Origin of the sequence: Terrabacter sp. RAF57 (assembly GCF_052113925.1) — a bacterium.
In the GTDB taxonomy this organism is placed as follows: Bacteria; Actinomycetota; Actinomycetes; order Actinomycetales; family Dermatophilaceae; genus Terrabacter.
In genome coordinates this window covers 396,891-453,712 of record NZ_JBFRDT010000002.1, presented here as the reverse complement: position 1 = coordinate 453,712, position 56,822 = coordinate 396,891, and the positions used below count along the sequence as shown (strand labels likewise).

General features: G+C 71.3%; 53 protein-coding genes (2 of these 53 cut by a window edge). 29 read left to right on the top strand and 24 right to left on the bottom strand.

The window, feature by feature from the left end; all coding sequences use genetic code 11:
• The 5 genes from secY to AB4Y83_RS03905 form a co-directional block, all read left to right on the top strand.
• Positions 1-325, top strand: the end of a protein-coding gene (secY, locus tag AB4Y83_RS03925; RefSeq protein ID WP_442275203.1) for a preprotein translocase subunit SecY. Its footprint begins 998 nt before the window's first position; the window shows 325 of its 1,323 coding nt (coding positions 999-1,323); the start codon falls outside the window, past its left edge; it ends in the stop codon at positions 323-325.
• Complete coding sequence (locus tag AB4Y83_RS03920) at positions 325-894, top strand: adenylate kinase (RefSeq protein ID WP_442275202.1); 570 nt, start codon at positions 325-327, stop codon at positions 892-894. Before secY ends, AB4Y83_RS03920 begins: the two co-directional genes overlap by 1 nt.
• 61 nt (positions 895-955) lie before the next feature.
• Positions 956-1,810 carry a type I methionyl aminopeptidase gene (map, locus tag AB4Y83_RS03915; protein WP_442296085.1) on the top strand — a complete coding sequence of 285 codons (855 nt, stop codon included), beginning with the start codon at positions 956-958 and terminating at the stop codon, positions 1,808-1,810.
• A 63-nt stretch (positions 1,811-1,873) separates the two neighbouring features.
• Complete coding sequence (locus AB4Y83_RS03910) at positions 1,874-3,307, top strand: serine hydrolase domain-containing protein (RefSeq protein ID WP_442296084.1); 1,434 nt, start codon at positions 1,874-1,876, stop codon at positions 3,305-3,307.
• A 295-nt stretch (positions 3,308-3,602) separates the two neighbouring features.
• Positions 3,603-5,018, top strand: a complete 1,416-nt coding sequence (locus AB4Y83_RS03905) for a DHA2 family efflux MFS transporter permease subunit (RefSeq protein ID WP_442275385.1) — start codon at positions 3,603-3,605, stop codon at positions 5,016-5,018.
• A 76-nt stretch (positions 5,019-5,094) separates the two neighbouring features.
• Here AB4Y83_RS03905 and AB4Y83_RS03900 read toward each other — a convergent pair whose 3' ends face one another.
• Together AB4Y83_RS03900 and AB4Y83_RS03895 are read right to left on the bottom strand one after the other, a co-directional pair.
• Positions 5,095-5,832, bottom strand: coding sequence for a hypothetical protein (locus AB4Y83_RS03900; RefSeq protein WP_442296083.1), 738 nt, complete (start codon positions 5,830-5,832; stop codon positions 5,095-5,097).
• 38 nt (positions 5,833-5,870) lie between these two features.
• A complete protein-coding gene (locus tag AB4Y83_RS03895; RefSeq protein WP_442275198.1) occupies positions 5,871-6,092 on the bottom strand; it encodes a hypothetical protein in 222 nt (73 codons plus the stop codon).
• 120 nt (positions 6,093-6,212) lie between these two features.
• On the opposite strand from AB4Y83_RS03895, the gene AB4Y83_RS03890 reads away from it, so the two are divergent.
• Positions 6,213-6,554 carry an iron chaperone gene (locus AB4Y83_RS03890; RefSeq protein ID WP_442296082.1) on the top strand — a complete coding sequence of 114 codons (342 nt, stop codon included), beginning with the start codon at positions 6,213-6,215 and terminating at the stop codon, positions 6,552-6,554.
• On the opposite strand, the gene AB4Y83_RS03885 is transcribed toward AB4Y83_RS03890, so the two are convergent.
• The 5 genes from AB4Y83_RS03885 to AB4Y83_RS03865 all read right to left on the bottom strand — a co-directional run bounded on the left by AB4Y83_RS03885 (position 6,523) and on the right by AB4Y83_RS03865 (position 11,709).
• Positions 6,523-7,320 (bottom strand): M15 family metallopeptidase, encoded by a 798-nt coding sequence (locus tag AB4Y83_RS03885; RefSeq protein WP_442296081.1) that lies wholly within the window; start codon positions 7,318-7,320, stop codon positions 6,523-6,525. The two genes, AB4Y83_RS03890 and AB4Y83_RS03885, sit on opposite strands and share 32 nt — an antisense overlap.
• Positions 7,317-8,429, bottom strand: a complete 1,113-nt coding sequence (locus tag AB4Y83_RS03880) for a D-alanine--D-alanine ligase family protein (RefSeq protein ID WP_442296080.1) — start codon at positions 8,427-8,429, stop codon at positions 7,317-7,319. The genes AB4Y83_RS03885 and AB4Y83_RS03880 overlap by 4 nt, the downstream gene beginning before the upstream one ends.
• A complete protein-coding gene (gene alr, locus AB4Y83_RS03875) occupies positions 8,426-9,610 on the bottom strand; it encodes an alanine racemase (protein WP_442296079.1) in 1,185 nt (394 codons plus the stop codon). The genes AB4Y83_RS03880 and alr overlap by 4 nt, the downstream gene beginning before the upstream one ends.
• Positions 9,611-9,736: 126 nt before the next feature.
• Positions 9,737-10,378 (bottom strand): response regulator, encoded by a 642-nt coding sequence (locus tag AB4Y83_RS03870; RefSeq protein ID WP_442296192.1) that lies wholly within the window; start codon positions 10,376-10,378, stop codon positions 9,737-9,739.
• An 8-nt stretch (positions 10,379-10,386) separates the two neighbouring features.
• Positions 10,387-11,709: a sensor histidine kinase gene (locus AB4Y83_RS03865; protein WP_442296078.1), complete on the bottom strand. Its 1,323-nt coding sequence runs from the start codon at positions 11,707-11,709 to the stop codon at positions 10,387-10,389.
• 257 nt (positions 11,710-11,966) lie between these two features.
• Between AB4Y83_RS03865 and infA the strand changes: the two genes are divergently transcribed.
• The 7 genes from infA to rplQ all read left to right on the top strand — a co-directional run bounded on the left by infA (position 11,967) and on the right by rplQ (position 16,110).
• Complete coding sequence (gene infA / locus AB4Y83_RS03860) at positions 11,967-12,188, top strand: translation initiation factor IF-1 (protein ID WP_013493543.1); 222 nt, start codon at positions 11,967-11,969, stop codon at positions 12,186-12,188.
• Positions 12,189-12,343: 155 nt separating this feature from the next.
• A complete protein-coding gene (gene rpmJ, locus AB4Y83_RS03855) occupies positions 12,344-12,457 on the top strand; it encodes a 50S ribosomal protein L36 (RefSeq protein ID WP_006592630.1) in 114 nt (37 codons plus the stop codon).
• A 225-nt stretch (positions 12,458-12,682) separates the two neighbouring features.
• Positions 12,683-13,057, top strand: a complete 375-nt coding sequence (gene rpsM / locus AB4Y83_RS03850) for a 30S ribosomal protein S13 (RefSeq protein WP_442296077.1) — start codon at positions 12,683-12,685, stop codon at positions 13,055-13,057.
• Between the two features lie 56 nt (positions 13,058-13,113).
• The gene (gene rpsK / locus AB4Y83_RS03845; protein ID WP_020143208.1) at positions 13,114-13,509 is read left to right on the top strand and encodes a 30S ribosomal protein S11; all 396 of its coding nucleotides are present in this window, start codon (positions 13,114-13,116) and stop codon (positions 13,507-13,509) included.
• A gap of 31 nt (positions 13,510-13,540) precedes the next feature.
• Complete coding sequence (gene rpsD / locus AB4Y83_RS03840; RefSeq protein WP_045191881.1) at positions 13,541-14,149, top strand: 30S ribosomal protein S4; 609 nt, start codon at positions 13,541-13,543, stop codon at positions 14,147-14,149.
• Between the two features lie 158 nt (positions 14,150-14,307).
• Complete coding sequence (locus AB4Y83_RS03835; RefSeq protein WP_020143206.1) at positions 14,308-15,339, top strand: DNA-directed RNA polymerase subunit alpha; 1,032 nt, start codon at positions 14,308-14,310, stop codon at positions 15,337-15,339.
• 72 nt (positions 15,340-15,411) lie between these two features.
• On the top strand, positions 15,412-16,110 hold the full coding sequence (gene rplQ, locus AB4Y83_RS03830; protein WP_056771050.1) for a 50S ribosomal protein L17, sunset domain variant: 699 nt from the start codon (positions 15,412-15,414) through the stop codon (positions 16,108-16,110).
• Between the two features lie 81 nt (positions 16,111-16,191).
• Here rplQ and AB4Y83_RS03825 read toward each other — a convergent pair whose 3' ends face one another.
• On the bottom strand, positions 16,192-16,737 hold the full coding sequence (locus AB4Y83_RS03825) for an AMIN-like domain-containing (lipo)protein (protein ID WP_442275192.1): 546 nt from the start codon (positions 16,735-16,737) through the stop codon (positions 16,192-16,194).
• 127 nt (positions 16,738-16,864) lie between these two features.
• Here AB4Y83_RS03825 and truA point away from each other — a divergent pair, with 127 nt between their 5' ends.
• The 6 genes from truA (at position 16,865) to AB4Y83_RS03795 (ending at position 22,608) form a co-directional block, all read left to right on the top strand.
• On the top strand, positions 16,865-17,722 hold the full coding sequence (gene truA / locus AB4Y83_RS03820) for a tRNA pseudouridine(38-40) synthase TruA (RefSeq protein WP_442296076.1): 858 nt from the start codon (positions 16,865-16,867) through the stop codon (positions 17,720-17,722).
• A 62-nt stretch (positions 17,723-17,784) separates the two neighbouring features.
• Positions 17,785-18,393 carry a hypothetical protein gene (locus AB4Y83_RS03815; RefSeq protein ID WP_442296075.1) on the top strand — a complete coding sequence of 203 codons (609 nt, stop codon included), beginning with the start codon at positions 17,785-17,787 and terminating at the stop codon, positions 18,391-18,393.
• Between the two features lie 4 nt (positions 18,394-18,397).
• Entirely contained in the window at positions 18,398-19,036 is a 639-nt protein-coding gene (locus tag AB4Y83_RS03810) for a hypothetical protein (RefSeq protein WP_442275189.1), read from the top strand.
• A 65-nt stretch (positions 19,037-19,101) separates the two neighbouring features.
• Positions 19,102-20,784 carry an ABC-F family ATP-binding cassette domain-containing protein gene (locus AB4Y83_RS03805; RefSeq protein ID WP_020143200.1) on the top strand — a complete coding sequence of 561 codons (1,683 nt, stop codon included), beginning with the start codon at positions 19,102-19,104 and terminating at the stop codon, positions 20,782-20,784.
• 71 nt (positions 20,785-20,855) lie between these two features.
• Complete coding sequence (locus AB4Y83_RS03800) at positions 20,856-21,905, top strand: nitronate monooxygenase (RefSeq protein ID WP_442296074.1); 1,050 nt, start codon at positions 20,856-20,858, stop codon at positions 21,903-21,905.
• Positions 21,906-22,077: 172 nt separating this feature from the next.
• Positions 22,078-22,608 (top strand): YbaK/EbsC family protein, encoded by a 531-nt coding sequence (locus AB4Y83_RS03795; RefSeq protein WP_442296073.1) that lies wholly within the window; start codon positions 22,078-22,080, stop codon positions 22,606-22,608.
• Between the two features lie 8 nt (positions 22,609-22,616).
• Here AB4Y83_RS03795 and AB4Y83_RS03790 read toward each other — a convergent pair whose 3' ends face one another.
• Positions 22,617-22,898 carry a WhiB family transcriptional regulator gene (locus AB4Y83_RS03790; RefSeq protein ID WP_020143197.1) on the bottom strand — a complete coding sequence of 94 codons (282 nt, stop codon included), beginning with the start codon at positions 22,896-22,898 and terminating at the stop codon, positions 22,617-22,619.
• 175 nt (positions 22,899-23,073) lie between these two features.
• Between AB4Y83_RS03790 and AB4Y83_RS03785 the strand changes: the two genes are divergently transcribed.
• From AB4Y83_RS03785 to AB4Y83_RS03775, 3 genes are all read left to right on the top strand, one after another.
• Entirely contained in the window at positions 23,074-24,186 is a 1,113-nt protein-coding gene (locus AB4Y83_RS03785; RefSeq protein WP_442296191.1) for a MerR family transcriptional regulator, read from the top strand.
• Between the two features lie 160 nt (positions 24,187-24,346).
• Positions 24,347-30,142 carry a pullulanase-type alpha-1,6-glucosidase gene (pulA, locus tag AB4Y83_RS03780; protein ID WP_442296072.1) on the top strand — a complete coding sequence of 1,932 codons (5,796 nt, stop codon included), beginning with the start codon at positions 24,347-24,349 and terminating at the stop codon, positions 30,140-30,142.
• Positions 30,143-30,262: 120 nt separating this feature from the next.
• Entirely contained in the window at positions 30,263-31,204 is a 942-nt protein-coding gene (locus AB4Y83_RS03775) for an aldo/keto reductase (RefSeq protein WP_442296190.1), read from the top strand.
• Positions 31,205-31,383: 179 nt separating this feature from the next.
• Here AB4Y83_RS03775 and AB4Y83_RS03770 read toward each other — a convergent pair whose 3' ends face one another.
• Positions 31,384-32,697 (bottom strand): MFS transporter, encoded by a 1,314-nt coding sequence (locus tag AB4Y83_RS03770; protein WP_442296071.1) that lies wholly within the window; start codon positions 32,695-32,697, stop codon positions 31,384-31,386.
• Positions 32,698-32,702: 5 nt separating this feature from the next.
• Positions 32,703-33,341, bottom strand: a complete 639-nt coding sequence (locus tag AB4Y83_RS03765; protein ID WP_442296070.1) for a winged helix-turn-helix domain-containing protein — start codon at positions 33,339-33,341, stop codon at positions 32,703-32,705.
• A 265-nt stretch (positions 33,342-33,606) separates the two neighbouring features.
• On the opposite strand from AB4Y83_RS03765, the gene rplM reads away from it, so the two are divergent.
• Both rplM and rpsI read left to right on the top strand, forming a co-directional pair.
• Positions 33,607-34,050: a 50S ribosomal protein L13 gene (gene rplM, locus AB4Y83_RS03760; protein ID WP_020143191.1), complete on the top strand. Its 444-nt coding sequence runs from the start codon at positions 33,607-33,609 to the stop codon at positions 34,048-34,050.
• Between the two features lie 35 nt (positions 34,051-34,085).
• Entirely contained in the window at positions 34,086-34,589 is a 504-nt protein-coding gene (gene rpsI / locus AB4Y83_RS03755; RefSeq protein WP_020143190.1) for a 30S ribosomal protein S9, read from the top strand.
• Positions 34,590-34,827: 238 nt separating this feature from the next.
• On the opposite strand, the gene AB4Y83_RS03750 is transcribed toward rpsI, so the two are convergent.
• Entirely contained in the window at positions 34,828-35,994 is a 1,167-nt protein-coding gene (locus AB4Y83_RS03750; RefSeq protein WP_442296069.1) for a hypothetical protein, read from the bottom strand.
• 258 nt (positions 35,995-36,252) lie between these two features.
• On the opposite strand from AB4Y83_RS03750, the gene glmM reads away from it, so the two are divergent.
• The 3 genes from glmM (at position 36,253) to AB4Y83_RS03735 (ending at position 40,941) form a co-directional block, all read left to right on the top strand.
• On the top strand, positions 36,253-37,599 hold the full coding sequence (gene glmM, locus AB4Y83_RS03745) for a phosphoglucosamine mutase (RefSeq protein ID WP_442296068.1): 1,347 nt from the start codon (positions 36,253-36,255) through the stop codon (positions 37,597-37,599).
• Positions 37,600-37,680: 81 nt separating this feature from the next.
• Entirely contained in the window at positions 37,681-39,732 is a 2,052-nt protein-coding gene (locus AB4Y83_RS03740; protein ID WP_442296067.1) for a M3 family metallopeptidase, read from the top strand.
• 39 nt (positions 39,733-39,771) lie between these two features.
• Positions 39,772-40,941 (top strand): low temperature requirement protein A, encoded by a 1,170-nt coding sequence (locus AB4Y83_RS03735; RefSeq protein WP_442296066.1) that lies wholly within the window; start codon positions 39,772-39,774, stop codon positions 40,939-40,941.
• Between the two features lie 18 nt (positions 40,942-40,959).
• Here AB4Y83_RS03735 and AB4Y83_RS03730 read toward each other — a convergent pair whose 3' ends face one another.
• From AB4Y83_RS03730 to glpX, 8 genes are all read right to left on the bottom strand, one after another.
• Entirely contained in the window at positions 40,960-41,475 is a 516-nt protein-coding gene (locus tag AB4Y83_RS03730) for a beta-class carbonic anhydrase (RefSeq protein WP_442275180.1), read from the bottom strand.
• A gap of 14 nt (positions 41,476-41,489) precedes the next feature.
• The gene (locus AB4Y83_RS03725; protein ID WP_442275179.1) at positions 41,490-43,202 is read right to left on the bottom strand and encodes a fumarate hydratase; all 1,713 of its coding nucleotides are present in this window, start codon (positions 43,200-43,202) and stop codon (positions 41,490-41,492) included.
• 142 nt (positions 43,203-43,344) lie between these two features.
• Entirely contained in the window at positions 43,345-44,208 is an 864-nt protein-coding gene (locus AB4Y83_RS03720) for a carbohydrate ABC transporter permease (RefSeq protein ID WP_256794758.1), read from the bottom strand.
• Positions 44,205-45,362, bottom strand: coding sequence for a carbohydrate ABC transporter permease (locus AB4Y83_RS03715; RefSeq protein WP_442275178.1), 1,158 nt, complete (start codon positions 45,360-45,362; stop codon positions 44,205-44,207). Before AB4Y83_RS03715 ends, AB4Y83_RS03720 begins: the two co-directional genes overlap by 4 nt.
• Positions 45,359-46,720, bottom strand: a complete 1,362-nt coding sequence (locus AB4Y83_RS03710) for an ABC transporter substrate-binding protein (RefSeq protein WP_442275177.1) — start codon at positions 46,718-46,720, stop codon at positions 45,359-45,361. Before AB4Y83_RS03710 ends, AB4Y83_RS03715 begins: the two co-directional genes overlap by 4 nt.
• A 241-nt stretch (positions 46,721-46,961) precedes the next feature.
• Complete coding sequence (locus tag AB4Y83_RS03705; RefSeq protein WP_442296065.1) at positions 46,962-48,689, bottom strand: substrate-binding and VWA domain-containing protein; 1,728 nt, start codon at positions 48,687-48,689, stop codon at positions 46,962-46,964.
• 127 nt (positions 48,690-48,816) lie between these two features.
• Complete coding sequence (locus AB4Y83_RS03700; protein ID WP_442296064.1) at positions 48,817-49,779, bottom strand: carbohydrate kinase family protein; 963 nt, start codon at positions 49,777-49,779, stop codon at positions 48,817-48,819.
• Complete coding sequence (glpX, locus tag AB4Y83_RS03695; protein WP_442296063.1) at positions 49,776-50,768, bottom strand: class II fructose-bisphosphatase; 993 nt, start codon at positions 50,766-50,768, stop codon at positions 49,776-49,778. The genes AB4Y83_RS03700 and glpX overlap by 4 nt, the downstream gene beginning before the upstream one ends.
• A gap of 96 nt (positions 50,769-50,864) precedes the next feature.
• Between glpX and AB4Y83_RS03690 the strand changes: the two genes are divergently transcribed.
• On the top strand, positions 50,865-51,542 hold the full coding sequence (locus AB4Y83_RS03690; protein WP_442296062.1) for a DUF4245 domain-containing protein: 678 nt from the start codon (positions 50,865-50,867) through the stop codon (positions 51,540-51,542).
• 38 nt (positions 51,543-51,580) lie between these two features.
• Here AB4Y83_RS03690 and AB4Y83_RS03685 read toward each other — a convergent pair whose 3' ends face one another.
• Together AB4Y83_RS03685 and xseA are read right to left on the bottom strand one after the other, a co-directional pair.
• Positions 51,581-51,871 (bottom strand): exodeoxyribonuclease VII small subunit, encoded by a 291-nt coding sequence (locus tag AB4Y83_RS03685; protein WP_256794765.1) that lies wholly within the window; start codon positions 51,869-51,871, stop codon positions 51,581-51,583.
• A gap of 10 nt (positions 51,872-51,881) precedes the next feature.
• Positions 51,882-53,279: an exodeoxyribonuclease VII large subunit gene (xseA, locus tag AB4Y83_RS03680; protein WP_442296189.1), complete on the bottom strand. Its 1,398-nt coding sequence runs from the start codon at positions 53,277-53,279 to the stop codon at positions 51,882-51,884.
• Between the two features lie 217 nt (positions 53,280-53,496).
• Here xseA and AB4Y83_RS03675 point away from each other — a divergent pair, with 217 nt between their 5' ends.
• On the top strand, positions 53,497-54,531 hold the full coding sequence (locus tag AB4Y83_RS03675) for a 4-hydroxy-3-methylbut-2-enyl diphosphate reductase (RefSeq protein WP_442275173.1): 1,035 nt from the start codon (positions 53,497-53,499) through the stop codon (positions 54,529-54,531).
• 32 nt (positions 54,532-54,563) lie between these two features.
• Here the strand turns inward: AB4Y83_RS03675 and AB4Y83_RS03670 are convergent, their stop codons facing one another.
• Together AB4Y83_RS03670 and AB4Y83_RS03665 are read right to left on the bottom strand one after the other, a co-directional pair.
• A complete protein-coding gene (locus AB4Y83_RS03670) occupies positions 54,564-56,270 on the bottom strand; it encodes a substrate-binding domain-containing protein (protein ID WP_442296061.1) in 1,707 nt (568 codons plus the stop codon).
• 181 nt (positions 56,271-56,451) lie between these two features.
• Positions 56,452-56,822, bottom strand: the 3' end of a protein-coding gene (locus AB4Y83_RS03665) for a DNA recombination protein RmuC (protein ID WP_442296060.1). The gene runs 889 nt beyond the window's last position; only the last 371 of its 1,260 coding nucleotides appear in the window; its start codon lies off the right edge, out of view; its stop codon occupies positions 56,452-56,454.

Genomic DNA, 56,822 nt, shown 5'->3' with positions numbered 1-56,822 from the left:
GTTCTTCTACGTGTCCATCACGTTCAACCCGACCGAGGTCGCGGACAACATGAAGAAGTACGGCGGCTTCATCCCGGGTATCCGGGCCGGGCGACCCACGGCCGAGTACCTCAACTACGTCCTGACCCGAATCACCGTGCCGGGTGCCATCTACCTCGCGATCGTCTCGCTCATCCCGCTCGTGGCCCTCGTGCTCGTGGGCGCCAACCAGAACTTCCCGTTCGGTGGCACCTCGATCCTCATCGTCGTCGGTGTGGGCCTGGAGACGGTGAAGCAGATCGAGGCGCAGCTGCAGCAGCGTCACTACGAAGGGTTCCTCCGTTAATGCGACTGATCATCCTCGGCCCGCCCGGCGCCGGTAAGGGCACGCAGGCCGCCCGGATCGCCGAGCGCCTCGGCGTCCCGGCCATCTCGACCGGCGACATCTTCCGCGCCAACATCAAGGACCAGACCCCGCTCGGCGTCAAGGTCCACGAGATCATCACGTCCGGCGGCTACGTCTCCGACGACATCACCAACGAGATCGTCGAGGACCGGCTCACCTGGGACGACGCCGCCCACGGCTTCCTCCTCGACGGCTACCCACGCACTGCGGGGCAGGTCGACGCGCTCGACGAGATGCTGTCGCGGCGCGGGCACGCGCTCGACGCGGTCCTCGAGCTCGAGGTCGACGAGGACGCCATCGTCGAGCGACTGCTCAAGCGCGCCGAGACCGAGGGTCGCGCCGACGACACCGAGGACGTCATCCGCGAGCGCCAGGCGATCTACCGCAAGGAGACCGCACCCCTCGCGGAGCACTACGAGGTCGCCGGCCTGCTCGTCAAGGTCGACGGCATGGGTGCCGTCGACGACGTCACCGACCGTGTCATCGCGGCTCTGCCGCAGCACGCCTGAGCACACCGCCGCGACGTCGCCGTCAGGCGTCGTCAGGTGTCGTCACCGAGAAGGACCACCGATGTTCGGACGCCGGAACCGGCTCCAGGGCCGCACCGACGAGCAGCTCCGCCTCATGCGTGAGGCGGGGCTGCTCGTCGGGCGCACGCTGGAGCTGCTCGCGAGCGAGCTGCGTCCGGGCCTGACGACGCTCGAGCTGGACCGCCTCGCGGAGGACTTCATCCGCAGCAACGGCGGCATCCCCAACTTCCAGCTCGTCCCCGGCTACAGCCACACGCTGTGCACGAGCGTCAACGACGAGGTCGTCCACGGCATCCCGGGTCCGCGCGTCCTCGAGGCCGGCGACATCGTCTCGGTCGACTGCGGCGCCGAGGTCAAGGGCTGGAACGGCGACGCGGCCTTCACCGCCGTCGTCGGCGGTCGCGAGGCGGGTCGTCCCGAGGACCTCGCCCTCATCGACGCCACCGAGGCCAGCCTCTACGCCGGGATCGCCGCGATGCTGGTCGGCGGTCGTCTCTACGCCGTCGGTGACGCCGTCGAGGCGAGCATCGAGGCTGCCGCCGCGCGCGACGGTCGCACCTACGGCGTCATCGACGAGTACGTCGGCCACGGCATCGGCACCCAGATGCACATGGACCCCCAGATCCCGAACTACGCGGTGCGCGAGACGGGGCCCAAGCTCGTCGACGGCTTCACCGGTGCCATCGAGCCGATGGTCACCCTCGGCGGCATCGACACCAAGGTGCTCGCCGACGACTGGACCGTGGTGACGCTCGACGGCACGCGGGCCGCGCACTGGGAGCACTCGGTCGCGGTCCGCGAGGACGGCCTGTGGATCCTCACGGCCGTCGACGGTGGCCAGGCTGCCCTCGCTGCTGCCGGGGCGGCATACGCCCCCCTCGACGTCACCGCCTGACCGCGCGCGACTCGGGGCCGTCACCGACCCACCGACGGGCTCCGGACGCGTAGCCTCACGCTCGTGAGCCTTCCCCGCAGCACCCCGTCGGCGCAGGGCGTCGACGCCGCCGGCATCCACGCGTTCGTCGACGCCGCCGAGCGTGACAACCTCGGGCTGCACAGCCTCATGGTCGTGCGTCATGGACACGTCGTCGCGGAGGGCTGGTGGAGGCCGTACGCCGCCAACCGCGTCCACCTCGCGTACTCCCTCTCGAAGACGGTGATGGCCACGGCCGTCGGCTTCCTCCTGCAGGAGGGGCGCCTGTCGCTCGACGACCGGGTCCTCGACCACTTCCCCGAGCTCGACCGCGCCCTGGTGGCCGACGGCTGGGAGGACGTGCGGATCACGCACTGCCTCTCGATGACCGTCGGGCACGAGGAGGACGCGTGGGCACACGTCTTCGACCGGCTGAGCGGCAGCGAGGGCGGCGACGGGGACGACTGGGTCCCGCGCGTCTTCGCGACCCGGCCGACCCGGCAGCCGGGGACGGTCTTCGCCTACAACCAGGTGGCGACCTACCTGCTCGCCGTCATCGTGCGGCGTGTCGTCGGGGTCGGCGTGGCCGAGATGCTGCGACCGCGGCTGCTCGCGCCCCTCGGGCTGCCCGACGTCCCCTGGCACCGCGACCCGCTCGGGCGCGAGCTCGGGTTCACCGGGTCGCACCTGACCACCGAGGCCATCGCCTCCATCGCCCAGCTCTACCTCGACCGTGGCCGGTGGGAGGGGCGCCAGCTGCTGGCCGAGGCGTGGGTCGCCGAGGCCACCCGCGGGTTCGGACCGGTCAGCGAGGACCCCGACGCCGACGACGACTGGCGCCGCGGCTACGGCTACTCGTTCTGGATGCAGCGCCACGGCTATCGCGGCGACGGTGCCTACGGCCAGTTCCTCGTCGTGCTGCCCGAGCACGACACGGTCGTGGCGATCACCGCTGAGCAGTCGCGCATGCAGTCCACCCTCGACGGGCTGTGGGCCCACGTCGTGCCGGCCATCAGCGGGAGCGGTTCCGCCGACTCCGACTGTGCCCTCACCGAGCGCCTCGCCGGTCTCGAGATCCCCGCGATGTCCGGGGACGCGCTCGGTCCGGAGTACGCCGAGTTCACCCGCTCGGAGGGCTCCGACCTGTCGGCCGACTACACCGCCGTCTCCGTGACCCGCGACGGCCCCGACGTCGTGCTCGGGCTCAGCCGGCGCGGTGAGTGGCTGCGCGTCCCTGTGGGGCGAGGGCTGTGGCGTGAGGGGGAGCTCGTGGCCGCGGGCGCGAGCCTGCCCGTCGTCTCGAGCGGCGGCTGGGTCGACGAGGACACCTTCCGAGCGGAGGTCATCGCCGTCGAGACGCCCCACCGCTTCCGCATCGAGGCGCGTCTGCGCGGCGCCGACGCCGACCTGACGTGGCGGATGGTGCCGCTCACCGGCCACGACCCGCTGTGGCTGGCGACGCGCTGGTCGTACGCCTGAGGGGCCCGTGCCGTCATGGGCCGGTCGGGCGTCCGTCCCGGGGCGCTCGAAGGACCCTCGCACGGACCCTCGGACGGACCCTCGACGGGAGCCTGACGGCTGTCGGTGCCCGGGTGCACAATCGAAGGTGCTGCGTCAGGCAGCGGAAGAGGGGGCCACCGTGGCCGGCGAGGACAGCACCACCGACGTGACCGGACGCGACGCGACGGGAGAGGTCGTGGCGCCCGGGGCCGCCCCCGTGACGCCGCTGGGCGGGGTGCCCGACGGGCACAACCCGTGGCCGGCCCTCTGGGCGATGGTCATCGGCTTCTTCATGATCCTCGTCGACTCGACCATCGTGTCGGTGGCGACACCCGCGATCCTCAAGGGACTCGACACCGACGTCAACAGCGTCATCTGGGTCACGAGCGCCTACCTGCTCGCCTACGCCACGCCGCTGCTCATCACGGGCCGGCTCGGCGACCGCTACGGACCGAAGAACCTCTACCTCGTCGGGCTGACGGTCTTCACGCTCGCTTCCCTGTGGTGCGGGCTCACCGGCACGATCACCGGGCTCATCCTCGCCCGCGTCGTGCAGGGACTCGGCGCCTCGATGCTGACGCCGCAGACGATGGCCGTCATCACCCGCACGTTCCCCGCGGCCTCCCGCGGCCAGGCCATGGCGCTGTGGGGTGCCACGGCCGGCGTGGCGATCCTCGTGGGCCCCGTCGTCGGCGGCCTGCTCGTCGACGGTCCCGGGTGGGAGTGGATCTTCTTCATCAACGTGCCCGTCGGGGTCGTCGCCTTCGCGCTCGCCGCCCGGCTCGTGCCGCGGCTCGAGACGCACAGCCACAGCTTCGACTGGATCGGCGTCGCGCTCTCGGCGGTCGGGATGTTCCTCGTCGTGTTCGGCGTCCAGGAGGGCGAGACCTACGACTGGGGGACCATCTCCGGGTTCGTCTCCGTGCCGCTCCTCATCGGCGTCGGTCTGCTCGTGCTCGGCGTCTTCATCTGGTGGCAGGCGCACAACACCCGCGAGCCGCTGTTGCCTCTGCGCCTCTTCGACGACCGCAACTTCTCGCTCGCCAACGTCGCGATCACGACCATCGGCTTCTCCATCACGGCGATGGCCTTCCCCCTCATGCTCTACGCCCAGGCGGTGCGCGGGATGTCGCCGACCGCCTCGGCGCTCCTGCTCGCGCCGATGGCCGTCATCTCGGGTGGCTTGGCCCCCGTGTCCGGCCGGCTCGCCGACCGGGTCCACCCGCGCGGCATCACCGCGGCCGGGATCGGCCTCACGGCCCTGTCGCTGCTCTGGCTCGCCCTCGTCATGCACCCCGAGACCGAGACGTGGGTGCTGCTCCTGCCCATGGCCCTCATGGGAGTCGGCAACGCCTTCATGTGGGGCCCGCTCGGCGCGACCGCCACCCGCAACCTGCCGCTGTCGTCGGCCGGTGCCGGGTCGGGCGTCTACAACACGACCCGCCAGGTCGGTGCCGTCCTCGGCAGCGCAGCCATCGCGGCCCTCATCGAGGCCCGGCTCGCCGCCGACCTGCCGGGCATCTCCGGCCAGCTCGGCGGACTGCAGGGGTCCGGAGCGACGATGCCGGCGCAGGTCGCGAGCGGCTTCGCCGATGCGATGGCCGAGTCGATGATGCTGCCCGCCGCGGTCCTGCTCATCGGCGTCGTCGCCGTGCTCTTCTTCGAGCGACCGGCGATCCACCGGGTCTGAGGAAGGCACGGGGCGCCGTCGACCCGGGCCGACACGGCGCGGCGGTCGCCGGCGTACCCGCCCAGCGGCGAGCGCTCTAGCGGCCGAGGCCCCCTGGCGTGCCGCCCACGTGGACGACCATCCGCTCGGCGACGACGCGCGCGTTCGCCCGGAGCACGTCGAGGGGGACCCGGGGGAGGTTCTCCTCCCAGTCGATGAGGGGTGACCCGCGGAACTGGAGCATGCGCGCGGGACGGCCGAGGAAGAACAGGTGCAGGTGCGCGCCGCCGTCGCCGTACTTCGCCAGCTGGACGCGGCCGACGCTCGGCACGTGCTCGACGGCGTCGGAGACCGCCACGACGAGCTGGCCCATCTCGGCGGCGAGGTCGCCCGGCAGGGAGGGCAGGTCGTGGTGCGCGAGTGGCATGAGCATGAGCATCACCGGCAGGCCGGTGTCGACGGAGAGCGTGAGGCGCCAGCGGGCGTTCGACCAGACGAGCCGGTCGTCGGCGTCCCCGAAGCCGTCGGTGCACCAGCAGTCGCGGGCCTGCTCGCCCCGCCGGGCCGGCTCCTCGTCGGCCGGAGGCTGCACCGGCTTGAGACGCAGGCCCTCGATCTCGTAGGGGTAGATGTCCCAGCCGGGCATCTCCTCGACCGCGACGGGAAGGCGACCGTCGTCGCCGGCCGCGGCCGCGATGCGCGCGAAGTAGTCCTCGACGCTCTCCGCCTCCGAGGGGGCCGTCACCCTTTCGGTGCGGTCGGGCGACGTCGCCCGGGCCTCCGACGGCGTGGAGGTGGCGGGTGGGACGTGGGCGTCAGCGCCGGGCTCGGTCACCCGGCCAGTATGCCGCTCCCACCCGCCTCGCTCACGGGCTAGTTCGAGGGCTGGGGCGTCGAGCAGCCGATGCGCGGGTCGAGCCCGACGTAGTTGAGCGGGCCGGCGACGATCGTCACGGCCGTCGTGGCCAACCGGCTGCAGCTCGGGTCGGACGAGCCGAAGTAGCCGCGCTGGAAGGCGGCGAAGACGCCGATGAGGAGCCAGAGGAGCACGACGATGGTCGAGGTCCGCGTGCGCGTGCGGGTGCGAGCGCTCATGGATGGCCTTTCGTGGAGGGACGTCGTGACGACGGCCGTGGAGGGGTCGTCCACCCATACCCGGGCGAGCGGGTGCCTCGAACAGGCCCGTGGCGAGGACGATGGTGCCACCATGGCCGGGTGGGAACCATCGCTGACTACCTCGTCGGACTCGAGCCGGACCAGCGCGCAGCCCTGCAGCACGTCGTCGACATCGCCCGGCGGGTGGCGCCGGACGCGGACGAGGGGACGAGCTACGGCATGCCGGCCCTGCGCCTCGCCGGTCGTCCGCTCCTCGGGATCACGGCCGCGGCCAGGCACCTGTCGGTCTTCCCGTTCAGCCCCGCCGTCGTCGAGGCCGTCGCACCCGACCTGACGGGGCACTCCCTGAGCAAGGGCACGATCCGTTTCAGCGTCGAGCGGCCGATCCCCGACGAGGTCCTCGAGCGCGTCACCCTCCGCCGGGCCGAGCTCGAGGGCTGAGCGTCGCGGCAGCGTCCGAGGCGTGGTCCGGGGCAGCCACCGGTCCGTGGACCGCGAAGGGACTGCCTGGGACGTGGGCCCAGTAGCGGTCCCCGAACGACCAGTGCCACCACTCGGTCGGGTAGTTCACGAGGCCCGCCGGGACCAGGGCGCAGGCGAGCACGCGCCGCAGGTGGCGTGCCTCGTCGTCGAGACCCGGGGCGTCGAAGTAGCACGCCCCGCCGCTCTCCTCCGGGGTCGCGTCGACGGGACAGCCGAGGTCGAGCGGCCGGCCGTCGCCGTCGGCGAGCGTCACGTCGACGGCGGCCCCGCTGACGTGCGGCGCCGTGGCCGGTGGGGCGACGAACCTGCTCGTGAGCCGGTCGAGGGCGTGCGTGGCGATTCCGGGCCGCTCGGTCGCGAGACGGGCCCGGTACGCCGCATGGATCATCCGCTGGGTGCCCACCGGCCGCAGCCCCTCGACGACAAGCAGGCGCAGGGCGTCGGGGAGCAGGGTCTCCGCCTCCGCGAGACGCTCGGCCAGCGTGCGTCGGACCAGCCGGTGCGATCTGGGCCGTGCCCCCGGGACCGGGTCGGTCGATGTGGGCGGCAGGCCGAGACCGGGCGGCGGAGGCGGCGGCTGAGAACTGACCCGAAGCCCGACGCCGGCGAGGTCGACGAGAGGGGAGCCGTCCTCGACGACGGGGATGGCGCTGACCCTCGGGTCCGCGAGCAGCACCGGGCCGGTGGACCCGGTCGGCGCGACGTCGCTCGGCGACGCGCTCATCCGACGACCACGTCGCGGGTCGCGTCGACCGGATGGCCGGTCGCTGAGACCGGTCGTGCCGCCGCCGTGCGCACGAGGACGTCGACGAGCTCCGGGTAGGTCAGACCGGCGGCGGCCCACATCCGCGGGAACTGCGAGGCCGGGGTGAAGCCCGGGAAGGTGTTGACCTCGTTGAGCACCGGTCCGTCCCGCCCCACGATGAAGTCGACGCGGGCGAGGCCCCGGCATCCGAGCGCCCGGTAGGCCGTGGTCGCGAGCCGCTCCAGGCGTCGGGTCTGCTCCGGGGGGAGCCCGGCGGGCACGGTGAACCGCGTACCGGCACTGACGTACTTGGCGGTCTCGGTGAAGAACGGCTCGTCGGGGTCGCTCTCGACGAGCAGGGTCGGGCCGCACCGCACCTGCCCGTCGGGCAGCTCGAGGACCGGCACGTCGACCTCGAGCCCGGCCACCTCCGCCTCGACGATCACGGCGTCCGTCCCGCCCTCGAGCGCGGTCGACAGGGCCGTCGACAGCGCAGCCGACAGCGTCGCCGACAGCTCCGCAGCGAGGGCCCCTGGCCGCCCTCGGTGCGTGCGGTCGGCGACGACGTCGATCCGGGTGACCCCCAGGCTCGACCCTCCGTGCACCGGCTTGACGAAGAGCGGGCCGAGCAGGCCCGCCGCGGTCACGTCGTCGACGAGCCGCTCGAGCTCACCGGCCGAACGCGTCGCGGCGACCGCCCGCTCGGAGGGCACGAGCAGGCCCGGTGCGACCGGCACCCCGGCCGCGGCCACGACGAGCTTCGTCAGCTGCTTGTCCAGGCAGACGGCGCTCGCCGCGACGGGCGAGCCGACGTAGGGCACGCCGAGGATCTCGAGGAACCCCTGGATGGTGCCGTCCTCGCCGACGACCCCGTGCAGCGCGGGCACCGCCACGTCACAGCCCAGCAGGGTCTCGGCGGCGTGCCGCACGCCCGAGCCGGTGCCGGTCCGCCACTCGCCCGACCGCTCGAGGAGGACGGGAACGACGTCGTGGCCGGCGCTGCGCAGGCCGGCGATGATCCCTTGACCGCTCGCGACGGACACGGCGTGCTCGGTGCTCGTGCCTCCGTGGATGACCGCGACCCTCATCGTTCCTCCATTCCGACGCGGGGCCGCTGGATGCCCGCGGCGAACCCGACGTGCCGGCGCTCGACGCGTGCGCCGATGCCCGTGTAGATCTCGTGCTCGTTGGTGCCGGCCCAGCGCGCCCAGTCCCGGGCGGTCGGCTCGCCGCGGTCGCCCGCTCCGAGGACGAGCACCTCGGCGCCGACCGGGACCGGCTCCGGGCCCACGTCGACGACAACCTGGTCCATGCAGACCCGGCCGATGAGCGAGGCCCGTCGCCCGCCGACCCACACGCTCGCCCGCCCCGTCGCGGCGCGTGGCAACCCGTCGGCGTAGCCGAGCGGGACGAGTGCCAGATGGGTGTCGCGCGTCGTGCGGCCGACGTGGTCGTAGCCGACCCCGCGACCCGTCGCGACACGACGCACCTGCACGACCCGGGTGCGCAGGGTCAGCGCGGGGCTCAGTCCGTCGCCGATCCCGTAGATCCCGGCTCCGACCCGGACGAGGTCGTATGCCGTGGGGCGTGAGTTCGCCTGCACTGCAGCGGTGTTCGCGAGGTGGACGACCTCGGGGCGCAGTCCGGCGGCACGGGCGAGGTCGACGCCGACGCGGAACATGAGCAGCTGGCGGTGGGTCGCGACCGCGTCCGGCTCCCCGCCGTGCGACAGGTGGGACCACAGGCCGACCACCCGCACCCGACCGGCCGACTCCAGGGCCGCAGCGGCCGACACGAGCCCGGCCCAGTCCTCGCCGGGGCAGCCGCTGCGGTGCAGGCCGGTGTCGAGCTTGAGGTGGAGGCGGGGGCGTCCCGTCGCGCGGGCGACCGCTGCGAGGTCACCGGGGCTGCTCACCGAGAGGTCCACGTCTGCGGTGACCGCCTCCTCGGCGCGGGACGGCTCGAAGAGCCACGCGAGGACCGGCGCCGTGATGCCGGCCCGACGCAGCTCGAGCGCCTCGCCGACGCGGGTCACCCCGAGCCAGGACGCGCCGGCGGAGAGGCAGGTGCGGGCGACCGGCACGGCACCGTGCCCGAACGCGTCGGCCTTGACGACGGCCATGAGCCGGGTGCCGGCGGTCGCGCGGAGGGTGCGGACGTTCGCTGCGATTGCCCCGTGGTCGACGACGGCCTCGGCGAGCTCGCCGGCCATCGAGGTGGTCCCCGGGGGTGCGAGCGCGGCGGTGGCCGACGGGTCTGTCTCGATCATGACTCGACGCTAGGAGCGCGAGCCCGAGGCCGCATCGGGCCGTGGACCGAGCTCGGCATCCTCCTCCGGGAGGAGCGCGGCGCAGGCCCGGTGGAGAACGCGGCTGTGTCCGCGCCCTCGCCCGGCTCAGGACAGCGCCACGGCGCCCGTCTGGTAGGCCAGCACGACGAGCGCGACGCGGTCGCGGACACCGGTCTTGGCCAGGATGTGGCCGACGTGCGTCTTGACCGTCGTCTCGGACACGAAGAGCGCCTCGGCGATCTCGGAGTTCGTCAGGCCGTTGGCGATGGCCACCCAGACCTCGCGCTCCCGGTCGGTCAGGGCCGTCGTGCGGTCGAGGAGGGCCGGCGCCACGGGAGCGCTCCGGACGTACGTCTCGACGAGCCGGCGCGTCGTCGACGGCGCGATGACGGCGTCGCCGGCGTGCACCGTCCGGATCGCCGCGAGGAGGTCCTCGGGTGGCGCGTCCTTGAGGAGGAAGCCGGAGGCGCCGGCACGCAGGGCCGTGAAGGCGTACTCGTCGAGGTCGAAGGTCGTCAGCACGAGAACTCTCGTGGCGCAGTCGCGTTCGACGATCAGGCGGGTGGCCTCGATGCCGTCCATCCGTGGCATCCGGACGTCCATGAGGACGACGTCGACCGGCACCGTCGAGAGGGTGTCGAGGCACTGCTGCCCGTCGGCGCACTCGGCGACCACGACGAGGTCGGGCTGCGAGCGCACGAGCATGGCGAAGCCCGCCCGGACCAGCGCCTGGTCGTCGACGATCATGACGCGGATCACGGCGCGACCTCGATGGGTCGGGTCGCCCCGGCCGCGAGCCGGGGCAGTGTCGCCACGACGCGGTACCCCCCGCGAGGATCAGGTCCGGTGACGAGCGAGCCGCCGAGCACCTCGACCCGCTCGGCCATGCCACGCAGGCCGTGGCCCGCACCGCCGTCGACGTCGCCCCCGCCGGCGCCGTCGTCGACGACCTCGACGACGACGCGGCTCGGTCCGGCCGTCACGCTGACCCAGGCCGTCGCGTCCTCGCCGGCGTGCTTCATGACGTTCGTCAGGGCCTCCTGGACGATCCGGTATGCCGTCAGCCCGGTCGCGGCGTCACCCTCGGTCGCGTCGTGGGGCAGCAGCTCGCCCTCCTGGCGCAGGTGCACGACCCTCCCGCCCGCGGTGAGGCCCGCCACGAGCGTCTCGATGTCGGCCAGTCCCGGCTGCGGCGCCTCCGGGACGCCGGTCGTGTCGTCGCGGAGCACGCCCAGCAGCCGCCGCATCTCGGCCAACGAGGCCCGCCCGGTCGCGGCGATCGTCGCGAGCGCGGTCGTCGCGGCGTCCGGGTCGGAGGCGGCCGCGAAGCGCGCACCGTCGGCCTGCACGATCATGACCGAGAGTCCGTGCGCCACGACGTCGTGCATCTCGCGGGCGATCCGCTGCCGGTCGGCCAGGCCGTCAGCGCGGCTCACGGCAGCGCGCTCGGCCTGTTCGTGAGCGACCGCGTCGGCCGCGTGCGACGCGGACTCGTCCTGGAGCGCGGCCCGCTCCCGGGCGGCGCGCACCTGGTCGGCCACGGCCCAGGTGAGCACGACGACGGCGGCACTGTTGAAGAGGAAGACGGCGACCCGGTCGGACAGGAAGGTCTCGAGGGGCGGGAGGAGGTAGCCGAAGCGGAGGAGGAGCAGCACGGTGGCGAGGCCGATCGAGCCGAGCGCCGCCGCGAGGGCCCACAGCCCGCCGCGCCGGTCGGTCCAGAGGGTGACGCCGAAGAGCGCGACCAGGGCCATGAGCACCGTCGGCAGCCCGAGCATGGCCCCGACGGCGTACAGCAGGTAGGCGAGCACCCCGCACGCCGCGAACGTCGCGCGAGGGAAGCGGGGGAGCAGGAGCAGGGCGAGGGCGCCGAGCCCGATGCCGACGTAGCCGAGGACCGCAGGCTGGTCCCGCACGTTGACCCACCAGGCGCTGCGGCCCAGCCCTGCGGCGACCGTGATCGACGTGACGAAGTAGAGCAAGGCGATGATCGCCCCGACGCGGTCGACGAGCGGCCGGGCCGCCCCGCCGGGTGCGGCCGGCGCAGCAGGAGCCTGGGGTGCGGGCCGGACGGTCACGCGAGCACGCTACCCAAGGCGACGGCATACGGGATCCTCCCGTGGGAGGACCTTCCGCAGGGCCCCGACGGGGTTGGTCCGGGTGGGTCGTCCCCCACGGCCACGATTTCGGGGAACGGGCCCCCGTGGCGTAGTCTTGTGCGTTGGGTGTCGTGTGCCTCGGCGCCTGAGTTCTCGCTGTGCGACGAGCACGGCACCTAGGCACGTCCCAAAGGCCGGTTCAGTCCGGGTCGGCCACCAACAGATAGACGGAGGATATGGCCAAGAAGGACGGTGTCATCGAGATCGAGGGCACGATCGTCGAGGCTCTCCCGAACGCGATGTTCCGGGTGGAGCTCTCCAACGGTCACAAGGTGCTCGCACACATCTCGGGCAAGATGCGACAGCACTACATCAGGATCCTCCCGGAGGACCGTGTGGTGGTCGAGCTCTCGCCCTATGACCTGACCCGCGGTCGGATCGTCTTCCGCTACCGCTGAGCACCAGGGTCGGCCGCGACCGGTCCGCGAGAGCGGGCATGTCAGGCCGGGACGAGTGCGAGGCACCAACTCCCGGTTACACAACCAAGCACCTGATCGTCACGTGCCCTCCGGGGCCCGCGGTGGCAGGCGCGCGATCTGAAGACAGCAGGCAGATGAAGGTTCAGCCGAGCGTCAAGAAGATCTGCGACAAGTGCAAGGTGATCCGCCGCAACGGTCGGGTCATGGTGATCTGCGAGAACCTGCGCCACAAGCAGCGCCAGGGCTGAGCAGAAGCACCACCCTCGCCGTCGACAGAACTTCGACAGCACGCAAGACAAGTGAATGAAAGCAGCACCCGGCCCCTGATGACCGACCGTCGTGTCGGCGCAGGACGTCACCCCCGGCACGGAGGCCGGGGACCGGTGGCCCGTCCTTCTGTGTGGCGGACCGTGACCCCGGATCGGTGCACTGCTCCAGACCTCCGCGTCACAGAAATCAGGAGACAAACCAACATGGCTCGTCTTGTTGGAGTCGACCTTCCGCGCGAGAAGCGCGTCGAGGTCGCACTGACCTACATCTTCGGTGTCGGTCGCACCCGTTCCAAGGAGGCGCTGGTTGCCACCGGCGTCGACCCCAACACCCGCGTCAAGGACCTCGGTGAGACCGAGCTCGTTGCGCTTCGTGACTTCCTCGAGGGCAACTACCGCCTCGAGGGTGACCTTCGCYGTGAGGTGCAGGCCGACATCCGCCGCAAGGTCGAGATCGGCTCCTACGAAGGTCTGCGTCACCGTCGTGGTCTGCCTGTGCGCGGTCAGCGCACCAAGACCAACGCGCGCACCCGCAAGGGCCCGAAGCGCACCGTGGCCGGCAAGAAGAAGGCCAAGTGACGCTGATCGCCTCGCGATCACGTCTCACCGACATTCAGTTCTGACGTAGGAGAAAAATGCCTCCCAAGGCTCGTGTGACGAAGGTTCGTCGCAAGGAGAAGAAGAACGTCGCCCACGGGCACGCTCACATCAAGAGCACGTTCAACAACACGATCATCTCGATCACGGACCCCACCGGCGCCGTGATCGCGTGGGCCTCTGCCGGCCAGGTCGGCTTCAAGGGCTCGCGCAAGTCCACCCCGTTCGCCGCCCAGATGGCCGCCGAGGCTGCTGCCCGCCGCGCCATGGAGCACGGCATGCGCAAGGTCGACGTCTTCGTCAAGGGCCCGGGCTCGGGCCGCGAGACGGCGATCCGTTCGCTCACCGCCACCGGCCTGGAGGTCGGCGCGATCAGCGACGTCACGCCCACGCCGCACAACGGTGTCCGCCCGCCCAAGCGCCGTCGCGTCTGATCCGGCCTGAGCGAGAGAGAGAACTAGAAACATGGCTCGTTACACCGGCCCGATCACCAAGAAGTCCCGCCGCCTCAAGATGGACCTCGTCGGCGGCGACAAGAACTTCGAGCTCCGTCCCTTCCCGCCCGGCCAGCACGGCCGTCGCCGGATCCAGGAGAAGGAGTACCTCACCCAGCTCCAGGAGAAGCAGCGCGCCCGCTTCCAGTACGGCGTCATGGAGAAGCAGTTCGTCCGCTACTACAAGGAAGCGGCGAAGCGCCCCGGCAAGACCGGTGAGAACCTCCTCCAGATCCTCGAGTCCCGTCTGGACAACGTGGTCTACCGCGCGGGCCTGGCCCGCACGCGTCGCCACGCCCGCCAGCTCGTGACGCACGGTCACTTCGAGGTCAACGGCGTGCGCGTCGACGTCCCGAGCTACCGCGTCGAGCAGTACGACATCATCACGGTTCGCAAGCAGTCCGTCGAGAGCTTCCCGTTCGAGCTGGCTCGCCAGACGTTCGGCGAGCGTCCCGTCCCGGCCTGGATGCAGGTCGTCGACGGCTCGCTGCAGATCCTCATCCACCAGCTCCCGGTGCGCGCGCAGATCGACTCGCAGCTGACCGAGCAGCTGATCGTCGAGCTCTACTCGAAGAACTGATCAAGGCCCCGTATGCCGTGAGGCCCGCTTCACGGCACACGGGGACCCTTGTGCCTGGGGTCGCGCTCGCAGACAGAGCCGAGCCGGCCCGCCCGGATCACGACCGGGCAGTTTCACGAGGCGTCATATGGCGGTCGCCCGTGGGAAGGAAATGAACAGTGCTCATCGCACAGCGTCCCGTGCTCTCCGAAGAGGTCGTGGTCGAGAACCGCAGCCGCTTCACCATCGAGCCGCTCGAGCCCGGCTTCGGCTACACGCTCGGCAACTCCCTCCGTCGCACCCTGCTCTCGAGCATCCCGGGCGCGGCGGTCACCTCCATCCGCATCGACGGCGTGCTCCACGAGTTCACGACCGTTCCGGGCGTGAAGGAGGACGTCACCGAGATGATCCTCAACATCAAGGGCCTCGTCGTCTCCTCGGAGCACGACGAGCCGGTCGTCATGTACCTGCGCAAGCAGGGTCCGGGTGCGGTCACCGCCGCCGACATCACGCCTCCGGCTGGTGTCGAGGTGCACAACCCCGACCTGCACATCGCGACGCTCAACGACAAGGGCAAGCTCGAGATGGAGCTGACCGTGGAGCGTGGCCGTGGCTACGTCTCGGCGCAGCAGAACAAGTCCGGTGACCAGGAGATCGGCCGTATCCCGGTCGACTCGATCTACAGCCCGGTGCTCACCGTGACCTACAAGGTCGAGGCGACCCGTGTCGAGCAGCGCACCGACTTCGACAAGCTCATCGTCGACGTCGAGACGAAGAACTCGATGACCCCGCGTGACGCCATGGCCTCGGCCGGCAAGACGCTGGTCGAGCTCTTCGGTCTGGCTCGCGAGCTCAACGTCGAGGCCGAGGGCATCGACATGGGCCCGTCGCCGACGGACGCCGCGCTCGCCGCCGACCTCGCCCTGCCGATCGAGGATCTCGACCTCACCGTTCGTTCCTACAACTGCCTCAAGCGCGAGGGCATCCACACCGTGGGTGAGCTCGTGGGCCGCAGCGAGGCCGACCTGCTCGACATCCGCAACTTCGGTGCGAAGTCGATCGACGAGGTCAAGGCCAAGCTCGTCGGCATGGGTCTGGCCCTCAAGGACAGCCCGCCCGGGTTCGACCCGTCTGCCCTCGTCGACGGCTACGGCGAGGACGACTACAGCGACGACGACGACCAGTCGTTCGTCGAGGACGAGCGTCTCTGACCAACCGCTTCTTGACCGAGCCCTCGGCGAACTGCTCGAGAACGGCCTGGTCGGACTTCTAGGAGAAACGAAATGCCCACCCCCACCAAGGGTCCCCGCGTCGGTGGCGGCCCCGCCCACGAGCGGCTGATCCTGGCCAACCTCGCGACGTCGCTCTTCGAGCACGACAAGATCACGACGACCGCGGCCAAGGCCAAGCGTCTGCGCCCGCTCGCCGAGCGTCTCATCACGTTCGCCAAGCGTGGCGACCTGCACGCCCGTCGCCGCGTCCTCACGGTCGTGCGCGACAAGGGTGTCGTCCACCGCCTGTTCGCCGAGATCGCCCCCGACATGGCGGCCCGCGACGGTGGCTACACCCGCATCACGAAGATCGCCGCCCGCAAGGGCGACAACGCCCCCATGGTCGTCATCGAGCTCGTCCGCGAGCCGCTGTCGGCCAAGAAGGCGACGGTCAAGGAGGCCGAGGCCGCCACGAAGCGCGCTGCGAAGCAGAGCGAGTCGAAGCAGGCCGCTGCCGAGACGAAGGCCGCTGAGGACGCCGAGAAGGCCGAGGCCACCGAGGCTGCTGTCGAGCTGCCGAAGGGCGCCGTCGCCGCGAACGAGGACGGCTCGTCGCCCGAGGACGGCTACACCGTCAAGGGCAACGCCGACTCCGGCAAGTACCACGAGGCCGACGGTCAGTGGTACGACCAGACGATCGCCGAGTTCTGGTTCAAGTCCGCCGAGGACGCCGAGGCCGCCGGCTTCACGAAGGCCGGCTCCGGCTCCTGAGCCACCTGAGCCACCCAGAGTGACCTCGCGCTCCGGCGCGACGAGAAGGGCCCCGCACCAGTGGTGCGGGGCCCTTCTCGTTCACCACCGGTGGGCGACGTCGACGACGAGACGGCGGCCACCGTCGGCGTCGGTCAGGACGAAGGCGCGCATCGGCAGCCGCGCCCGCACGCCGAGCCCGTAGTCGGTGTAGCCCTCGAAGCTGCCGACGCCCCGCAGCTGCCGGAAGGTGGTCCATCCGGAGAAGGTCGTCGTGGTCCGACCGAGGACCGATGGCGCGTCGACGGTGACCTGGATCTTCGCGCCACCGCTCACGGGCACGGGGAGGCCGCTGCCCGGCGCGATGACGGCGCCGACGTAGCGGACGTCGTAGCCGAGGGTGCCACGGCCACGGGCGAGGTCGATGACGAGCCGGTCGTAGCAGGCGTGCCGGCCGGCCCGGACCCCCGTGACGGCGCCGGTCCAGAGCTGGGTGGGGCTCGTCGCCTTCGCGCCGGATCCCCACGTGATGCCGCAGGAGGGCGCGGTCGAGGCGGTGGCGGGGGTGACGGTGCCGGCGGACGCGACCGGGGCGGTGAGTGCGGCCGCGCACGCGGCGACGAGGAGGCAGCGGGTGACGGTGTGCATGGAGGTTCCCCCTTCTGGCGGGCCCGGACCGGGTCGTCCGGTGTCCCACTCATAGGACGGGCAGGGCCCCGGCGCGGTTGACGGGCGCGCGTCACGGCCCCATCGGATCCCGTTAGGCTCGGGCGCCATGAGCGAGTCGAGCGGGTCCACGCTGCGCGTGCGCCTCGACCTGGCCTATGACGGGACAGCCTTCTCGGGGTGGGCCGCCCAGCCGGCGCTGCGCACGGTGCAGGGCGAGCTGACCGCTGCCCTGTCGACGGTGCTGCGCAGCGCTGAGCCCGTCCGGGTCACCGTGGCCGGCCGCACCGATGCCGGCGTCCACGCGCGCGGTCAGGTCGCCCACGTCGACCTCGACGCCCACGCCTGGGCCGCCCTGCCGGGTCGCTCCGACCGGGAGCCGGGGGTCGCCCTCGTCAGTCGTCTCGGGGGCCTGCTGGGCACGGACGTCGTCGTGCGCCGTGCGGTGGTGGCCCCCCTTGGCTTCGACGCACGCTTCTCAGCCGTCGAGCGGCGCTACCTCTACCGCCTCGCCGACCCCGACGCGGACCGTGACCCGCTGCGACGCCACGACACGGTCTGGTGGCGCCGGCCCCTCGACGTCGCGGCCATGGACGAGGCGTCGCGCTCGCTCGTCGGGCTGCGCGACTTCGCTGCGTTCTGCAAGCAGCGGGAGGGTGCGACGACCGTGCGAACGCTGCTCGACTTCTCATGGGTCCGCCTTCCCGACGGCGTGCTCGCCGCCACGGTGCGGGCCGACGCGTTCTGCCACTCGATGGTGCGGTCGCTCGTCGGTGCCGTCGTGCCCGTCGGCGAGGGCCGTCGCGCTGTGGACTGGCCGCGGGCGCTCCGGGACCGGGCCGAGCGCACCGCGGGAATCCACGTCATGCCGCCGCACGGCCTCAGCCTCGAGGAGGTCGTCTACCCGGACGACGACGGCCTGGCGGTGCGGGCCGTGGCCACGCGGGCACGCCGTTCTGCCGTCTGAGCGGTGTCTCAGGCCCGAGACCCGACCGGCGGTCACCAGCCACCTGTGGTTGGATCGTCCGCATGAAGGCCCGCCCCACCCGTGTCGTCTCGGTGGGCGTCCTCACCTGCGCCCTGGTGCTCATGGGCTGTTCGAAGGACACCACCGCCTCGCCACCGGCGAGCAGCCCCGCCTCCGCGTCGGGTGCGACGTCCACGCCGACCGGCTCGGCCGCGACGGCAGCGGGCGACGAGGTCCGGGGCCGCTCGGGTGCCTTCACCGTGGTGCCTCCGGAGGGGTGGACCGAGGCGACCGACAAGGCCACCGGCGTGGCCGACATCGACCTCGTGCTCCTCTCGTCCAAGAAGGTCGGTGCCTTCGCCAACAACCTCGTGGTCACCTCGGCCGCCGGCGACCAGTCGGTCCTCGACGACGAGCTGGCCAAGGGCCGCCAGCAGCTCGGTGCCGCCGGACGCACCGTGTCCTCGGCTCCCGGCAAGAGCGTGTCGGGCTCCGCGGCCGCCGGCTTCACGACGACCTTCGAGCAGCAGGGCATCAAGGTGCTCGCCCGCTCCTACGGCGTCTCGCGCGGCGGCCGCATCTACCTGCTCACCCTCAGCTCCTCCCAGGCCGACGCGACGCACGCGATGGCCGAGTTCGACGAGCTCCTCTCGACCTGGGCGTGGACGTAGCCCCATGGCGTCTCGCGTGAGGACGTCGGCGGCACTGCTTCCGGCGATCGCCCTGGTCGTGGCCCCGTGCCTCGCCGGCTGCTCCGCCGACCCCGCCCCGGTGGCGCCGACGCCGACCGACGTCGGCGTCGTCCACCTGCCGACGTCAGCGGCGCCGACGACCGACAGCGGCGGCCACCGCATCGAGTCGCTCCCCGCCGCGGTCGGCCCGGTGGCGATGACCGAGGACCGCGTCCGCGGCGTGGACTACAGCTACCTCCAGCCCGCCGGGTGGAGCCGGGCCGAGCGCGACCTCGACCCGCCGCCGGACACCCTCGTGCAGCCCGACGACGACGGCGTGCCGGCGTTCATCGCGGTCGAGCGCCCGATCAAGGTGGGCTCGCACTCGCTGGCAGAGGTCGTCGACGGGATCCGTCAGGGCTTCGAGGCCAAGGGCCTGACGCCCATGGCGGCCCCCGAGCGCGAGATCGCCGGCTACCGGGCGATGGGCATCGTCGTCGACCAGTCGGAGCAGGTGCGCCACGTCTACTACGTCGTCGCCTACACCGAGCAGGCCTTCGCGATCCGGCTCACCTACGACCCTGCCCACCCGGAGGCGCTCGACGTCTACCGCGCCGTGCTCGACTCCTGGGCGTGGGGGTGACGCGTGCGCGACCGGATGCTTAACCGGGTGACGCGGCCACACGGCATACGTCAGGCTTGACTCTCGTGGGCCATGTCGACGTCAACTCCGTCTCGTTCAGCCTGCCTGACGGCAGGCCGCTGCTCAACGACGTCTCCGTGCGGGTCGGGGAGGGCGCCAAGGTCGCGCTCATCGGCCCCAACGGGACCGGGAAGACGACGCTGACACGGATCATCGCGGGCGACATCGCGGCCCATGAGGGCGCGGTGACGCGCTCGGGCGGTCTGGGCGTCATGCGCCAGTTCATCGGCAAGGTGCGCGACGACACGACCGTGCGCGACCTGCTCGTCTCGGTGGCGCCCGACCGCATCCGCGCCGCCGCCGAGGAGATCGACCGCAGCGAGCTGCTCATGATGGAGCGCGACTCCGAGGACGACCAGATGGCCTATGCCCACGCGCTCGTCGAGTGGGGCGAGGCTGGTGGCTACGAGCAGGAGACGCTCTGGGACCAGTGCACCGTCGCGGCCCTCGGCATCCCCTACGAGCAGGCGCAGTGGCGCACGGTCACGACGCTCTCCGGCGGTGAGCAGAAGCGGCTCGTGCTCGAGGCGCTGCTGCGCGGACCCGAGGAGGTGCTGCTCCTCGACGAGCCCGACAACTACCTCGACGTGCCGACGAAGCGCTGGCTCGAGGAGGCGCTCGTCGCCTCGCCCAAGACGGTGCTCTTCATCAGCCACGACCGCGAGCTGCTCGACCGGGTCGCCACCCGCGTCGCGACGCTCGAGCCCGGAGCCGCCGGCGCCACCCTCTGGGTGCACCCCGGCCGTTTCGCGACCTACGCCCAGGCCCGCACCGACCGCAACGACCGCCTCGAGGAGCTGCGCCGACGCTGGGACGAGGAGCACGTCAAGCTCAAGACCCTCGTGCAGACGCTCAAGGTCAAGGCCAAGTTCAACGACGGCATGGCCTCGCGCTACCAGGCCGCGCAGACCCGCCTCGCGAAGTTCGAGCAGGCCGGCCCGCCCGAGGAGACGCCGATGACGCAGTCGGTCAAGATGCGCCTCACCGGGGGTCGCACGGCCAAGCGGGCCATCGTCGCGACGGGGCTCGAGCTGACCGGCCTGATGAAGCCCTTCGACCTCGAGGTCTGGTACGGCGAGCGCGTCGCGATCCTCGGTAGCAACGGCTCGGGCAAGTCGCACTTCCTGCGGCTGCTCGCGTGCGGTGGCACCGATCCCGAGCGCGAGCACCAGCCCGTCGGCGACGTGCGTCCGGTGCCCGTCGATCACTCCGGCGTCGTGCGGCTGGGGTCGCGCGTGCGTCCGGGATGGTTCGCGCAGACGCACGAGCACCCCTCGCTCATGGGCCGCACGCTGCTCGAGATCCTGCACCGGGGTGACGAGCACCGCGAGGGGCGCCCGCGCGAGCAGGCCGCCCGCGCGCTCGACCGCTACGAGCTGGCGCGCTCGGGCGAGCAGAAGTTCGAGTCGCTGTCGGGCGGGCAGCAGGCCCGCTTCCAGATCCTGCTGCTCGAGCTCTCGGGCGCGACGATGCTGCTGCTCGACGAGCCCACAGACAACCTCGACCTCCAGTCGGCCGAGGCGCTCGAGGAGGGGCTCGACCGCTTCGAGGGGACCGTCGTGGCCGTGACCCACGACCGGTGGTTCGCGCGCGGCTTCGACCGCTTCCTCGTCTTCGGCGCCGACGGCCGCGTCTACGAGTCGACCGAGCCGGTGTGGGACGAGGGGCGGGTCGTCCGGCCGCGGTGACCCAGCCCACACTCCCCACGCAGGCCGCACGGCCCGGTGCCCCGGGCGGGGGAGCGGAGTAGCGTCGGGGCATGCTGCTGCGAACGCTCGAGACCGGTGTCGTCGGCGCCCCGATGGCGGGAGGCCCGACCTCTCCAGAGCTCGTCGCCGCGGTCGGCGAAGCCGGTGGTCTGGGCTTCCTCGCTGCCGGATACCTCACCGCACCTCAGCTCGCCTCGGCGATCGCCGAGGTGTGGGACGCGAGCTCGCGCCCCTTCGGCGTCAACCTCTTCGTGCCCGCCCAGGCGAACGCGTATGCCGTCGGGCCGGGGGAGCTGACCGGCGCCGAGCGCGCGGATGCGGTGGCCGCCTACCGCGAGACGCTGGGCGACGACGCGCGGTCCGTCGGCGTGGAGCCCGGTGAGCCGAGACCCGGCGACGACGACGACTGGGAACGCAAGCTCGACCTCGTCGTGCGGGAGCGAGTTCCCTTGGTGTCCTTCACGTTCGGGCTGCCGAGCACGGCGGTGCTCGGTGAGCTGCGCCGCGCCGGCATCGAGACCGTCGCCACGGTCACCGACGTCGACGAGGCGGCAGCGGCCCTCGGTGCCGGCGTCGACGGGCTCTGTCTCCAAGGACCGGAGGGCGGCGGACACCGTGGCACCCTCGATCCGGCCAAGGAGCCGTCGGCCTCCGACCTGCTCGACCTCGTCGCCGCCGTGCGGTTGCAGACGGACGTGCCGATCGTCGCCGCCGGCGGGATCTCGACCCCGGAGCGAGCCGCGCAGGTGCGGGCCGCCGGGGCTGACGCCGTCCAGGTCGGGACCGCCCTGCTCCTCACTCCTGAGGCCGGGACCGGCCTCGCCTACCGCCGCGCGCTCGCCGACCCTTCCTACGAGCGCACCGCCGTGACCCGGGCCTACTCGGGCCGCCTCGCCCGCGGTCTCGAGACCGAGTTCCTGCGTCGGCACGACGGCCACGCCCCGGCCGCCTACCCGGAGGTCCACCACCTCACGGTGCCGTTGCGGCGGGCGTCGGCACGCGCGGAGCGCTCGGACCTGCTCGCCCTGTGGGCCGGCTCGGGCTGGAGGTCGGCGCGGCCGGTGCCCGCGGCCACGGTCGTCGCCCTGCTCTCGCACTGACCCGGACGTCGGCCGCGTGAGTGAGCCGGACGCTCAACGACACCTGGCGTCCCTGACGGACGGGGTCGTATGCCGTCGCGCCCGCCCGCGGTCGGGGCCGTGTGCCGTCGGGCGTGCCGACGGCACACGGACCCTCTGGGCGGTGCGGGAGCGGGCGGCATACGCTCRGGCCATGCCGAGCGCCGAAGGAAACCTGACGTGGGTGGCCGCCTCCGAGCGCCCCGACCTGCTCGCCCCGCCCGTCGCGGCGGCACTCGAGCACGTGCCGGGGGTCCGGGTCGCCCCGATCGACGCCACGCTCGCCGACACGGCGGCCTTCTGCGAGGCCTACGACGTCGCGCCCGAGGCGTCGGCCAACTGCGTCGTCGTCGAGGCACGCCGCGGTGACGACACGACCCTCGCGGCCGTCATGGTGCTCGCGACCGACCGGGCCGACATCAACCGCGTCGTGCGCAAGCACCTCGGCGCCCGCAAGATCTCCTTCGCCGACCAAGCGAAGGCCCAGGAGCTGACCGGGATGCAGCAGGGTGGCATCACGCCGGTCGGGCTGCCGGCGGGCTGGCCGGTGCTCGTCGACGAAGCCGTCGTCGCGGYAGGTCCGGTCGTCATCGGCGCCGGCGTCCGCGGCGCGAAGCTGCTGCTCGACGGGGCGTCCCTCGCCGGACTGCCGACGGCACAGGTCATCGCCCTCGCCGTGCGCTGACGGCTCGGTCAGCCGGCGACGTCCCAGAGCATCTGGGCGCGTTCGGTCGGCGTCGTGCCGCCCCAGATGCCGAAGGTCTCGGGAACCCGGAGCGCGTGGTCGAGGCACCGCTCACGGACGGGGCACGAGGCGCACACCATGCGGGCGGCCTCGGTCTGCTCGCGGCGCTCGCGCTGGTCGAGCTCCTGGTCGTCGGCGAAGAACTGCTCGACGGCCTTGGTGCGGCAACGACCCTGCTCCTGCCACTCGTACGAGGAGTAGGTGGGGCGCGGAAGGCGAGTGATCGTCATGGCTTCCTCCGTCGGTCCGATCGAGCGATCTGATGCAGAACCTACGCAGAACTTATGCATTGCACAAGAGGTCTGCATAAGTTTATGATCCGGGGAGCCCGATCGGCGCTGGAGCGGTCCATGACGGGAATCTCGGACCGCTCCGCCCGACGCGGGTGACCAACGTGAAACGGTGATGATCGACATGAACCCGCAGCCGGCAGCCTCGAGGGAGCCTGGCCAGCCGGAGCCTGACCACCCCGAGCCGGGGGAGCGGGCGCCCGAGCTGGGCTGGCCCGTGGGAGTCGTGTCCGAGCGACTCGCCATCGCCGCGCCGACGCTCCGGTCCTGGGATCGCCGCCACGGCATCGGACCGAGCCTGAGGACCCGGGGCAACCACCGCCGGTACACCGAGCTCGACATCCGGCGCGTGCTGCTGATGTCCCGCCTGACCGCCCAGGGGGTGCCCGCGCAGAGCGCCGCGGACTCGGTGCTCGCGATGGACTCACAGGCGATCGCCGAACGTCTCGAGGGGGACCGCGGGTTCGCAGCACCGGGCGAGGGGGACGGGCTGGGTCGCGTGCCCGGGCCCCGTGGGCCCGGTGAGCCCGGTGAGCCCCGTGAGCCCGGTGTCGGTGGTGCGCGCGCCGGTGAGGTGGAGGGCTCCGAGCAGGATGCGACCGACCTCGTCGAGGCCATCGTGGGCGCGGCCCGGGCTCTCGACCCCCGCACCATGGCGCTGCTCTACCGCCAGGTCATGCGCCGTCGCGACGTCGGTCGGGCCTGGGTCGAGGTCTTTGCGCCGGCACTGCGCCGCGTCGGTGACCTCTGGGAGGAGGGCCGGCTCGGGGTGCAGTCCGAGCACCTGACGAGCGAGCTGCTCCAGTCCGAGCTGCGCGCGGTCGTGCGGGCCAACCGGCTCCGGGTCGCAGGTGTGCCCGTCGTGCTGGCCAGCGCCGACGACGAGCAGCACCACCTCCCGCTGCTCGCGCTCGAGGCCGAGCTAGCGCGCCACGGGGTGGCGAGCCTCTTCCTCGGCCCGCGCGTGCCGTCCGACGCCCTCGTGTCGGCGCTGCGTGAGTCGCAGCCGCGGGCCGTCTTCCTCTGGGCCTCGCTCGCGCGCCCGCAGGCCGAGCCGTTCTGGCGCGACCTCGAGATCATCGACTGGCCGCTCGAGGTCGTCATCGGCGGGCCCGGCTGGCCCGACGGGATCGCCGTGCCCGAGGGGCCGGTGACCGTGACGCGAGTTGCTGACTTCGGCGCGGCCGTGACGGCCCTCGTACCGCGCCCGGGTGCCTCGGTGGGCTGATCTGCTGTCGTTCGGCGCAAGAAACCGCAATATCCTGAGCCTGAGTGCAAAATTTTGCAGTGCAGGTCTGGCGCGGTGTCCGATTCGGGCGCTAAGTTCTCCCCCGGTGGTCGAGCGTCCAGACGCGGGCGTGAGCGACCCAGCCCACGAAGGAGTGCGCATGCGCCGTCGCCCGGCCCTGTCCGTCGCCAGCATCTCGGCCCTGGTCATGGCGGGACTCGCCGTCCCGCTGGCCGGGGCACCGACCGCCCGGGCGGACGCTCCGCGCACCGCGACGGTCGTGGGGTCCCTCCAGGACGAGCTCGGCTGCAGCGGCGACTGGACGCCCGACTGCACCGCCACCGACCTCGCGCTCGAGCCGGGCACGACGACGTATGCCGCCGAGTTCCGTCTGCCCAAGGGCAGCTACGAGCTCAAGGTGGCCATCAACCACTCGTGGGACGAGAGCTACGGCCAGGGCGGCGGCAACGTGCCGCTCGTCCTCGCCGGCCCGGCCACGCTGCGCTTCACCTACGACGACACGACCCACGCCATCGGCATCGCCCCCACCGACCTGCCCGGTGCCGCCACGAAGGCCGACACGAAGCTGGCCGCCTCGTCGCTGCGCTCGCTCGCGACGAAGGAGCGCTTCTACTTCGTCATGGCCGACCGCTTCGCCAACGGCGACACGGCCAACGACCAGGGCGGCCTGACAGGCGGACCGCTCTCCACCGGCTTCGACCCGACGAACGAGGGGTTCTACCACGGTGGTGACCTCAAGGGCCTGACCGGCAAGCTCGACTACATCAAGGGCCTCGGCACGACCGCGATCTGGCTCACGCCGTCGTTCAAGAACCGCCCCGTGCAGGGCAGCGGCTCCGACGCGAGCGCCGGCTACCACGGCTACTGGATCACCGACTTCACCCGGATCGACCCGCACCTGGGCACGAACGCCGACATGAAGGCGCTCATCTCGGCCGCCCACGCGAAGGGGATGAAGGTCTACTTCGACATCATCACCAACCACACGGCCGACGTCATCTCCTACGAGGGCGGCTCCTATTCCTACGTCAACAAGGAGACGAGCCCCTACAAGGACGCCCGCGGCAAGGCCTTCGATGACGCCGCCGTCGCCGGCAAGCCGGCCTGCGCCGGCGACACCGTGCCGGACTGCTTCCCGAAGATGACGGCGGGCACGTCCTTCCCGTACGTGCCGAAGGTCGCCGACGCCGACAAGGACGTCAAGGTCCCGGCCTGGCTCAACGACACGACGCTCTACCACAACCGCGGTGACTCCACGTATGCCGGCGAGTCGTCGACCTACGGTGACTTCTCCGGCCTCGACGACCTCTTCACCGAGAACCCCAAGGTCGTCACGGGCATGGAGGACATCTACAACTCCTGGGTCGACTTCGGCGTCGACGGCTTCCGCATCGACACCGTCAAGCACGTCAACATGCAGTTCTGGCAGGCCTTCTCGCCGGCAATCCTCAGCCATGCCAAGGCGATCGGCAACGACGACTTCTTCATGTTCGGTGAGGTCTACGACGGCAACCCCGCCTACACGAGCCAGTTCACGACGAAGGGTGCGCTGCCGGCGACCCTCGACTTCGGCTTCCAGGGTGCGGCGCTCGGCTTCGCCCAGGGCAAGGCGACCACCGGCATCCGCGACCTCTTCGCGGGTGACGACTACTACACCGACACGGACTCGAACGCCTACGAGCTGCCGACGTTCCTCGGCAACCACGACATGGGTCGCGTCGGCGCGATGCTGCTCGCCGGCGGCGCCACGGGTGACGACCTGCTGGCCCGCGACCGCCTCGCGACGTCCCTGATGTTCCTGACCCGCGGCAACCCGGTCGTCTACTACGGCGACGAGCAGGGCTTCACCGGTCCGACGAGCGACTTCGGCGACAAGCGTGCGCGCCAGGACATGTTCGCCAGCCGGACGCCGATCTACCAGGACGACGTCGTCGTCGGGAGCAGCAAGCCCGCCGGCTCCGGCTCGCACTACGACACGTCCGCACCGCTCTACCGGGAGATCAAGGCGCTCTCCGCCCTCCGCGCGGCCAACCCGGCCCTCGCGGACGGGGCGCAGGTGCACCGCTACGCCTCGGACGCGGCCGGCATCTACGCGATCAGCCGCATCGACAAGGCGGCCAAGCGCGAGTACGTCGTCGTCGCCAACAACGCCACGACGGCGAAGACCGCGACCTTCTCGACCTACTCCGCCGGCTCGAAGCTCGTGCCGCTCCTCGGCGCCACCTCGGACCTGCGCGCCGCGGCCGACGGGCGCGTCACGGTGACCGTCCCGCCGCTGTCGGTGGCGGTCTATCGGGCGAACTCGACCATGGCGCAGCCGAAGTCGGCTCCCGCGATCTACCCGACGTCGCCCAGCGCGGGTGGTGTCGTGGGTGGTCGTGCGGAGATCGGCGCCGCCCTGCCCGGTAACACGTTCGCGGAGGTCTCCTTCCTCCAGCGCCCGGTAGGCACCTCAGCCTGGACGCCGCTGGGCACGGACGACAACGCGCCCTACCGCGTCTTCCACGACGTGTCCGGCCTCGCCAAGGGCACGCTCGTCGAGTACCGCATCGTGGCCAAGGACGTCGCCGGCCACGTCTCGGCGACCTCCACCTACGGCATCGTGGGCGAGCCCGAGACGTCCGGCGGCGGTGGCGGCGGTGGCGTCGGCCCCGTCACCCAGCCCGACAACGTCAGCGTCCCCGGCAACCACAACTCCGAGATGGGCTGCCCGGGCGACTGGCAGCCGGACTGCGCGGAGGCGCAGCTCGCCCTCGACGCCAAGGACGACATCTGGAAGGGCACCTTCGACGCCATCCCGGCCGGCGACTACGAGTACAAGGCCGCGATCGACAAGTCGTGGGACGAGAACTACGGTGCCGGAGCGGTCAAGGGCGGCGGCAACATCGCCTACACAGCCGCCGGCAAGACCATCACCTTCTACTACGACCACCGCACCCACTGGGTGACCAACGACGCGACGGGCCCGATCATCACGGCTCCCGGCAGCTTCCAGAGCGAGCTCGGCTGCCCGGGAGACTGGGCGCCCGACTGCATGCGGTCGTGGCTGCAGGACCCCGACGGTGACGGCACGTACGTCTTCACCACGGACCAGATCCCCGCGGGCTCCTACGAGTTCAAGGTCGCCGTGGGTCTGTCCTGGACCGAGGCCTACCCGGCCAACAACGTCGCGTTCTCGGTCCCGGCCGACGGCGTGCTGACCACGATCACCTACAAGACCTCGACGCACGAGGTCACGGTCAAGACGTCCAAGGCGGGCGCCGCGCCCGACCTGACGAAGTCCAAGGCCTACGTCGTGGGTCCCGACCTCGTCGCCTGGCCCGCATCGGCGCTGCCGGCCGGCACCGACCCCGCGACGCTCGACTGGCGCCTGCACTGGTCGGCCGACGGCGGTCTCGCCGTCGACGCGGAGGCTGTCACCGGCGGCTCCGTGGCGAGCCTGACGCGCGACCCGGCAGGGCTGCCCGCCTCGCTCGTGGCCGCCCACCCGGAGCTCAAGGGGGCCGTGGCCCTGCGTCTCGACAAGGCGACCGCCGCGCTGATGCCCGAGATCCTCAAGGGTCAGGTCGCCGTCGCGATGTACGCCTCGACGGGCCAGCTGCTCGACGCGACGGGCGCGCAGACGGCCATCGCCCTCGATGCGATCTACGCCGCCAGGGCGGCCGCTCGCACCTACGGTGTCGGCTTCACGCGCAGCCGCGCGACGTTCAGCCTCTGGGCCCCCACGGCGCAGCAGGTCACCCTGCTCACCTGGCCGGCCCGTTCGGCGGACCGTCCGGTCGACACGGCCCGACGCACGACGATGACGCGCTCGTCCGACGGGGCGTGGACGACGAGCCTCAGCACCTCGACGGCGCTCAACGCCCGCTACCTCTACGAGGTGAAGGTGTGGGCGCCGACGACGGGGACGGTCGAGACCAACGTCGTCACCGACCCGAGCTCGGTGGCGCTGACGCCGAACTCCACGCGGTCCGTCGCCGTCGACCTGACGAGCCCGGCGTTCATGCCCTCGGTGTGGAGCCGCACCCCGTCGCCGAAGCTCGCCCAGGACGTCGACTCGACGATCTACGAGCTGCACATCCGCGACTACTCCATGTCGGACGCCAAGGTCCCGGCGGCCTTGCGTGGCAGCTACCTCGCCTTCGCCGCGGACGGTGACGGCAGGGCGCACCTCAAGGCGCTCGCCAAGGCGGGTCTCAACACCGTGCACCTGTTGCCGAGCTTCGACATCGCCTCGATCGAGGAGGACAAGGCCAAGCAGCAGACGCCGCAGTGCGACCTCGCCTCGTATGCGCCCGACAGCGAGGAGCAGCAGAAGTGCGTCGGGGCCGTCGCGGCCAAGGACGCCTTCAACTGGGGCTACGACCCGTACCACTACAGCGTTCCCGACGGCTCGTACGCGTCGAGCACCAGCGCGGCCGACGGCGGGACCCGCGTGGCCGAGTTCCGCACGATGGTCGGAGCCCTGCACCAGGACGGCCTCCGCGTCGTGCTCGACCAGGTCTTCAACCACACGGCCCAGTCGGGCCAGGGCGACAAGTCCGTGCTCGACAAGGTCGTGCCCGACTACTACCACCGCCTGAACGCGAGTGGCGCCGTCGAGACCTCGACGTGCTGCCAGAACGTCGCCACCGAGCACGCCATGGGCCAGAAGCTCATGGTCGACTCCGTGGTGTCCTGGGCCCGCAACTACCGGGTCGACGGCTTCCGCTTCGACCTCATGGGCCACCACAGCAAGGCCAACATGCTCGCCGTGCGCTCGGCCCTCGACGCCCTGACGCTCTCGAAGGACGGCGTCGACGGCAGGTCGATCTACCTCTACGGCGAGGGCTGGAACTTCGGCGAGGTCGCCGACAACAAGCTCTTCGTGCAGGCGACGCAGGGCCAGCTCGGTGGCACGGGCATCGGCACCTTCTCCGACCGCCTGCGTGACGGCGTGCGTGGAGGGGGACCGTTCGACGAGGACCCGCGTCGTCAGGGCTTCGGCTCCGGCGAGGCGACCGACCCGAACGGTGCCGCGACCAACGCCGACGCGGCCACCCGCCTCGGCAGCGACACCGACCTCGTCCAGCTCGGCCTGGCCGGCAACCTCAAGACGTTCACCTTCCGCAGCCAGAAGACCGGGACGGTCGTCAACGGCACACAGGTCGACTACAACGGGTCCCCGGCCGGCTACGCCGACCAGCCCGACGAGGTCGTCAGCTACGTCGACGCCCACGACAACGAGACGCTTTTCGACTCGCTGACGTACAAGCTGCCGGTCGCGACGTCGATGCAGGACCGGGTGCGGATGAACACCCTGTCCCTCGCCACGACCGCTCTGGCGCAGACGCCGTCGTTCTGGCACGCCGGCGCCGACCTGCTCCGCAGCAAGTCGCTCAACCGCGACTCGTACGACAGCGGTGACTGGTTCAACAGGCTCGACTGGACCGGCGCCGACAACGGCTTCGGCCATGGCCTGCCGCCGCAGGAGCAGAACTCCGCCAAGTGGCCGTTCATGAAGCCGCTGCTCGCCAACATGGCGCTCAAGCCGTCCGCCGCCGACGTGCGCAGCGCCGACGCGATGGCTCAGGACCTGCTGCGACTTCGCTTCAGCACCAAGCTGTTCCGTCTCGGCAACGCGGCTGCCATCAACGCCAAGGTGACCTTCCCGGTCTCCGGCACGGCCGACGCGAAGCAGGGTGTCATCGTCATGCGGATCGACGACACGAAGGGAGTCGACGTCGACCCGGCGCTGCGCGGAGCGGTCGTCGTCTTCAACGCGACCCCCGACGCCGTGACCCAGAAGGTCCCCGGCCTCAGCGGCGCGGTCTCGCTGAGCGCGGTCCAGGCGAACGGCGCCGACAACGTCGTCAAGCAGGCGGCATACGACGCGGGAAGCAGCTCGTTCTCCGTGCCCGCGCGCACGGTCGCGGTCTTCGTCCAGCCGAACTGACCACGCGGCCTCCTCGAAGGCCGGTCCCCGCGACGCGGGGGCCGGCCTTCGTCATGGGTGCGGGACCTGCCGACCGGTCGGGCCCGGGCATAGGTTGGACGGGTGACTGCGACTCCTGACATGACCTACCGGCAGCTCGGCGACAGCGGGCTCACCGTCTCGACCGTCGGCATCGGCTGCAACAACTTCGGTCGGCGCCTCGACCAGGACGGCACGAACGCCGTGGTGCGCCAGGCCCTCGACAGCGGCATCACGCTCTTCGACACCGCCGACATCTACGGCCAGGGCGCCAGCGAGGAGATGCTCGGCCTCGCTCTGGGATCTGAGCGCGAGAACGTCGTGGTGGCAACGAAGTTCGGCATGGACATGCAGGGCGCCAACGGTCCCGACTGGGGTGTGCGTGGGTCGCGCCGCTACGTGCGCAAGGCCGTCGAATCGAGCCTGCGTCGCCTCGGCACCGACTGGATCGACCTCTACCAGCTGCACCGACCCGACCCGCAGACCCCGATCGACGAGACGCTCGCGGCGCTCGACGAGCTGGTCCGCGAGGGCAAGGTGCGCTACCTGGGCAGCAGCAACTTCACGGGCTGGCAGGTCGTCGACGCCGACTGGACGGCGCGGGCCGCCGGCACCTCACGGTTCGTCTCGGCGCAGAACGAGTACTCGCTGCTCGAGCGCGACGTCGAGGACGAGGTCGTCCCCGCGTGCGAGCACGTCGGCGTCGGGCTGCTCCCGTTCTTCCCGCTGGCCTCCGGCCTGCTCACCGGGAAGTACCGTCGTGGCGAGCCGGCCCCCGAGGGCACGCGCCTGGCCGGGATGGCCGACCGGCTCGGCGGCGCCGACTGGGACACGATCGAGGCCCTCGAGGCGTATGCCGCCCAGCGCGGTCTGCGCCCCATCGACGTCGCGATCGGCGGGCTCGCGGCCCAGCCGGCGGTCGCCTCGGTGATCGCGGGGGCGACGCGGCCCGAGCAGGTCGTCGACAACGTCCGGGCCGGTCTGTGGGAGCCCACCGTCGAGGACCTCGCCGAGATCGACGCCGTCACCACCCCGCCCGCCTGACCCCCGCTTCACGTCGAGTGAGCGCCCCGTCCCACTCGAGTGAGCGCCCCGTCCCACCCCTTCCGTCGAGTGGCCCCGTCCCACCGGGCGCACGCCCGCGATCGACGAGTGACCCCGCCGTCACAGGCCCGGGAGGCGCGTGTGGCGGGGGGGCCACTCGTGTGGGGGTTGAGGGCGGCTCAGTCGACGGCGGGGTGGAGCGCAGGCCCGGTCGTGACGCCCTCGGCCGCGCGGGCCTTCTCGGCGCGCAGGGCGTGCCGGTAGAACCAGGCGCCGAGGATGCTGACGGCTCCTGCGGTCACCATGGCCACCTGTGTCGAGGTGCGCTCGGCGAGCAGGCCCAGGAGCGGGGCCGCGATGCCGAAGGCCACGGAGGCGACCATGGAGTTCATCGACAGGACCGTGGCGCGGTTGCGGGCCTGGGCCTCGCGGTGGAGCAGCGCGGAGTGGGCCGGACCGGCCGCGCCGTGCAGCAGGTACGTGACGCCGTAGGCGGCGATGAGCGCCGCAGGCCCCGCGACGAGTCCCATGGCGACCGCGCCGAGGCCGTTGAGCACGCGGGCGGCGATCGCGGTGCGGGTGACGCCGATGCGGCGGCTCGACCATCCCGAGAGGGCCGCGCCGAGGGCGAAGACGGCCCATCCTGCGGCGGCCACCGGGCCCATGATCGCGCCGGCGCGCTCCTCGCCACCGACGAGCTCGGCGAGACGGATCGGCTGGAAGGTCTCGAAGACGATCATCGCCACCGACCAGAACACCTCGACGCAGACGATGCCGCGCAGCGCGCGGTTGCTCCGCAGCAGGCCCAGGCCGTCGCGCACGACGGCGGGAGCCTCCTTCGCGGAGGCGAGGGCGCGGCGGGCACCCGAGGCGTCGAGGTGCTCGGCGCCGCGCGGCTCGCGCAGGAGGACGAGGACGGCGACGAGGTGCACGACGTTGAGGGCGACGAAAACGGCGACGGGCAGCACGAGCGCCGACGCACCCGCGAACGGGTGCCACCAGACGAGGCCGCCGGAGACGAGGGCCCCAGAGGCGATCGCCCCGCCGAGCACGGTGCCCTGGGCCGCGAGGGCACCGTCGACGTCGGCGCCGGGAGTCGTGGCGTGCACCGTGTCGACGAACCACGCCTCGAGGGGGCCGGAGTCGAGGGCGCGGAAGATGCCGGTGAGCACGGCGGCCGCGAAGAAGGCCCAGAAGGAGTGCGCCACGAGCAGGATGCTGCTCGCGAGGACGTTGACGACGGCCGAGACGACGAAGACCGGCCGGCGGCCGAAGGCGTCCGCGAAGCCGCTCGTCGGCAACTCGAGCGCGAAGATCGTCAGCCCGGCGGCGGACGAGATGGTCATCGCCTGCGCCACGGTGAGGCCTCGCTCCAGCTGCCACAGGGTGAGCAGGCCGACGACGAGCCCGACCGGGAACCACCGGGTGAAGCTCAGGGCGAGGAAGACGCGGCGGGCCGCAGTGGGGGAGAGCAGGGTGTCCCGTGGGCTCATCGGGCTCAGTCCTTCGTCGTCGTCGTCGGGGGTCGGTCGAGGTCGAGCGGGTAGGCGAAGGCGTAGACGGCGATCCGCCGCGCCTGCGGGTTGCCCTGTCCGACGCGGCGGTAGCGCTCGATGAGGTCCCACATCTCCTCCCGCATCGCCTCGAGGGACTCGGCGGTGACGAGCACGGCCGCGTCGCTCGAGCCGCAAGCGTCCTGCCACGCGGTGGGCCATGTCGTCGAGACGTCGAGCCACTTGTCGTACTGCTCGCTGAAGTGGCGGGCGTAGTCGCGGGTGAGCCAGTTGAGGGCGGTCTCGGAGTCCTCGTCACCCTCGAAGTCGCTCGGGTGCCAGGAGTGGTACTCGGAGCTCGCGCGCCACAGCCGGCGCTTGCCCTCGCCCTCCTCGGTGTCGTGGACGAGCCCGACGGACTCGAGCTTGCGCAGGTGGTAGCTCGTGGCGCCGGAGTTGGTGCCGAGGAGCGTGGCGAGGTCGGTCGCGGTCGACGGGCCGCCTCGGCGCAGCGCCCCGAGCAGGCGTGACCGGAGCGGATGGGCGAGGACGCGCACGCTCTCCGGCGTGAGCCAGACGTTCTCGTCGTCGGAGGGCCCGGACGACGCGGTCGGGGAGGGGTTCGAGGGGTCCTGTGCAGCCATAGTGTGCACAATACCTCTGCACACTTCATGTGCACAAGATCTGTGCACGGAGGTCTCGATGTGCCATCCGTGCAGGTCAGGCACTGTTTTCGGTGTCCGTGCCCGTGATTTGGGCACAGGCACGCGACCCCGTAACATGGATGAAGTTGTGCACCGGGCCGTCAGGCGAACCCGTCATCACCACCCCGTGGACGAGACGGGCGACGCGGACCGAGCCCAGCGGCATTCACTGCTCCACCATTTTCAGAAGCGAAGGCAGACTCCATTGCGCACGTACACCCCGAAGCCCGGCGAGGTCACTCGCACGTGGCACGTCATCGACGCGACCGACGTCGTGCTCGGCCGTCTCGCGAGCCAGGCCGCTGTCCTGCTCCGGGGCAAGCACAAGCCGCAGTTCGCACCGCACGTCGACACCGGTGACTTCGTCATCATCATCAACGCCGACAAGGTTGCCCTGACCGGCGCCAAGCTCGAGCAGAAGAAGGCCTACCGCCACTCGGGCTTCCCGGGTGGCCTGCGGTCGACCTCCTACACCGAGCTGCTCGCCAAGAGCCCCGAGAAGGCCGTCGAGAAGGCCATCCGCGGCATGCTCCCGAAGAACTCGCTGGCCCGCCAGCAGCTCTCCAAGCTCAAGGTCTACCGCGGTGCCGAGCACCCGCACGCGGCCCAGCAGCCCGTCCCCTTCGAGATCACCCAGGTTGCGCAGTAAGCCCCCCGGCTGCTGCGTAGAAAGCGACAAGACACGTGACTGACATCGTGAACGAGGAAGTCCTCGACACCGACGAGCCCGAGCTGACCGAGTACACCTCGGAGTCCGACGGCTCCGTCGCCGGCGAGCCGAAGCGCGCCCGTGAGGTCTCGACCCCCGGCGCTGCGACCGGTCGCCGCAAGCAGGCCATCGCCCGCGTGCGCATCGTCCCCGGCACCGGCGAGTGGAAGATCAACGGCCGCACCCTCGACGCCTACTTCCCCAACAAGGTGCACCAGCAGATCGTCAAGGAGCCCCTGACGCTCCTCGAGCTCGACGGCTCCTACGACGTGCTCGTCCGCGTGCACGGCGGTGGCCCCTCCGGCCAGGCCGGCGCGGTCCGCCTCGGCGTCGCCCGCTCGCTGAACGGCATCGACGAGGAGCTCAACCGTCCCGCCCTCAAGAAGGCCGGCTTCCTCACCCGTGACCCCCGCGTCCCGGAGCGCAAGAAGGCCGGTCTCAAGAAGGCCCGCAAGGCTCCCCAGTACTCCAAGCGCTGATGCTTCGGCTGGCGCCGAGCATCACCGCTTGGCTCCAGTCGCGCTGATGCTTCGGCTGGCGCCGAGCATCACCGCTTGGCTCCAGTCGCGCTGATGCTTCGGCTGGCGCCGAGCATCACCGCCTGGCTCCAGTAGCGCTGAGTCGGCTGCCCAGCTGGTTGTACGAAGGCCCCCGAGCACTGCTCGGGGGCCTTCGTCGTTCCCGAGGGCGTATGCCGCCGGGCGGGTCGGTGACGCGTCAGCCAACCGTCGCGTGGCTGAGGTCGCACCGGTTGGTGTCGTTGGACCACGTGGCCTGCATCGCGAAGCTGCCGGACGTCGTCGAGACGTTGCCCGCGCCGCCCGCGCCGCCCGGTGCGATCCACGCGCACTCGTCGGCGTTCTCCTGACCGGAGTAGGTGCGCGACGTCGTGTTCGTCCATCCGCCGGCCGGGTTCTGGTCGGTGATCGTCTCGGCGTACTCGTGGCCCTCGACCATGGAGTAGCCGTCGTCGGTGCCCGCGGCGCCGGTGTTGACGAAGTTCTGCCCGCAGCTCGTGCCCATGTCCATGACGTAGGGCATGTTCGTGAAGGCGATGTCGCCGTACGGGCTGGTCGACCCGACGTAGGGGTCACCGTTGTAGTCGTGCCAGGCGCAGAACTGCCCGGACGAGGTGTTGAAGCCGTCCGGGTGCGTGCCGGTCGGGGAGAGGACGACGTACTGCGCGTCGCGGTTGCTGGCGGCGGTGCTGTTGCCGAAATGCCCTGCGGCGCGGACGGCTTCGTCGCCGAGCTGCTTGGCCGTGGCGTTCGCGGGCGCTGCGACCGACGGGTCGAACCACACGCCGGCGAGAGCCCCATCGGTCGGGTAGCGCACGTGCGCAGCGCTCGACGGGCAGGAGGTCGCGCCCTTGGCCACGAGCGGACCGTCGCAGTACTGCGTCATGACGCCCGACCAGGCCTCGCCGCCCGTCCCCAGGCCCTTGAAGAGCTTCTGCACGACCGGGGCCCCTGACTTCGGGTCGCCGGTGAAGGTGAGGTTGCCGCCGGCGTCGGTGCCCTGGCTGCCCCACTGGCTGCCGTAGAACACGAGGTAGACCTTCTCGGCGCCGCCGCTCGTGACGCCGATCCCGTCGACGCCGCCGCCGTAGGAGAGCGTCTTGGCCTGCGTGGGCCGCGCCCCCTTCGTCTGTGCCTCCCACCGGTGCATCTGGGTGTTGAGCTCACGGGTCGGCACCGCGCCGTGGCGGTAGGGGTGGCCGTAGGCCGGAGAGTACGGGTTGGTCACCCCTGCGCCGGACGCGCCGGCAGCGGGCGCGGACGTGCTCGGTGCCGCGGCGGACGCGCCGAGCGCCGTCGCCACGCTGAGGACGGTGGCGGCGGTGGCGGTGGCGGCGACCAGTCGCCGTGAACGTCGAGTGCTCATCGAGTGCCTCTCTGGGAAGGACCCGGGAAGGCCCGCGGGTGTCGGGCCCCGGGATGGCCACATCGTCGCGGGGTGCGTCTGTGAAGTGGATGGGAGCCACCTGCCAGTTCCCTGCCACTTTCCGGCACGATCAGAGCGGGTATGTCCGTTGTGACCCTTTGGAGCTCCGCCGGATGGTCGTATGCCGTCGGGGCGGTATCGTCGTGCGAGCACATCAGCCGGCCCAGTGGGTCGGACCCATCGGGAAGGCACACAAGCGTGGCTCGACTCTTCGGCACGGACGGCGTCCGTGGTGTGGCGAACAAGGACATCACCGCCGAGCTCGCGCTCGACCTCTCCGTCGCCGCGGCGCACGTCCTCGGCGAGGTGGGCGCCTTCAACGGTCACCGCCCCGTCGCCGTCGTCGGCCGCGACCCCCGGGCGTCCGGCGAGTTCCTGGCGGCCGCCACGGTGGCCGGCCTCGCATCGGCGGGCATCGACGTGCGCGACGCGGGCGTGCTGCCCACACCAGCGATCGCCTACCTCGTGGGCGAGCAGGACGCCGACCTCGGTGCCATGCTCTCGGCGTCGCACAACCCGATGCCCGACAACGGCATCAAGTTCTTCGCCCGGGGCGGGCACAAGCTCGCCGACGACCTCGAGGACCGCATCGAGGCCCGGCTGCGCGACGAGTGGCAGCGTCCCACGGGCGGTGACGTCGGCCGCATCACGCCCCTGCTCGACGGCGGGGACCGCTACGTCGCGCACCTGCTCTCGGTGCTGCCGCACCGGCTCGAGGGTCTGCACGTCGTCGTCGATGCCGCGCACGGGGCTGCGTCGGAGGTCGCTCCGCGCGCCTTCCGTGAGGCCGGGGCGCAGGTGACCGTCATCGGCGGCGAACCCGACGGGCTCAACATCAACGACGGCTACGGCTCCACGCACCTCGAGCACCTCAAGGAGACCGTCGTCTCGGTCGGCGCCGACTTCGGCATCGCCCTCGACGGCGACGCCGACCGCTGCCTCGCCGTCGACGCCGCCGGCCACGAGGTGGACGGCGACCAGATCATGGCGATCCTCGCGCTCGCCATGAAGGAGCAGGGCGTGCTGCGCGGCGACACGCTCGTCGCGACCGTCATGTCCAACCTCGGCATGATCCAGGCTCTCGGCGGCGCCGGCATCAAGGTGCTGCAGACCGCTGTCGGCGACCGCTACGTCCTCGAGGGGATGAAGTCCGGCGGCTATGCGCTCGGCGGCGAGCAGTCCGGTCACGTCGTCATGCTCGACCACGGCACGACGGGCGACGGCACCCTCACCGGGCTCATGCTCGCCTCACGGGTCGCCGCGACCGGTCGGACTCTCGCCGACCTCGCCGGCATCATGACCCACTTCCCCCAGGTGCTCGTCAACGTCAAGGACGTCGACAAGTCGGCCCTCGAGGCCAACACGGCCGTCGCCGACGCCGTGCGTGCGGCGGAGGGAGAGCTGGGGGAGAGCGGTCGGGTCCTGCTGCGCAAGTCCGGCACCGAGCCGGTCGTCCGCGTCATGGTCGAGGCCGCCGACGGCGACCAGGCCCGCACCCTCGCCGACCGCCTCGTCGGGGTCGTCAGGGCCGAGCTGTCGCTCTGAGCCCGCCGGACGGCATACGCCCTCGGGGGTCCGGTCGAAACCGGGTCGAGCGCGGGGCCGCTGCTGCGTAGGGTTCGGTCCATGCCCGACGAGACCCCGGCCGCCAACCCGCTGCTCGCCCCGAGCCCGCTGCCGCACGGGCTGCCGCCCTTCGCCCTGATCCGCGACGGGCACTACCGCGAGGCGTTCGACCGCGGCATGGCCGAGCACCGTGCCGAGGTCGAGGCGATCGCGGCCGACCCGGCGCCCGCGACCTTCGAGAACACCGTCGTCGCGCTGGAGCGCTCGGGGCAGACGTTGAGCCGGACGAGCCTGGCCTTCTTCGGGACGTCGAGCTCCCTCGCCACCGACGCCGTGCAGGCGATCGAGGAGGAGTATGCGCCGCGTCTCACCGCGCACGCCGACGCGGTCCGGCTCGACCCGCGCCTCTACGCCCGGATCCGGGCCGTCCACGACGACGAGGTGGCGATGGCCGCCCTCGACCCGGAGTCGCGACGGCTCGTCGAGCGGCACCTCACCGAGATGACCGTCGCCGGGGCCGGGCTCGACGAGAGCGCCAAGGACCGCCTGCGCGAGCTCAACGGGCGGCTCGCGAGCCTCGGCACCCAGTTCGAGAAGCGCCTGCTCGCCGACTCCAACGACCTCGCCGTCCTCGTCGACGACGTGGCGGCGCTCGACGGGCTGACCACCGGCGAGATCTCGGCCGCCGCGGCGGCAGCGGCCGAGCACGGGCACGAGGGGGGCTGGCTGCTCACGCTCGTCCTGCCGACCGGGCACCCGCACCTCGCCTCGCTCACCGACCGGGACCTGCGCGGCCGGCTCCACGAGGCGCAGGGCTCCCGCGGCAACCGCGACAACGCGAACGACACCAAGGCGCTCGTCCTCGAGACCGTCCGGCTCCGGGCCGAGCGGGCCCGGCTCCTGGGCTACGACACACATGCCGCCGCGGCGCTCGCCGACTCCACGGCGCGCACCCCCGAGCGCGTCATGGACCTGCTGGGGCGCCTCGCCCCGGCCGCGGCCCGCAACATCGAGGCCGAGCGGGCGCTGCTCGAGGACGAGGCGGGCCACCCGATCGAGGCGCACGACTGGGCCTTCTGGGCCGAGAAGGTCCGTGCGTCGAGGTATGCCGTCGACCTCGCGGCGATGCGACCCTACTTCGAGGCCGAGCGGGTGCTCCACGACGGGATCTTCCACGCGGCCGGGCTGCTCTACGGCCTGACCTTCCACGAACGCGACGACCTCGAGGGCTACCACCCCGACGTCCGCGTCTTCGAGGTGCGCGACGCCGACCGGACGCCCTTCGGGCTCTACCTGCTCGACCTCCACACCCGCGACACGAAGAAGGGTGGGGCGTGGATGAACAGCCTCGTCCACCAGAACACCCTGCTGGGCCGGACGAGCGCCGTCGTGTGCAACAACCTCAACGTCCCCAAGCCCGGTCCGGGTGAGCCGACGCTGCTCACCTACGACGAGACTCGCACGTTCTTCCACGAGTTCGGGCACGCGATCCACGGCCTGCTCGCCCGGGTCACCTACCCGCACTTCGCCGGGACCCGCGTCTTCCGCGACTTCGTCGAGTACCCGAGCCAGGTCAACGAGATGTGGATGCTCTGGCCCGAGGTCCTCGGGAACTACGCCGTCCACCACGAGACGGGGGAGTCCCTGCCGCAGGAGCTCGTCGACCGGCTCGTCGCCGCGCAGACGTTCGGGGAGGGCTTCGCGACGGGCGAGTACCTCGCGGCAGCGCTGCTCGACCAGGCGTGGCACGCCATCGACGTCGAGGAGGCCTCACACGTGACGGACGTCGGGGCCTTCGAGGCGTCCGCCCTGGCCGCGGTCGGGCTCGCGAACCCGCTCGTGCCGCCGCGCTACCGGTCGACGTACTTCGCGCACACCTTCTCGTACGCCTACGACGCGCAGTACTACGCCTACATCTGGAGCGAGGTGCTCGACGCCGACACCGTCGCGTGGTTCCGCGAGAACGGCGGCCTGACCCGTGCCAACGGCGACCACTACCGCCGGCACGTCGTCGGGATCGGGGGCGCGGCCGACCCGCTCGAGTCCTACCGCGAGTTCCGGGGCGCCGACGCCGACATCCGGCACCTCATCGAACGGCGCGGCCTCGGCTGACGGGGGCACCCGCCGGCGCGCTGCTGGCAGACTCGGCGCGTGAGCCACGTCAACGTCGTGCCCCTGTCACGGCGCATGCAGCCCCGTGACCCCCACGAGCCGCATCGCGTCGCGACCCCGCTCGAGCTGCTCTTCGACCTCGTCTTCGTCGTCGCGATCGCCAGTGCCGCCGCGCAGTGGCACCACGGCCTCGCCGAGGGACACCTGGGTGACCTCGTCAACTTCGTCATGGTCTTCTTCGCCATCTGGTGGGCGTGGATGAACTACACGTGGTTCGCCTCGTCGTACGACTGCGACGACGTGACGTACCGCCTGCTGACCTTCGCCATCATGGCCGGCTCGCTCATGCTCGCCGCGGGCATCCCCGAGCTCTTCAGCACGGAGCAGTCGGGACTCGTCGTCGGCGGCTACGCCGTGATGCGCTTCGCGATGGTGGCCATGTGGCTCCGCGCTGCGGCCGGCCACCCCGAGGGGCGGCGCACCGCGCTGACGTACGCGTCGGGCATCGCGATCGTGCAGGTGCTGTGGATCGCCCGGCTGCTCCTGCACGGGCAGAAGGCGCTGCTCGTGTCGTTCTTCGCCCTAGTCGTCCTCGAGCTTCTCGTGCCCATCGTGGCCGAGCGGCACGGCATCACGCCGTTCCACCCGCACCACATCGCCGAGCGCTACGCCCTGCTGACGATCATCGTGCTCGGCGAGGTCATCCTCGCCTCGGTGCAGGCGGTCCAGGGGGCGCTGGAGCAGGGGGCGGAGGCCGGGCTGCTCGCCATCGTCGTCGGCGGGCTGCTCATCGTCTTCTCCATGTGGTGGCTCTACTTCAAGCGCGAGCACGCGGGGCTCTTCGAGGTCGGCATCCGGAGCACGTTCGTCACCGGCTACGGCCATTACCTCGTCTTCGTCTCGGTGGCGGCGACCGGTGCGGCGCTCGCGGCCGCCGTCGACCTCGTCCAGGGCGAGGCGCACACGACGGACCGGGTCGTGGGGGTGGCGCTCGCCGGTGCCGTGGCCGTCTACGCGTGGTGCCTGACGGCCATGCACGCGATGGCGGGAGCGCCCGTCGTCGAGACCCGGGTGGGCGTCGTCGTCGGGCTCGTCCTGCTGGGCGTCGCTGCCATCGGCCCGCCGGTGGGCGTGACGGTGCTGTCGACGGGGCTCGTGCTGGCCGCCGCCGTCGCGCACCACGTCTGGACCACGCGCGCGGTCACCTGACCCCCGACCGGGAGCGGGTCAGGCGACGGGCTGGAGCAGTCCGGAGTCGACGTCGTAGATGAAGCCGGCGACCTTGACGCCCTCGGCGATGAGCGGGTGCGTACGCACCCTGGCGAGGTCCTCGCGCAGGGCGCGCTCCTGGTCGGCGATGGCGTGGAACGTCATCCACGACGCGTCCTTGCCGGCGCTCGCACCCACACGTTCACGCAGCTCGGCCTCGCTGTTCGACGCCATGGCGCACCGGGTGTGGGGCACGACGAGGATGCGGTCCACGTTGAGCAGGTGGGTGGCGAGGACGAGCGCCTCGAGGGCCTCGGAGGCCACGCGCCCGCCCGGGTTGCGGAAGATCTTGGCGTCGCCCGGCTTGAGGCCGACGAGGCCGAGGGGATCGATGCGGGAGTCCATGCACGTGACGATCGCGACGCCGGCCTGGGCGATGCCGTCGAAGCCGGCCATCTCGAAACGGTCGGCATAGGCGCGGTTGGCGGCGAGGAGGTCGTCGAATCCCGCTCCTGCAGAGGCGTTCTCGCTCATGTCTGTCCTTTCGGTCACTGGAGTCCGGGTCGCTTCGAGATGGTGAAGGCCATCGGCTTGCTCACCTCGGCGAAGAAGTCGTTGCCCTTGTCGTCGACGACGATGAAGGCGGGGAAGTCCTCGACGTCGATCTTCCACACCGCCTCCATGCCGAGCTCTTCGTACTCGAGCACCTCGACGTGCTTGATGCAGTCCTGGGCCAGCCGGGCCGCCGGGCCGCCGATCGAGCCGAGGTAGAAGCCGCCGTGTGCATCGCACGCCTCGGTGACCTGCTTGCTCCGGTTGCCCTTGGCGAGCATCACCTTGGACCCACCGGCGGCCTGGAACTGGTCGACGTAGGAGTCCATCCGCCCGGCGGTGGTGGGCCCGAACGAGCCGGACGGCATACCTGCTGGCGTCTTGGCGGGGCCGGCGTAGTAGACGGGATGGTCCTTGAGGTACTGCGGCATCTCCTCGCCCGCGTCGAGCCGTTCCTTGATCTTGGCGTGCGCGATGTCGCGCGCGACGACGAGCGGACCGGTGAGCGAGAGCCGGGTCTTGACCGGGTGCCTGGCGAGCTCGGCGAGGATGTCGTCCATCGGCTGCGTCAGGTCGACCTTGACGACGACGTTCTTGCTGATCGAGCTGACGCCCACCGCCTCGTCCTCGTGCTCGCCGAGGTCGACGGCGCCGGCGTCGGGCAGGAAGCGTGCCGGGTCGGTCTCGAGCTGCTCGATGAAGACGCCCTCGGCCGTGATCTTGCCGAGCACCTGCCGGTCGGCCGAGCACGAGACGGCGATGGCCACCGGGAGGCTCGCACCGTGTCGGGGGAGGCGGACCACGCGCACGTCGTGGCAGAAGTACTTGCCGCCGAACTGGGCGCCGATGCCGAACTGGCGGGTCAGCTCGAGCACCTTCTCCTCGAGCTCGGTGTCGCGGAAGCCGTGAGCCGTCAGCGACCCCGAGGTGGGCAGCGTGTCGAGGTACTTCGCCGACGCGTACTTGGCTGTCTTCAGGGCGAACTCGGCGCTCGTGCCGCCGATGACGATGGCGAGGTGATAGGGCGGGCAGGCCGCCGTGCCGAGGGAGCGGAGCTTCTCGTCGAGGAAGCGCATCATGGCGTCCTCGTTGAGGATCGCCTTCGTCTCCTGGTAGAGGTAGCTCTTGTTGGCCGAGCCGCCGCCCTTGGCCATGAAGAGGAACTTGTACTGCGCCTCGTGGCCGGGCAGCGTGTCGGCGTAGAGCTCGACCTGCGCCGGCAGGTTGGAGCCGGTGTTCTTCTCCTCCCACGTCGTGAGGGGGGCCATCTGCGAGTAGCGCAGGTTGAGGCGGGTGTACGCGTCGTAGACGCCCTCGCTGATCGCCTGCTCGTCCGTGCCCGGCGTCAGCACGTGCTGGCCCCGTTTGCCCATGACGATCGCCGTGCCGGTGTCCTGGCACATCGGCAGCACGCCACCGGCCGCGATGTTGGCGTTCTTGAGCAAGTCGAGCGCGACGAACTTGTCGTTGTTGCTGGCCTCGTCGTCCTCGAGGATGTTGCGCAGCTGCTGCAGGTGCGCCGGGCGCAGGTAGTGGGCGATGTCGTGCATCGCCGTCTCGGTCAGCAGCCGCAGCGCCTCCGGGTCGACCTCGAGGAACGTGCGCCCTCCCGGCCCGTCGACGGCGCGCACGCCCTCGGTCGTCAGCAGCCGGTAGGGCGCCTCGTCGGCGCCGATGGGCAGCAGGTCCTCGTAGGCGAAGTCGGCCACGAAACGCTCCTTGCGATACAGGTGGGCTCGAGCTGGTCGGGCGTATGCCGCCGAGCCCCACGGCATACGACAGTCCCCTCCCAGCCTAGTGACGGCTGGGAGGGGACTGTCGAGCAGGTCGGTGCAGGTGCGAGGCGGTGCCTCAGCCCTTGACCGCGCCGGACGTCATGCCGCGGATCATGTAGCGCTGCAGCGTGACGAAGACGATCATCGGGACGATGATCGTGATGAACGCGCCCGCGGTCAGGAGCTCCTGGCCCTGCCCCTGGGAGCCCAGGAGCTGCTGGAGCTTGACGATGACGGTCGTGTTCTCGCTCTTGAGGAAGAGCTTGGCGATGAGAAGGTCGTTCCACACCCAGAGGAACTGGAGCGTGGCGAACGCCGCGATGGCCGGGATCGACATCGGCGCCACGAGCCTCCAGAACGTCTGGAAGTGGCTGCACCCGTCGATCTTGGCCGACTCGACGACGCTGCGCGGCAGCGTGCTCATGTAGTTGCGCAGGGTGTAGATGCACAGCGGCATGCCGAAGCCCGTGTGCAGCAGCCACACCGCGATGTACTGCCCGCTGATGCCGAGGCCGCGAGGGCCGAGGATGTTGAGCATCGGCTGGAAGGCCACCTGGATGGGGACCACCATGACCGCGATGATCAGCAGGAAGAAGAACTCCTTGAAGGGGAAGTCCATGAAGGTGAACGCGTAGGCCGCGAACGCCGCGAACATGATCGGGATGACGGTGGCCGGGATCGCCACGATGATGCTGTTGACGAATCCCGAGCTGAGGTCCGCCCCGGTCCACGCTCCCGAGTAGTTGCTCGTCGTCCAGTCGGCGCCGAAGGGGTTGAACAGCGCCGTCCACCAGCCGGAGGTCGCCGCGTCGTCACGGGTGCGGAACGAGGTGACGAGCAGTCCCAGCGTCGGGATCGTCCAGAGGAGCGCCAGGATCGTCATGGTGACGATCGAGAAGGGGCTGCGGGGGCGCCCGTCCTTCATCAGGGATCGGCTCATCGACCTGCCTCCTCGTCGCGGAAGTGCTTGACCTGGTACCAGATGAGCGGAATCACCGCGATGAGCAGGACGACGACGATGGCCGTCGCCTGTCCGGCCTCGCTGGCCGCGAACAGCTTGTTGAAGAAGAGGTTCGCGATGACGTTGGTGCCGTAGGCGCCGTTCGTCGTGACGTAGACGATGTCGAAGACCTTGAGGACGGTGATGAAGACCGTGACGAACACCGTGATGATCGTCCCCTTGATCTGCGGGATGATCACCTGCCAGAAGATCTGGAACTCGCCGGCGCCATCGATGCGCGCCGCCTCGACGGTGTCCTCGGGAACCCCCTTGATGGCCGAGGACAGCAGGACCATGGCAAAGCCCGCCTGGAGCCAGATGAGGATGACCATGAGCAGGATCGAGTTGAGCTTGAGCGTGTCGATGGCGAGCCACGTCTGCGGGTCGCCGCCGAGACCGGTCCAGATCGCGTTGAGCAGACCGGTCTGGGGCTGGCCCGGGTTGTTGTACGCGTAGACGAGCAGCCAGATCGCGGAGGCGCCGACGGCCGAGATCGCCATCGGCAGGAAGACCATGCTCTTGGCGACCTTCTCGCCGCCGGCGGACAGCTTGTCGGCGAGCACCGCGACGATGACCCCGAACGCGACGACGAGCGCCGGCACGATGAGCAGCCACAGGATGTTGTTGACGATGGACTGCCAGAACTCGCTGCTGCCGAAGATCGTCTTGTAGTTCTGCAGACCCACGTAGGCGGTGCTGTCGGCATTGGCGAACGAGTAGTTGATCGTCTGGAACGTCGGGTAGATGAGCATGAGCCCGACGAGCAGCAGCCCGGGGAGGATGAAGGCGTAGGGGATCACGCCCTCCGACAGCCGGCGCGGCAGGCCCTCGACGAACATGTTGAGGAAGTAGAAGAGCAGGGCTGCCCCACCCACTCCCGCGACGATCGCGAGGATGCCGATGACGAACTTGTTGCCGAACCACTGGGGGTAGTAGCCGAACGCGAGGAAGAGGTTGGCCAGACCCCAGATCACGGCGATCATGCCGACGAGGCCGACGCCGATCTTCATCGGGTTGGTGCGCAGGTGCGCGTCGGGGTCGTCCCCGGTGCGCAGTCGTTGACGCGGCGCTGCCGCGCTGGTGTCGGCGGTCATGACTTCGGCCAGGACGCTTCGATGTTGTCAGCGGTCTGCTGCGAGCTCTGCCCGCTCTCCCACTTGACCATCTCGGTCCAGAAGGTGCCCGAGCCGACGGCCTTGGGCATGAGGTCCGAGCCGTCGAAGCGCAGCACGGCCGACTTGTTGGCGATGTCGGCGATCTTCTTCGTCGTCTCGTTGGGGTAGTTGTTGAGGTCGAAGGTCTTGTGCGGTGACAGCCAGCCACCGGCCTTGGCCCACGGTGCACCGAACTTGTCGGAGGTGAGGAACGCCATCACCTTCTGGGCGTCCGGGTCGGTGCCGTTGAAGAGCGCCGCGAGGTCACCGCCGCCGAGGATGGCCTGACCGTCGTAGCCGCCAGAGAACTTCGGGAAGACGTAGATGCCCACCTGGTTGTCGAGGTCGGCCTGGACGTTCTTCGGGTAGAACGTCGTGGCGAAGTTGCCCTGACGGTGCAGCATGCACTTCGGCGGGTTGGAGAAGGCCGGCGTCATCGCGTCGCCGAACTTGGTGTTGAGCACGCCCTTGGTGCCGCCGAGGACCATCTTCGGGTCCTTGTTGAACTTGGCGGCCTCGTCGAGGGCCTTGACGACGCGCGGGTCGTTGAAGGGGATGCGGTGGGAGGTCCACTGGTCGTAGACGTCGGGGCCCCACATGCGCAGCATGAGCTCCTCGACCCAGTCGGTGCCGACCCAGCCGGTGGCCTGGTCGGACCCCCAGCCGATGCACCACGGGGTGATGCCGTTCGCCGCGATCTTGTCGGCGACGTTGCTCTGCAGCTGCTGGATGGTTTGGGGCGCCGTGTCGTAGCCACCCTTCTCGTAGGCCGCCTTGGGGTACCAGACGATGCTCTTGACGGCGTTGCGCATCGGCGCGCCGTAGACCCGGCCCTTGTACCGTGCGGCGTCGAGGAAGCCGGGCAGCAGGGTGGACTGGAGCTTGTCGTAGTCGAGGTACGTGTCGACCGGCCAGACCTTCTTCTGGGCCGCGAACTCGAGCATGCCGCCCGGCTGCGGGAAGAGCCCGATGTCGGGGGAGTCTCCCGCCGCGACCTTCTGCTTGACGGTCGTCGTGAAGTCCTGGTCACCGGTGTACTGGATCTTGATGCCGCTGCTCTTCTCGAAGTCGGCGAGCGAGGCGTTGAAGTTCTTCTCCTCGTCGCCGCCGAAGGCGCCGAGGATCGTCACGACCTTGTCGCCGTCAGCCGTGCCGCTGTCGATGAAGCCGCCGGCGCCTCCTGCCCCGCCTGAGCCGCCGCCACCCCCGTTGGGGTTCTGCAGACAGCCGGTCAGCACCAACGCTGCCGCGGCGACCACCCCGCCTGCTTGCAGTGCGCGTCTGGGAAATCCGCTCATGGTCGCTCCTCGTCGTTGAGTTGTGCGTCGATCCCCACCGATCAACGTGACCATGGTCACGTGGAACACCTCATTCCTACCGCGTCGCCGCAGGCGGGTCTAGTGGGGTGACCTGCTCGTGACCTACCCGCGACGGGCCGTCTCTGGACGGCCGGGAAACGGCCACGGCCCCCGGCGGGCCGGGGGCCGTGCGTGTTTCTGCTGTGAAAGGTGAGGCGTCGGCGCCGTCTGGACCGTCGGGTCAGACGCAGCGACCGTTCTTGCACTCGTGGTCGAAGAGCGCCCGGGCGAGGACGGTGGTCATGTCGGCCGGGGACGGCGCCGCGTAGAAGTCGGAGTAGGTCATCTTCGAGATCTGCGACAGCGCCTTGGGGTCGACGTCGGGACCGATGCCGATGGTCGTGATGGCGATCGGCTTGGACGGGTCGCTCGCGGCCCGGAGGTTCGCCTTGAGCTGCTCGAGCGAGATGCCCTTCGGGTCCTCGTTGCGGCCGTCGGTGAGGATGACGACGGCGTTCACCCGGTTGGGGTCGTACTGCTGCTTGACCTTCTGGTAGGCGGCCCAGATCGTGTCGTAGAGCCCCGTACCGCCGCCGACGTTCTTGGCGAGGGTGCTCGCCGCCGTCGCGACGACGGCCCGGTGGGAGTCGTCGTCGAGGCGACCGATGGGCGCGAGCTCGCGCCAGTCCTGGCCCTTGCCGCCCTTGTCGATGGAGAAGATCCAGAGCCCGAGCTTCGTCGTCTTGGGCAGGGCCGCCAGGGCGATGCCCGCCGCCTCCTGCGTGATGGCGACGCGGGTCGTGTCGCTGACCTTGTCGTTCATCGAGCCGGAGACGTCGAAGACGGACAGGATCGAGAAGTCGGTCGTCGCAGACTGCCAGACGTTGGTGGCGGCGGTGACGGTCTCTGCGTCGGGGCTCGGCCCGATCTTGACCTCGCCCACGCTGCCCGCCGGCGTCGGCATGGTGACGGGGACGGCCGTCGAGCGGATGCCGTACTGCGCGAAGATCTTGGCGGCGGTCGGCGTCATGAGGTAGGCACGGAGCAGCTCCACGGCCTGGTCGCGGACCGGGTCGGTCGCGACGTTGACGAGGGAGAACTCGAAGGCCGGAGTGCCTTCGCTCGGGGTGACCGACACCATCTTGTGGTCGGGGTAGAGGCGGTTGTGGTCGATGAGATCGGCCTCGGACACCGGGAAGGCCGCCGCGGTCGCGGGGTCGGCGTTGTAGGCGCTGAAGAGGTCGTCGACCGAGGCGGCCGCACCCTTGGCGAGCTTGGGGATGACGACGCGTCCCTGCTCGTTCGACAGCTCCGGCAGGGCCGAGGCGAGCGTCAGCATGCCGGCCGTGGTCGAACGGGGGTCGCTCATCCGGATCGGGCTGTCCGACGCGACGAGCTCGAGCCACTTCGGCTGGTCACCGAGCTTGTCGGCCTGGGCGGGGTCCATCGCGATGACGAGAGGGCTCTTGGCGAAGGCGCTCGCCGGTTTGGCGTTGAGCTTGGCGGCCTCGTTGACGCGCTCGACCCAGCGCGGGGAGTCGGGGATCCAGGCGTCGGGCCGGTCCGGCTGCCCCTGGCCCAGACCGATCATGGCCTCGATCGGTGCCTTGCCCTTGACGACGTAGTCGACGCACGGGGAGTCCGGGTCGGCCTGGTACTCCTTGGCGAGCGCGAGCACCGCGGGCTGGGCCGCCTCGGACACCCAGACGGAGACCGGGGTGCGGTCGGGGCACGACTTGCCAGGAGTCGCCGTGAGGGCGGCGACGGGAGCCACCTCCCGGCCCTTCCACCAGACGAAGCCGCCGACGCCGGCCCCGGCGAGCAGCACGACGCCGAGCACGGCGGCGATGATGCGGTTGCGGCGAGCCGCGGCAATCCTGGCCTCGAGGGCCTTACGGTTGGCGCGGCTCTCGATGAGACTCTGCTCGTACGGGCCGACGGGGCGTTGTGGAGGGGTGGGGTTGGACACGAGGTTTCCTCACATGAGGACGCCCCGGCACCGGGGCGTCAGGGTGAACCACCGGCCAAAACTACCCGGCGAGTCGCGCAGAATGGTGCCCGACTGCTGGCCTTCTTGTCGAATGCCCGAATTGTCCTCAGGCCAGGTCGTTTCGGGTCGGCGCATGGGCCCCGGCGCGCTCGACGGTGAGTGCGCCGGTGCGCAGCGCGCGCTCCACCGCGGGCACGACGTCGGCGAGGGACGCCGCCTGCAGACGGGTCCGCGCGTCCGGTCCGCCGAGCAGCCCGGCATCGATGAGGCCCGACACGAGCCCCGCCATGAACGAGTCACCGGCCCCGACCGTGTCGACGACGGTGACGGTGGGCGCCGGGAGCGCCTCCTGCTCGCCGGTGCGGGTGACCCGGACGATCGTGCCCTCGCCCCCGCGGGTCACGACGACGAGCGAGGGTCCGAGCTCGCCCCACGCGCGGACGACGTCGTCGATGGCCTCGCCGGGGCACAGCCACTCGATGTCCTCGTCGCTGACCTTGACGACGTCGGACAGTGCGATCGAGCTCTCGATGGTGTGACGGGCCTGCTCGGGACGCCCCATGAGCGACGGCCGCGCGTTCGGGTCGTAGGACACGGTGGCGCCCAGCTCGCGGGCCGCGGCGAGGATCTCGCGCACCTGATCGCCGCCGGGCTCGAGGACGGCGGCGATGCTGCCCGTGTGGACGTGGCCGTATGCCGTGAGGCCGGGGACCGCGGCCACCTGCCACTCGAGGTCGAAGACGTACGTCGCGGCACCCGTGGCGTCGAGCGTCGCGTGCGCGACTGAGGTGAAGGGTGCACCCTGCGAGCCCGCCGTCAGGGCGACGCCGCGCTCCCGGCATACGTCCTCGATGCGGCGACCGCGCTCGTCGGTCGCGATCCACGTCGCGAGGTCGACGGGGTGCTCGAGGGCCGCCAGACCGAAGGCGACGTTGGCGGGGCTGCCGCCGACGTGCTCAGCGGTGTCGCCGCCGGCGGTCGTGACCGCGTCGACGAGGGCCTCGCCGACGACGAGGGTGTGGACGGGCGACGAGGGGGGCGTCGGGTCGGACATCGTGGCGGTCCTCACTCCTCGATCATGTCGGTGCTGCCGAACCAGCCCGGGCGGTCGAAGCGGTGCTCGCTGTCGATCGTGCGGATGGTGCCGCTGCGCGAGCGCATGACGAGGGAGTTGGTGCGCGCCGACTTCGCGCCGTAGCGCACGCCTCGGAGCAGCTCGCCGTCGGTGATGCCGGTCGCGACGAAGAAGCACTCACCGACGACGAGGTCGTCGGTGGACAGGACGCGCTCGAGGTCGTGACCGGCGTCGAGGGCCTTCTGGCGCTCCTCGTCGTCCTTGGGCCAGAGCCGGCCCTGGATGACGCCGCCGGTGCACTTGATGGCACAGGCGGCGATGATCCCCTCGGGGGTGCCGCCGATGCCGAGGAGCAGGTCGACACCGGTGCCCGGGCGGGCGGCCATGACCGCGCCGGCGACGTCGCCGTCGACGATGTAGCGGATGCGGGCGCCCGTGTCGCGGATCTGCTCGGCGAGGTGCTCATGGCGTGGCCGGTCGAGCATGACGACCGTGACGTCGGCCGGCGTCTCCTTCTTGGCCTTGGCGATGCGCCGGATGTTCTCGGCGACGGGGAGCCGGATGTCGACGACCTCGGCCGCCTCGGGACCGGTCGCGAGCTTGTCCATGTAGAACACGGCCGAGGGGTCGTACATCGCGCCCCGGTTGGCGACGGCCATGACGGCGACGGCGTTGTTCATGCCCTTGGCCGTCAGCGTCGTGCCGTCGATCGGGTCGACGGCGACGTCGACCTCGGGGCCGGTGCCGTCACCGACCTGCTCACCGTTGAAGAGCATCGGGGCGTTGTCCTTCTCGCCCTCGCCGATGACGACGACGCCGCGCATGCTGACGGTCGAGATCATGGCGCGCATCGCCTCGACGGCGGCACCGTCGGCCTTGTTCTTCTGGCCGCGGCCGACCCAGCGGCCCCCGGCCATGGCTGCTGCCTCGGTCACCCGGACCAGCTCGAGAGCGAGGTTGCGATCCGGCTGGCTGTGCTTCATCAAAGGTCCTCCGTCGGCGCAGAACGAGTCGGCGCCAGCCTATCGGTGGCCACACCCGCGTTTGGACCGCGTCCGGGAGTCGGGGACCATGGGGGCATGAGCACCCCGTCGACGCCGTCGACACCCCCGGCAGAGACCACCCGCGCTCCGGCGACCGGGTCAGCGGAGGCCGCGGGCCCCACCACGCCGGCCGCTCCGCCGAGCCGCTACTCGCTCGGGACCTTCCCCAACATGTTCCGCTCGATGTTCGTCATCGGGCTGTTCGTGCTCGCGCTCGTCGCGATCGTCCCTCGCATCACCCAGGTGCAGCGCCCGGCCGTCGACGCGGCCGGCAAGGCGAGCCAGGTCGCGGCGCAGACGTCGTGGCCGGTCCAGCTGCCGAGGGGCCTTGGCGACGGCTGGGTGCCGACCGTGGCGACGTATGCGCCGGGCACCGAGAAGGTCCAGACCTTCACGACGGTCTGGACGACCCCGAGCGGCAAGGACATCGCCCTGAAGCAGGCGGCGGGCGCGACCCAGGGCTGGGTCGCCCGCTCGGTCGACGACGGGGACGCCGCCGGCACCGTGACGGTCTCGGGGCGCACGTTCGAGAAGTTCGTCGCGAACGACGCGGGCCAGGTCGCCTACGTCGCCCGCGGTGACGGCGCTCGCGGGTTGACCCTCGTGGCGAGCGGCACCGCGCCCGAGGACGAGCTCAAGGCGTTCGTCGCGGCCCTCGCGCCCGTGACGCCCGCGCCCGGCGTGACCCCCGCGCCGTCGACCACGACCGGCTGACCCGACCCGGTCGAGGCCCGTCGGTCAGGGGCGGTCGGTCACGACTCGTCGTCCTCGTCGAAGATCTCGTCGTCGGCGTGCAGCTCGCCGGCCGGTGCGGCGGGAGACGTCGGACGCGTCGCCCGCTCGATCTCGGCCTGGGCGCCGTCGAGCCACGTCGCGCAGTGCGCGGCGAGCGCCTCACCGCGACGCCAGAGGTGCATCGAGTCCTCGAGCGGGGCCTGCCCGGCCTCGAGCTTGGCGACGATCGCGATGAGCTCCTCACGGGCGTCCTCGTAGCGCATCCCGGCGATGTCGGGGAAGCCGTCGGTGGTCGTCGCGTCAGCCATGGGCGCCACCCTACGGCGTCGCGGCGTCGCCGCCGCCGGTCGGCTCCGGCGGGGTGTCGGGCCGCTTGCCCGCGCGGGGCGTGCGTGGCGAGTCCGCCTTCCTGGCAGGGGCGCTCGACGTCTTCCGAGCCGCGGTCCTGCGCGTCGAGGCCTTCGGTGGCTTCGGTGCCGCGTCCTCGGCGCCAGCGGTCACGGGGCGTACGCCGAAGTCGCCGCGAGCGACGCGGACCCGGAGCAGCTCGCCGACCCCGACGTCGTCCTGGTCCATGACGATCCGGCCGTCGCGGTGCTGCACGACGGCATACCCGCGCTCGAGGGTCGACTGGGGGGAGAGGGCCACGACCTGGCGACGGAGGTGCTCGGCCTGGTCGGCGGCGCGGTGCAGTCGGGCCTCGATGCGCGTCGTGGCCCGCGCCCGGAGGGCGGCGACCTCCTGACGACGCGCGCGGACCAGGGCGACCGGGTCGGCCATGACGGGACGGGAGACGAGGGAGCGCAGCCCGGACCGCTCGGCCTCCACCCGGCGCACGAGCGCGCGGCGCACGCGGTCGCGTGCCGCGTCGACGAGGGCGCGCTCGTGGGCGGCATCGGGGACGACCTTCTTGCCGGCGTCGGTCGGTGTCGAGGCCCGCCAGTCGGCGACGAGGTCGAGCAGCGGGGTGTCGACGTCGTGCCCGATGGCGCTGATGACGGGAGTACGGGCCTGGGCGACCGCACGGACCATCGCCTCGTTGGAGAAGGGGAGCAGCTCCTCGAGCGCACCACCACCGCGGGCGATGACGATGACGTCGACGGACGGCATCCCATCGAGCTCGCGGAGCGCCTCGACGACCTCGGTGACGGCCGACGTGCCCTGCACGGCGACCTCGCGGATCTCGAAGACGACGGCCGGCCAACGGCGCCGGGCGTTCTCGACGACGTCCTTCTCGGCCGCGGAGTTGCGTCCGGTGATGAGCCCCACGCGGTGCGGGAGGAAGGGGATCGGTCGCTTGCGCCCCGCGTCGAAGACGCCCTCGGCAGCGAGCGTGCGCTTGAGGATCTCGACGCGGGCGAGGAGGTCGCCGATGCCGACGGGACGGATCTGGCGTGCCTCGAGCTGGAGGCTGCCGCGCTTGGTCCAGAACGTCGGCTTGGCCTGGAGCACGACCCGGGCGCCCTGGGCGAGCGGGATCGGCATGGCATTGACGGCGTTCATCGGCACGGAGACCGACAGGGACATGTCGACGTCGGGGTCGCGCAGGGTGAGGAACGCCGTGCCGCCGCGTGGGTTGAACTGGACGACCTGGCCCTCGACCCACAGCTGGCTCATCCGGTCGACGTAGTCGGAGATCTTGAGGCTGAGCACCCGCACCGGCCACGGCTGCTCGGCCGTGGTGTCGGCGGCCTTGTCGGGCAGCGGGCTCGTCATGCTCACCCGCGTCACCCTAAAGGTGTTGCCGGGTCGATGTGACGCGCCTGGCGTCGGCGCGGTGATCCCCGAGCCTGACGAGACGGCGCGCTGGGTGGCCGACCGCTACGCGCTCGGTTCAGTCCGCTCGATGGACCGGGTCGAACTGGCTCCTTGGGAAGGTCCACCGGCTCGGCACGGATACGGCTGTGCAGCGCGGCCCCCGTACGATGGGCCCATGAGCGAGCCAGCCGACCAGACGTCCGCCAAGAAGGTCCTCCTCGCGGCGCCACGCGGCTACTGCGCCGGTGTCGACCGGGCCGTCGTGACCGTCGAGAAGGCCCTCGAGCTCTACGGGCCGCCGGTCTACGTGCGCAAGCAGATCGTGCACAACAAGCACGTCGTCACCACGCTCGAGAAGCGCGGCGCGATCTTCGTCGACGAGACCGACGAGGTGCCCGAGGGTGCCACCGTCATCTTCTCGGCCCACGGGGTGGCCCCCGTCGTGCACGAGGAGGCGCGGGTCCGCAGCCTCAAGACGATCGACGCGACCTGTCCCCTCGTGACGAAGGTGCACCGCGAGGCCGTCCGCTTCGCCGACGACGACTTCGACATCCTCCTCATCGGGCACGAGGGGCACGAGGAGGTCGTGGGCACCGCGGGCGAGGCCCCCGAGCACATCACGCTCGTCGACGGTCCCGACGACGTCGACAACGTCACCGTGCGCGACCCGGAGAAGGTCGTCTGGCTCTCGCAGACCACCCTGTCGGTCGACGAGACGATGGAGACGGTCGGCCGCCTCAAGGAGAAGTTCCCGGCGCTGCAGAGCCCGCCCTCCGACGACATCTGCTACGCCACCCAGAACCGCCAGCTCGCCGTCAAGCAGATGGCCAAGGACACCGACCTCATGATCGTCGTCGGGTCGCGCAACTCGTCCAACTCGGTGCGCCTCGTGGAGGTCGCGATCGAGCACGGCGCCCGGGACGGGCATCTCGTCGACTTCGCCGACGAGATCGACGAGGCGTGGCTCGACGGTGTCTCGACCGTGGGTGTCACCTCGGGTGCCAGCGTGCCGGAGGTGCTCGTGCGTGACGTGCTGACGTGGCTCGCGGAGCGTGGCTACGGCGAGGTCGAGGCGGTCATCGCGGCCGAGGAGTCGCTGCTGTTCTCGCTGCCCAACGAGCTGCGCCGTGACCTCAAGGCCGCCAAGGGCGAGGACGCCGGCACGGTGCGCCACGACGCCGCCTTCGAGGACTCCGGCTCGCTCCACTGACGCGGCGACGCCCTCGCGTCCCCGCCGCCCCGTCAGCCGCCGAGCGCCGTGGTCAGGGCCGGCTGGAGGTCCTCGACCGTCTCGGTCGAGACGTACTGGCCACCCGTGATCGCCACGACTTGGCGCATCGCGGCCGCGTCCGCGCGACCGCCGATGCCGAGCACGACGACCCGGACCGGCCGCTTCGGGTCCTTCGCGGCGGCAAGACGCTTCTTGAGCAGCTCGAGGGTCAGGCCGTAGTCGTCCTCGTTGGGGCCGTCGGCGACGATGACGAGGGTGTTGGCGTAGCCGGGCCGCCACGCGGACCGGGCGCGGTCGTAGGCGGCGGCGATGGTGTCGTAGAGCCCGCTCCCGCCGCCGACGTAGGTGTCGAGCCGGGCGACGGCGTCGTCCAGCGCGCCGAGGCTCTTGCTGACGCCGAGCCTGCCGTAGTCGGTCAGCTGCCGGTAGTCGTCGGCGCGGCTGCYGACGTGGAGCGAGTAGATCCACAGGGACGCCATCGTCGTCGGGGAGACGGCGGCCACGGCGCGGGCCGTCGACTTCTGAACGATCGCGAGGCGGGTGCCGTTGTCGGTGCGGTCGAGCATCGAGCCGGAGACGTCGACGGCGAGCAGGGCCTGGGTCTTCTTCGCTGCGGCATTCCAGAGGCCGGCGGCCTTCGTGAGCGAGGCGCCCTCGGCCTCACCGGCCACGCGGATCTCGCCGTACAGCGGCGACGGATCCTTGGGGTCGCCATCGGCGGTGCGGAATCCGCTGTCCTGCAAGATCTTCCGCGTGTCCGCCGATGTGAGGTAGTGCTCCAGCGCGGTGACGGGACCGGTCTTGTCCGGATCCTTCGTCAGCGACACGAGGGAGTACTCCAGGGCAGGGGCTCCCTCGGACGGTGCCACGGCCGCCAGCGCCTGGTCGGGGTGGGCGGTGTTCCACGCGACGAGCTGCGCCTGCGAGACGACAGCCCCGACGCTGCGGCCGGCCGTCGCGATGCCGGCGAGAGACACGCCGCCGGTGCCCGTGGGCGCGGACGTCGCCGCGAGCGTGCGCAGCCGGGCGTCCGGGAGCGACGTCGACGCGACGCCCAGCGCGATCCGGGCGATCGCCGACCGGTTCGGGTCGGGGATGCGCATCGGCACCGGACCGCCGAGCAGGTCGGCCCAGCGCAGGCGGCTGCCGAGGCCGGACGCGGTCTCGTCCTTCATCGCCACGAGGACGGCGCTCGAGGCGAAGGGTTCACCGGGCGTGACCGGAGAACCAGAGACAGCGTTCGCACGCCCGACCCAGACGGACGAGTCGGTGATCCAGGCGTCCGGGCGCCCCGCACCACCGAGCGACCCGGCGACCGATAAGGGCTCCTCGGAGTCGATCGTGTAGGCCGCGCACGGGCCGTCCGACCGTGCAGCGAGGGAGTCGGCGGCGGCGGCCACGGCGGGCGCGATGGCTGGGGCCACGGACACCCGGACCTTGACCGGGTCGGCGCACGACGTCGGCTGGGCCGCGGTGGTGGGCAAGGCGGTCGGGACCTCACGGAGTCCGATGTAGCGGAAGGCGCCGTAGCCGACGCCGGCGACCACCGCGAGGGTCGCGACGGCCGCGATGACGCGCGTGCGACGGCGCCGGCGGGCAAGCTCTCGCTCGGCCGCCTCGAGACGCTCGCGCGACTCGCGCAGGCTCTGCTCGTACGGACCGATGCGCCGGGTCGGCGCGCTGGAGTCCTCCGGACCCGGGCCCCCCGCCCCGGTCACGATCTACCCAATCCCACGCGCGTATTGTCCGCGGCGCCGTAGCAGGTGTCCACTCACCGGACAAATCGGACATCGACGTCCGCGAACCGAACTGCCTGCCGCACAGGGGCGCCCACGGCTGCCACACCGACGAGCCGACGACCGCGCTCCCGCGTCGACCGGCCGCGCCGGACGGTCCGGCTCAGGCGGACTGCTCGCGGGGATCGTCGTCGGACCCCGGACGGGAGTCGACGCCGGCGGCGCCCGTGCCCCCCTGGCCAACCGCCCCGGTGCGCCCGACGGCACGGCCGAGGAACGCGTCGTCCCGGGCCGTGCGCCCGAGGTCGTCGGTCAGCTCCGCCGCGCTGAGCGAGCGCGGCGCGACCTCGAGCGGCTCGAGGGTCGGGGGCGCGTCGGTGGTCAGGTGCAGCTCGTGCATGCGGCGCGCCGTGACGAGCACCCGCGACTCGAGGGTGCCGACGAACCGGTTGTACTGCTCGACGGAGCGCGAGAGGGACTGGCCCATCGTCGTCACGTGCCCGCCGAGGGTCGTCAGACGCGCATAGAGGTCCT

Bases quoted from the DNA above. Each gene is read 5' to 3' on its own strand.
- xseA (WP_442296189.1), bottom strand. From the start codon at position 53,279: ATGACGAGCCCGCTGCCCGACAAGGCCGCCGACACCACGGCCGAGCAG.
- rpsD (WP_045191881.1), top strand. From the start codon at position 13,541: ATGGCTCGTTACACCGGCCCGATCACCAAGAAGTCCCGCCGCCTCAAG.
- AB4Y83_RS03715 (WP_442275178.1), bottom strand. From the start codon at position 45,362: ATGACCGCCGACACCAGCGCGGCAGCGCCGCGTCAACGACTGCGCACC.
- map (WP_442296085.1), top strand. From the start codon at position 956: ATGTTCGGACGCCGGAACCGGCTCCAGGGCCGCACCGACGAGCAGCTC.
- AB4Y83_RS03770 (WP_442296071.1), bottom strand. From the start codon at position 32,697: ATGAGCCCACGGGACACCCTGCTCTCCCCCACTGCGGCCCGCCGCGTC.
- AB4Y83_RS03775 (WP_442296190.1), top strand. From the start codon at position 30,263: ATGACCTACCGGCAGCTCGGCGACAGCGGGCTCACCGTCTCGACCGTC.
- AB4Y83_RS03785 (WP_442296191.1), top strand. From the start codon at position 23,074: ATGATCGACATGAACCCGCAGCCGGCAGCCTCGAGGGAGCCTGGCCAG.
- AB4Y83_RS03895 (WP_442275198.1), bottom strand. From the start codon at position 6,092: ATGAGCGCTCGCACCCGCACGCGCACGCGGACCTCGACCATCGTCGTG.
- AB4Y83_RS03750 (WP_442296069.1), bottom strand. From the start codon at position 35,994: ATGAGCACTCGACGTTCACGGCGACTGGTCGCCGCCACCGCCACCGCC.
- AB4Y83_RS03675 (WP_442275173.1), top strand. From the start codon at position 53,497: ATGAGCGAGCCAGCCGACCAGACGTCCGCCAAGAAGGTCCTCCTCGCG.
- AB4Y83_RS03810 (WP_442275189.1), top strand. From the start codon at position 18,398: ATGGCGTCTCGCGTGAGGACGTCGGCGGCACTGCTTCCGGCGATCGCC.
- AB4Y83_RS03740 (WP_442296067.1), top strand. From the start codon at position 37,681: ATGCCCGACGAGACCCCGGCCGCCAACCCGCTGCTCGCCCCGAGCCCG.
- AB4Y83_RS03765 (WP_442296070.1), bottom strand. From the start codon at position 33,341: ATGGCTGCACAGGACCCCTCGAACCCCTCCCCGACCGCGTCGTCCGGG.
- AB4Y83_RS03880 (WP_442296080.1), bottom strand. From the start codon at position 8,429: ATGAGGGTCGCGGTCATCCACGGAGGCACGAGCACCGAGCACGCCGTG.
- rplQ (WP_056771050.1), top strand. From the start codon at position 15,412: ATGCCCACCCCCACCAAGGGTCCCCGCGTCGGTGGCGGCCCCGCCCAC.
- AB4Y83_RS03920 (WP_442275202.1), top strand. From the start codon at position 325: ATGCGACTGATCATCCTCGGCCCGCCCGGCGCCGGTAAGGGCACGCAG.
- truA (WP_442296076.1), top strand. From the start codon at position 16,865: ATGAGCGAGTCGAGCGGGTCCACGCTGCGCGTGCGCCTCGACCTGGCC.
- AB4Y83_RS03905 (WP_442275385.1), top strand. From the start codon at position 3,603: ATGGTCATCGGCTTCTTCATGATCCTCGTCGACTCGACCATCGTGTCG.
- rpsK (WP_020143208.1), top strand. From the start codon at position 13,114: ATGCCTCCCAAGGCTCGTGTGACGAAGGTTCGTCGCAAGGAGAAGAAG.
- glpX (WP_442296063.1), bottom strand. From the start codon at position 50,768: ATGAAGCACAGCCAGCCGGATCGCAACCTCGCTCTCGAGCTGGTCCGG.
- AB4Y83_RS03885 (WP_442296081.1), bottom strand. From the start codon at position 7,320: ATGAGCGCGTCGCCGAGCGACGTCGCGCCGACCGGGTCCACCGGCCCG.
- AB4Y83_RS03730 (WP_442275180.1), bottom strand. From the start codon at position 41,475: ATGAGCGAGAACGCCTCTGCAGGAGCGGGATTCGACGACCTCCTCGCC.
- AB4Y83_RS03815 (WP_442296075.1), top strand. From the start codon at position 17,785: ATGAAGGCCCGCCCCACCCGTGTCGTCTCGGTGGGCGTCCTCACCTGC.
- AB4Y83_RS03825 (WP_442275192.1), bottom strand. From the start codon at position 16,737: ATGCACACCGTCACCCGCTGCCTCCTCGTCGCCGCGTGCGCGGCCGCA.
- AB4Y83_RS03870 (WP_442296192.1), bottom strand. From the start codon at position 10,378: ATGATCGTCGACGACCAGGCGCTGGTCCGGGCGGGCTTCGCCATGCTC.
- rpmJ (WP_006592630.1), top strand. From the start codon at position 12,344: ATGAAGGTTCAGCCGAGCGTCAAGAAGATCTGCGACAAGTGCAAGGTG.
- AB4Y83_RS03790 (WP_020143197.1), bottom strand. From the start codon at position 22,898: ATGACGATCACTCGCCTTCCGCGCCCCACCTACTCCTCGTACGAGTGG.
- AB4Y83_RS03720 (WP_256794758.1), bottom strand. From the start codon at position 44,208: ATGAGCCGATCCCTGATGAAGGACGGGCGCCCCCGCAGCCCCTTCTCG.
- AB4Y83_RS03800 (WP_442296074.1), top strand. From the start codon at position 20,856: ATGCTGCTGCGAACGCTCGAGACCGGTGTCGTCGGCGCCCCGATGGCG.
- alr (WP_442296079.1), bottom strand. From the start codon at position 9,610: ATGATCGAGACAGACCCGTCGGCCACCGCCGCGCTCGCACCCCCGGGG.
- pulA (WP_442296072.1), top strand. From the start codon at position 24,347: ATGCGCCGTCGCCCGGCCCTGTCCGTCGCCAGCATCTCGGCCCTGGTC.
- infA (WP_013493543.1), top strand. From the start codon at position 11,967: ATGGCCAAGAAGGACGGTGTCATCGAGATCGAGGGCACGATCGTCGAG.
- AB4Y83_RS03685 (WP_256794765.1), bottom strand. From the start codon at position 51,871: ATGGCTGACGCGACGACCACCGACGGCTTCCCCGACATCGCCGGGATG.
- AB4Y83_RS03710 (WP_442275177.1), bottom strand. From the start codon at position 46,720: ATGAGCGGATTTCCCAGACGCGCACTGCAAGCAGGCGGGGTGGTCGCC.
- AB4Y83_RS03690 (WP_442296062.1), top strand. From the start codon at position 50,865: ATGAGCACCCCGTCGACGCCGTCGACACCCCCGGCAGAGACCACCCGC.